This is a genomic window from Rhizobium sp. BK275 (assembly GCF_014193555.1).
In the GTDB taxonomy this organism is placed as follows: domain Bacteria; phylum Pseudomonadota; class Alphaproteobacteria; order Rhizobiales; family Rhizobiaceae; genus Rhizobium.
In genome coordinates this window covers 279649-335466 of record NZ_JACHZL010000004.1, presented here as the reverse complement: position 1 = coordinate 335466, position 55818 = coordinate 279649, and the positions used below count along the sequence as shown (strand labels likewise).

The 55818-nt window shown below is 60.4% G+C and carries 57 protein-coding genes and 1 pseudogene (2 of these 58 cut by a window edge); 34 read left to right on the top strand and 24 right to left on the bottom strand.

The window, feature by feature from the left end; translation table 11 throughout:
• The 6 genes from mmsB to FHT82_RS15065 all read left to right on the top strand — a co-directional run.
• On the top strand, positions 1 to 776 hold the 3' portion of the coding sequence (gene mmsB / locus FHT82_RS15090) for a multiple monosaccharide ABC transporter permease (RefSeq protein ID WP_183731967.1). The gene continues 433 nt to the left of window position 1, outside the view; the window shows 776 of its 1209 coding nt (coding positions 434-1209); its start codon lies beyond the left edge, outside the window; its stop codon occupies positions 774 to 776.
• Between the two features lie 106 nt (positions 777 to 882).
• Positions 883 to 1878: an AraD1 family protein gene (araD1, locus tag FHT82_RS15085; RefSeq protein WP_183731966.1), complete on the top strand. Its 996-nt coding sequence runs from the start codon at positions 883 to 885 to the stop codon at positions 1876 to 1878.
• A gap of 61 nt (positions 1879 to 1939) precedes the next feature.
• Positions 1940 to 3373: an aldehyde dehydrogenase family protein gene (locus FHT82_RS15080; RefSeq protein WP_183731963.1), complete on the top strand. Its 1434-nt coding sequence runs from the start codon at positions 1940 to 1942 to the stop codon at positions 3371 to 3373.
• Between the two features lie 62 nt (positions 3374 to 3435).
• Entirely contained in the window at positions 3436 to 5175 is a 1740-nt protein-coding gene (araD, locus tag FHT82_RS15075; RefSeq protein WP_183731960.1) for an L-arabinonate dehydratase, read from the top strand.
• Between the two features lie 118 nt (positions 5176 to 5293).
• The gene (locus FHT82_RS15070) at positions 5294 to 5536 is read left to right on the top strand and encodes a type II toxin-antitoxin system prevent-host-death family antitoxin (RefSeq protein WP_183731957.1); all 243 of its coding nucleotides are present in this window, start codon (positions 5294 to 5296) and stop codon (positions 5534 to 5536) included.
• Positions 5533 to 5943 (top strand): type II toxin-antitoxin system VapC family toxin, encoded by a 411-nt coding sequence (locus tag FHT82_RS15065; RefSeq protein ID WP_183731954.1) that lies wholly within the window; start codon positions 5533 to 5535, stop codon positions 5941 to 5943. The genes FHT82_RS15070 and FHT82_RS15065 overlap by 4 nt, the downstream gene beginning before the upstream one ends.
• 58 nt (positions 5944 to 6001) lie before the next feature.
• Here the strand turns inward: FHT82_RS15065 and FHT82_RS15060 are convergent.
• The 7 genes and pseudogenes from FHT82_RS15060 to FHT82_RS15030 form a co-directional block, all read right to left on the bottom strand.
• Positions 6002 to 6342: pseudogene (locus tag FHT82_RS15060) on the bottom strand (HD domain-containing phosphohydrolase); the annotation flags it as partial.
• A gap of 44 nt (positions 6343 to 6386) precedes the next feature.
• Positions 6387 to 7211, bottom strand: a complete 825-nt coding sequence (locus FHT82_RS15055) for a transglutaminase family protein (protein ID WP_183731951.1) — start codon at positions 7209 to 7211, stop codon at positions 6387 to 6389.
• 12 nt (positions 7212 to 7223) lie between these two features.
• A complete protein-coding gene (locus tag FHT82_RS15050) occupies positions 7224 to 8165 on the bottom strand; it encodes an alpha-E domain-containing protein (RefSeq protein ID WP_183731947.1) in 942 nt (313 codons plus the stop codon).
• The gene (locus FHT82_RS15045; RefSeq protein WP_183731942.1) at positions 8165 to 9574 is read right to left on the bottom strand and encodes a circularly permuted type 2 ATP-grasp protein; all 1410 of its coding nucleotides are present in this window, start codon (positions 9572 to 9574) and stop codon (positions 8165 to 8167) included. Before FHT82_RS15045 ends, FHT82_RS15050 begins: the two co-directional genes overlap by 1 nt.
• Before the next feature lie 298 nt (positions 9575 to 9872).
• Positions 9873 to 11591 carry a DEAD/DEAH box helicase gene (locus FHT82_RS15040; RefSeq protein ID WP_183732779.1) on the bottom strand — a complete coding sequence of 573 codons (1719 nt, stop codon included), beginning with the start codon at positions 11589 to 11591 and terminating at the stop codon, positions 9873 to 9875.
• Positions 11592 to 11808: 217 nt separating this feature from the next.
• On the bottom strand, positions 11809 to 12927 hold the full coding sequence (locus tag FHT82_RS15035; protein ID WP_183731939.1) for a DNA alkylation repair protein: 1119 nt from the start codon (positions 12925 to 12927) through the stop codon (positions 11809 to 11811).
• Positions 12928 to 13001: 74 nt separating this feature from the next.
• The gene (locus FHT82_RS15030) at positions 13002 to 13328 is read right to left on the bottom strand and encodes a hypothetical protein (RefSeq protein WP_183731936.1); all 327 of its coding nucleotides are present in this window, start codon (positions 13326 to 13328) and stop codon (positions 13002 to 13004) included.
• Between the two features lie 324 nt (positions 13329 to 13652).
• Here FHT82_RS15030 and FHT82_RS15025 point away from each other — a divergent pair, with 324 nt between their 5' ends.
• On the top strand, positions 13653 to 17066 hold the full coding sequence (locus FHT82_RS15025; protein ID WP_183731933.1) for a response regulator: 3414 nt from the start codon (positions 13653 to 13655) through the stop codon (positions 17064 to 17066).
• On the opposite strand, the gene mnmD is transcribed toward FHT82_RS15025, so the two are convergent.
• Positions 17060 to 17782, bottom strand: coding sequence for a tRNA (5-methylaminomethyl-2-thiouridine)(34)-methyltransferase MnmD (gene mnmD / locus FHT82_RS15020; RefSeq protein ID WP_183731930.1), 723 nt, complete (start codon positions 17780 to 17782; stop codon positions 17060 to 17062). The two genes, FHT82_RS15025 and mnmD, sit on opposite strands and share 7 nt — an antisense overlap.
• Here mnmD and FHT82_RS15015 point away from each other — a divergent pair.
• The 9 genes from FHT82_RS15015 to FHT82_RS14975 all read left to right on the top strand — a co-directional run bounded on the left by FHT82_RS15015 (position 17781) and on the right by FHT82_RS14975 (position 23682).
• Positions 17781 to 18959 carry an FAD-binding oxidoreductase gene (locus FHT82_RS15015; RefSeq protein WP_183731927.1) on the top strand — a complete coding sequence of 393 codons (1179 nt, stop codon included), beginning with the start codon at positions 17781 to 17783 and terminating at the stop codon, positions 18957 to 18959. The two genes, mnmD and FHT82_RS15015, sit on opposite strands and share 2 nt — an antisense overlap.
• A gap of 115 nt (positions 18960 to 19074) precedes the next feature.
• A complete protein-coding gene (locus FHT82_RS15010) occupies positions 19075 to 19782 on the top strand; it encodes a DUF1045 domain-containing protein (protein ID WP_183731924.1) in 708 nt (235 codons plus the stop codon).
• 98 nt (positions 19783 to 19880) lie between these two features.
• Positions 19881 to 20804 (top strand): allantoinase PuuE, encoded by a 924-nt coding sequence (gene puuE / locus FHT82_RS15005; RefSeq protein WP_183731921.1) that lies wholly within the window; start codon positions 19881 to 19883, stop codon positions 20802 to 20804.
• Positions 20804 to 21301 (top strand): 2-oxo-4-hydroxy-4-carboxy-5-ureidoimidazoline decarboxylase, encoded by a 498-nt coding sequence (gene uraD, locus FHT82_RS15000; protein WP_183731918.1) that lies wholly within the window; start codon positions 20804 to 20806, stop codon positions 21299 to 21301. Before puuE ends, uraD begins: the two co-directional genes overlap by 1 nt.
• Positions 21302 to 21419: 118 nt before the next feature.
• The gene (locus FHT82_RS14995; RefSeq protein ID WP_183731915.1) at positions 21420 to 21713 is read left to right on the top strand and encodes a nucleotidyltransferase family protein; all 294 of its coding nucleotides are present in this window, start codon (positions 21420 to 21422) and stop codon (positions 21711 to 21713) included.
• Complete coding sequence (locus FHT82_RS14990) at positions 21710 to 22072, top strand: HepT-like ribonuclease domain-containing protein (protein WP_183731912.1); 363 nt, start codon at positions 21710 to 21712, stop codon at positions 22070 to 22072. The genes FHT82_RS14995 and FHT82_RS14990 overlap by 4 nt, the downstream gene beginning before the upstream one ends.
• Before the next feature lie 5 nt (positions 22073 to 22077).
• Entirely contained in the window at positions 22078 to 22578 is a 501-nt protein-coding gene (locus FHT82_RS14985) for an ureidoglycolate lyase (protein WP_183731909.1), read from the top strand.
• Positions 22575 to 22931: a hydroxyisourate hydrolase gene (gene uraH, locus FHT82_RS14980; RefSeq protein WP_183731906.1), complete on the top strand. Its 357-nt coding sequence runs from the start codon at positions 22575 to 22577 to the stop codon at positions 22929 to 22931. Before FHT82_RS14985 ends, uraH begins: the two co-directional genes overlap by 4 nt.
• Position 22932: 1 nt before the next feature.
• Positions 22933 to 23682, top strand: a complete 750-nt coding sequence (locus FHT82_RS14975) for a metallophosphoesterase family protein (RefSeq protein WP_183731903.1) — start codon at positions 22933 to 22935, stop codon at positions 23680 to 23682.
• 2 nt (positions 23683 to 23684) lie between these two features.
• On the opposite strand, the gene FHT82_RS14970 is transcribed toward FHT82_RS14975, so the two are convergent.
• The 3 genes from FHT82_RS14970 to FHT82_RS14960 all read right to left on the bottom strand — a co-directional run bounded on the left by FHT82_RS14970 (position 23685) and on the right by FHT82_RS14960 (position 27461).
• Positions 23685 to 24818, bottom strand: a complete 1134-nt coding sequence (locus FHT82_RS14970; RefSeq protein WP_183731900.1) for an alpha-hydroxy acid oxidase — start codon at positions 24816 to 24818, stop codon at positions 23685 to 23687.
• An 85-nt stretch (positions 24819 to 24903) separates the two neighbouring features.
• A complete protein-coding gene (guaD, locus tag FHT82_RS14965; protein WP_183731898.1) occupies positions 24904 to 26226 on the bottom strand; it encodes a guanine deaminase in 1323 nt (440 codons plus the stop codon).
• A complete protein-coding gene (locus FHT82_RS14960; protein WP_183731895.1) occupies positions 26223 to 27461 on the bottom strand; it encodes a urate hydroxylase PuuD in 1239 nt (412 codons plus the stop codon). The genes guaD and FHT82_RS14960 overlap by 4 nt, the downstream gene beginning before the upstream one ends.
• Positions 27462 to 27627: 166 nt before the next feature.
• On the opposite strand from FHT82_RS14960, the gene FHT82_RS14955 reads away from it, so the two are divergent.
• Positions 27628 to 27822: a hypothetical protein gene (locus FHT82_RS14955; RefSeq protein WP_183731892.1), complete on the top strand. Its 195-nt coding sequence runs from the start codon at positions 27628 to 27630 to the stop codon at positions 27820 to 27822.
• A gap of 354 nt (positions 27823 to 28176) precedes the next feature.
• Here the strand turns inward: FHT82_RS14955 and FHT82_RS14950 are convergent, their stop codons facing one another.
• Entirely contained in the window at positions 28177 to 29706 is a 1530-nt protein-coding gene (locus tag FHT82_RS14950) for a winged helix-turn-helix domain-containing tetratricopeptide repeat protein (protein WP_183731889.1), read from the bottom strand.
• Between the two features lie 250 nt (positions 29707 to 29956).
• Here FHT82_RS14950 and FHT82_RS14945 point away from each other — a divergent pair, with 250 nt between their 5' ends.
• Complete coding sequence (locus FHT82_RS14945; protein ID WP_183731886.1) at positions 29957 to 30289, top strand: hypothetical protein; 333 nt, start codon at positions 29957 to 29959, stop codon at positions 30287 to 30289.
• A 35-nt stretch (positions 30290 to 30324) separates the two neighbouring features.
• Here FHT82_RS14945 and FHT82_RS14940 read toward each other — a convergent pair whose 3' ends face one another.
• Entirely contained in the window at positions 30325 to 31221 is an 897-nt protein-coding gene (locus FHT82_RS14940) for a LysR substrate-binding domain-containing protein (protein ID WP_183731884.1), read from the bottom strand.
• A gap of 100 nt (positions 31222 to 31321) precedes the next feature.
• Between FHT82_RS14940 and FHT82_RS14935 the strand changes: the two genes are divergently transcribed.
• Positions 31322 to 31519, top strand: coding sequence for a hypothetical protein (locus FHT82_RS14935; protein WP_183732764.1), 198 nt, complete (start codon positions 31322 to 31324; stop codon positions 31517 to 31519).
• Here FHT82_RS14935 and xdhC read toward each other — a convergent pair.
• The 4 genes from xdhC to FHT82_RS14915 all read right to left on the bottom strand — a co-directional run bounded on the left by xdhC (position 31495) and on the right by FHT82_RS14915 (position 37137).
• Positions 31495 to 32346 (bottom strand): xanthine dehydrogenase accessory protein XdhC, encoded by an 852-nt coding sequence (xdhC, locus tag FHT82_RS14930; protein ID WP_183731881.1) that lies wholly within the window; start codon positions 32344 to 32346, stop codon positions 31495 to 31497. The two genes, FHT82_RS14935 and xdhC, sit on opposite strands and share 25 nt — an antisense overlap.
• Positions 32347 to 32348: 2 nt before the next feature.
• Positions 32349 to 34685 (bottom strand): xanthine dehydrogenase molybdopterin binding subunit, encoded by a 2337-nt coding sequence (gene xdhB, locus FHT82_RS14925; RefSeq protein WP_183731878.1) that lies wholly within the window; start codon positions 34683 to 34685, stop codon positions 32349 to 32351.
• 181 nt (positions 34686 to 34866) lie between these two features.
• Positions 34867 to 36333 carry a xanthine dehydrogenase small subunit gene (gene xdhA, locus FHT82_RS14920; RefSeq protein WP_183731875.1) on the bottom strand — a complete coding sequence of 489 codons (1467 nt, stop codon included), beginning with the start codon at positions 36331 to 36333 and terminating at the stop codon, positions 34867 to 34869.
• A 27-nt stretch (positions 36334 to 36360) separates the two neighbouring features.
• Complete coding sequence (locus FHT82_RS14915) at positions 36361 to 37137, bottom strand: 3-hydroxybutyrate dehydrogenase (RefSeq protein ID WP_183731872.1); 777 nt, start codon at positions 37135 to 37137, stop codon at positions 36361 to 36363.
• Between the two features lie 181 nt (positions 37138 to 37318).
• Between FHT82_RS14915 and glpK the strand changes: the two genes are divergently transcribed.
• A complete protein-coding gene (glpK, locus tag FHT82_RS14910; protein ID WP_183731869.1) occupies positions 37319 to 38812 on the top strand; it encodes a glycerol kinase GlpK in 1494 nt (497 codons plus the stop codon).
• A gap of 3 nt (positions 38813 to 38815) precedes the next feature.
• On the opposite strand, the gene FHT82_RS14905 is transcribed toward glpK, so the two are convergent.
• Both FHT82_RS14905 and FHT82_RS14900 read right to left on the bottom strand, forming a co-directional pair.
• Positions 38816 to 39679, bottom strand: coding sequence for a hypothetical protein (locus FHT82_RS14905; RefSeq protein WP_183731856.1), 864 nt, complete (start codon positions 39677 to 39679; stop codon positions 38816 to 38818).
• Positions 39680 to 39780: 101 nt separating this feature from the next.
• Positions 39781 to 39927: a hypothetical protein gene (locus FHT82_RS14900; RefSeq protein WP_183731853.1), complete on the bottom strand. Its 147-nt coding sequence runs from the start codon at positions 39925 to 39927 to the stop codon at positions 39781 to 39783.
• Positions 39928 to 39965: 38 nt separating this feature from the next.
• Here FHT82_RS14900 and FHT82_RS14895 point away from each other — a divergent pair, with 38 nt between their 5' ends.
• From FHT82_RS14895 to greA, 7 genes are all read left to right on the top strand, one after another.
• Positions 39966 to 40340: a YciI family protein gene (locus FHT82_RS14895; RefSeq protein ID WP_183731850.1), complete on the top strand. Its 375-nt coding sequence runs from the start codon at positions 39966 to 39968 to the stop codon at positions 40338 to 40340.
• On the top strand, positions 40337 to 41596 hold the full coding sequence (locus FHT82_RS14890) for an RNA polymerase sigma factor (protein WP_183731847.1): 1260 nt from the start codon (positions 40337 to 40339) through the stop codon (positions 41594 to 41596). The genes FHT82_RS14895 and FHT82_RS14890 overlap by 4 nt, the downstream gene beginning before the upstream one ends.
• A gap of 78 nt (positions 41597 to 41674) precedes the next feature.
• Complete coding sequence (locus FHT82_RS14885) at positions 41675 to 41932, top strand: type II toxin-antitoxin system Phd/YefM family antitoxin (protein WP_183732761.1); 258 nt, start codon at positions 41675 to 41677, stop codon at positions 41930 to 41932.
• Complete coding sequence (locus FHT82_RS14880; protein ID WP_183731844.1) at positions 41932 to 42354, top strand: type II toxin-antitoxin system VapC family toxin; 423 nt, start codon at positions 41932 to 41934, stop codon at positions 42352 to 42354. The genes FHT82_RS14885 and FHT82_RS14880 overlap by 1 nt, the downstream gene beginning before the upstream one ends.
• A 100-nt stretch (positions 42355 to 42454) precedes the next feature.
• On the top strand, positions 42455 to 43513 hold the full coding sequence (locus FHT82_RS14875; RefSeq protein ID WP_183731841.1) for an LLM class flavin-dependent oxidoreductase: 1059 nt from the start codon (positions 42455 to 42457) through the stop codon (positions 43511 to 43513).
• Positions 43514 to 43553: 40 nt separating this feature from the next.
• Positions 43554 to 44303 carry a type I methionyl aminopeptidase gene (gene map / locus FHT82_RS14870; protein WP_183731838.1) on the top strand — a complete coding sequence of 250 codons (750 nt, stop codon included), beginning with the start codon at positions 43554 to 43556 and terminating at the stop codon, positions 44301 to 44303.
• Positions 44304 to 44333: 30 nt separating this feature from the next.
• Complete coding sequence (gene greA / locus FHT82_RS14865; protein WP_183731834.1) at positions 44334 to 44816, top strand: transcription elongation factor GreA; 483 nt, start codon at positions 44334 to 44336, stop codon at positions 44814 to 44816.
• A 40-nt stretch (positions 44817 to 44856) separates the two neighbouring features.
• On the opposite strand, the gene FHT82_RS14860 is transcribed toward greA, so the two are convergent.
• Positions 44857 to 45255, bottom strand: coding sequence for a RidA family protein (locus tag FHT82_RS14860; RefSeq protein WP_183731831.1), 399 nt, complete (start codon positions 45253 to 45255; stop codon positions 44857 to 44859).
• A gap of 194 nt (positions 45256 to 45449) precedes the next feature.
• Here FHT82_RS14860 and FHT82_RS14855 point away from each other — a divergent pair, with 194 nt between their 5' ends.
• Entirely contained in the window at positions 45450 to 46046 is a 597-nt protein-coding gene (locus tag FHT82_RS14855; protein WP_183731829.1) for a TetR/AcrR family transcriptional regulator, read from the top strand.
• A 143-nt stretch (positions 46047 to 46189) separates the two neighbouring features.
• Here the strand turns inward: FHT82_RS14855 and FHT82_RS14850 are convergent, their stop codons facing one another.
• Positions 46190 to 46804 carry a PadR family transcriptional regulator gene (locus FHT82_RS14850; protein WP_183731826.1) on the bottom strand — a complete coding sequence of 205 codons (615 nt, stop codon included), beginning with the start codon at positions 46802 to 46804 and terminating at the stop codon, positions 46190 to 46192.
• 160 nt (positions 46805 to 46964) lie between these two features.
• Between FHT82_RS14850 and FHT82_RS14845 the strand changes: the two genes are divergently transcribed.
• Together FHT82_RS14845 and sbmA are read left to right on the top strand one after the other, a co-directional pair.
• Entirely contained in the window at positions 46965 to 48146 is a 1182-nt protein-coding gene (locus FHT82_RS14845; protein WP_183731823.1) for a YbfB/YjiJ family MFS transporter, read from the top strand.
• 123 nt (positions 48147 to 48269) lie between these two features.
• Positions 48270 to 49535, top strand: a complete 1266-nt coding sequence (sbmA, locus tag FHT82_RS14840) for a peptide antibiotic transporter SbmA (protein WP_183731820.1) — start codon at positions 48270 to 48272, stop codon at positions 49533 to 49535.
• A gap of 59 nt (positions 49536 to 49594) precedes the next feature.
• Here sbmA and FHT82_RS14835 read toward each other — a convergent pair whose 3' ends face one another.
• Positions 49595 to 50125 carry a PAS domain-containing protein gene (locus tag FHT82_RS14835; RefSeq protein ID WP_183731817.1) on the bottom strand — a complete coding sequence of 177 codons (531 nt, stop codon included), beginning with the start codon at positions 50123 to 50125 and terminating at the stop codon, positions 49595 to 49597.
• A 118-nt stretch (positions 50126 to 50243) separates the two neighbouring features.
• Positions 50244 to 51233: a polysaccharide deacetylase gene (locus tag FHT82_RS14830; RefSeq protein ID WP_183732758.1), complete on the bottom strand. Its 990-nt coding sequence runs from the start codon at positions 51231 to 51233 to the stop codon at positions 50244 to 50246.
• Between the two features lie 128 nt (positions 51234 to 51361).
• On the opposite strand from FHT82_RS14830, the gene FHT82_RS14825 reads away from it, so the two are divergent.
• The 3 genes from FHT82_RS14825 to der all read left to right on the top strand — a co-directional run bounded on the left by FHT82_RS14825 (position 51362) and on the right by der (position 54184).
• A complete protein-coding gene (locus FHT82_RS14825; RefSeq protein WP_183731814.1) occupies positions 51362 to 51958 on the top strand; it encodes an NnrU family protein in 597 nt (198 codons plus the stop codon).
• Positions 51959 to 52059: 101 nt separating this feature from the next.
• Positions 52060 to 52743: a tetratricopeptide repeat protein gene (locus FHT82_RS14820; RefSeq protein ID WP_183731811.1), complete on the top strand. Its 684-nt coding sequence runs from the start codon at positions 52060 to 52062 to the stop codon at positions 52741 to 52743.
• 16 nt (positions 52744 to 52759) lie between these two features.
• Positions 52760 to 54184, top strand: coding sequence for a ribosome biogenesis GTPase Der (der, locus tag FHT82_RS14815; RefSeq protein WP_183731808.1), 1425 nt, complete (start codon positions 52760 to 52762; stop codon positions 54182 to 54184).
• Positions 54185 to 54244: 60 nt separating this feature from the next.
• Here der and FHT82_RS14810 read toward each other — a convergent pair whose 3' ends face one another.
• Entirely contained in the window at positions 54245 to 54682 is a 438-nt protein-coding gene (locus FHT82_RS14810; RefSeq protein WP_183731805.1) for a MarR family transcriptional regulator, read from the bottom strand.
• Between the two features lie 163 nt (positions 54683 to 54845).
• Here FHT82_RS14810 and FHT82_RS14805 point away from each other — a divergent pair, with 163 nt between their 5' ends.
• Positions 54846 to 55818, top strand: the 5' portion of a protein-coding gene (locus FHT82_RS14805) for an alpha/beta hydrolase (RefSeq protein WP_183731802.1). Its footprint extends 41 nt past the window's final position; 973 of the gene's 1014 nt are visible here — the first part of the coding sequence; it begins with the start codon at positions 54846 to 54848; its stop codon lies beyond the right edge, outside the window.

Below are 55818 nucleotides of genomic sequence, written 5' to 3'. Positions count from 1 at the left end.
TGGTTTTCCGCGGCCTGACGCTCACCGTTCTCGGCGGTAAGAATATCGGCCCGTTCCCGAAGGAATTCCAGGTCATCAGCACCGGCTTCCTGCCGGGCGACATGATCGACATCTTCGGCGTTCCGACCCAGCTCACCTCGCTGGTCCTGACCGTCATCATGCCGGTCATTCTCTTCTACCTCGCCTGGCGCCGCCGCAAGGTGAACGAAAGCCATGGCATCGATGTCGAGCCGATGGGCTTCTTCATTGGCCAGAACCTCCTCATCTCGTTCGCCATCCTCTGGCTCGGCTGGCTGCTGTCGACCTACAAGGGCCTGCCGAACGTTCTCATCGTCATGCTGGTGCTGATCGCTGCCTATAGCTTCGTCACGCGCCGTACGACGATCGGCCGCCGCATCTACGCTATGGGCGGCAACGAAAAGGCGACCAAGCTTTCCGGTATCAACACCGAACGCCTGAGCTTCTTCACCTTCGTCAACATGGGTGTGCTTGCGGGTCTCGCCGGCATGATCGTTGCGCTGCGCCTGAACTCGGCAACGCCGAAGGCCGGTGTCGGTTTCGAGCTCGACGTCATTGCGGCCTGCTTCATCGGCGGCGCGTCGGCTTCGGGTGGCGTCGGCAAGATCACCGGTGCAGTTATCGGCGCATTCATCATGGGCGTCATGAACAACGGCATGTCGATCGTCGGTCTCGGCATCGACTTCCAGCAGATGGTCAAGGGTGCGGTGCTTCTCGCTGCCGTCTTCTTCGACGTCTATAATAAGAACAAGGGCTGAGCTTAGGCTCGGCCCCCGCATCGCAGTCATATGACAACTGAATTCCGGCTCCGGATGGAGCCGGAGCGGCGGAGCTTTGCCATCGCCAAACGAAAGGATTAGGACCGTGCTTATTTCGCAGATCAAGGGCGCAAACGGAGAGATCATCGTCGCCGTGCGCGAACCGGGTGCCACCGCCAAGGCCGTCAAGGGCGCTGCCAGCGTCTATGCTCTGGCGCTGGAGGCCGCAGACAGCGGCAAGTCCCTCGTTTCCGTTATCGAGGCTCACGGATATGGCGATGCCGTCGATCTGGAAAAGGCTTACGCCGAAGGCCGCTTCCTGCCGCCGATCACGCATCCGGATGCGGCACACCTGCATCTGACCGGCACGGGCCTGACGCATCTGGGATCGGCTGCGACGCGCGATTCCATGCACAAGAAGACGACCGAGGCCGCAGAGGAAACGCTGACCGACTCCATGAAGATGTTCAGGATGGGTCTTGAAGGCGGCAAGCCGGCCGCCGGCCAGAAGGGCGTTCAGCCCGAGTGGTTCTACAAGGGCAATGGCTATGGTGCTGCTGCTCCGGGCGCTCCGCTCGTTTCGCCTTCTTTTGCGCTTGACGGCGGCGAAGAGCCTGAAATGGCCGGCATCTACGTGATCGCCAAGGACGGCACGCCGTTCCGCATCGGCTTTGCGCTGTCGAACGAGTTTTCAGACCACGTCACCGAGCGGATCAACTATCTCTTCCTCGCCCATTCCAAGCTGCGCCCGGCAAGCTTCGGTCCGGAGATCCGGATTGGTGTGGCGCCCGAGGATATCCGCGGCACGTCGCGCATCAAGCGCGGCAACCATGTGATCTTCGAGAAGCCGTTCCTGTCGGGCGAGGCGAACATGTCTCACACTTTCGCCAATCTGGAATATCACCATTTCAAATATGGCCTCTTCCGTGTGCCGGGTGATGTGCATGTACATATGTTCGGTACGGCGACGCTTTCCTTTGCCGATGGTCTCAAGGCGGAAGAGGGCGATGTTTTTGAAATCGAGGTCGCCGAATTCGGTCTGCCGCTGCGCAATCCGCTGAAGGTTGCGGCCGAAGAAGAGATCGTCGTCAAGCAGCTCTGATTTCCAAGGCCGGTCGCCACGAAGCGGCCGGTCATTTGTCATAGAGGAGGCTCCAAGGCCCATGACCGTCCATCAGAATCTCATTGCCGGCGAATGGACCGGCACAAATGCCGCCGAGAACATCAACCCGTCCGATACGAACGAAGTGGTCGGTCTCTACGCCCAGGCGAGCGCCGAGGATGCCAAGGCGGCGATATCGGCTGCCAAAGCGGCTTTCCCGGCCTGGTCGCGCTCCGGCATCTGGGAACGCCACGTCATCCTGAAAAAGGCTGGCGACGAGATCATGGCCCGCAAGGACGAGCTCGGCGCTCTGCTCGCCCGCGAAGAGGGCAAGACACTGCCCGAAGCGATCGGCGAAACCATCCGCGCCGCGCAGATCTTCGAATTCTTCGCAGGCGAAGCGCTGCGCCTTGCCGGCGAAGTCATTCCGTCGGTGCGTCCGAACATCGGCGTCGAGATCACCCGCGAGCCGCTCGGCGTCATCGGCATCATCACGCCCTGGAACTTCCCGATCGCTATTCCCGCCTGGAAGATCGCCCCGGCGCTCTGCTACGGCAACACCGTCGTCTTCAAGCCGGCCGATCTGGTTCCCGGCTGTTCCTGGGCGATCGCCGACATTCTGCATCGCGCCGGCCTGCCGAAGGGCGTTTTGAACCTCGTCATGGGCAAGGGCTCGGTCGTCGGCCAGGCGATGCTCGACAGCCCCGATATATCAGGCATCACCTTCACCGGTTCGACCGGCACCGGCAGGCGTGTCGCTACCTCCTCCATCGAGCATAACCGCAAGTTCCAGCTGGAAATGGGCGGCAAGAACCCGATGGTCGTGCTCGACGATGCCGACCTCACCGTCGCTGTCGAAGCCGCCGCCAATTCCGGCTTCTTCTCCACCGGTCAGCGCTGCACCGCCTCGTCGCGGCTGATCGTCACCGAGGGCATTCACGACAAGTTCGTTGCCGCACTCACCGAAAAGCTGAAGACCATCGTCGTCGACAATGCCATGAAGCCCGGCACCCATATCGGCCCCGTCGTCGATGCCCGCCAGCTCCAGACCGATACCGACTATATCAAGATCGGTAAGGACGAGGGCGCCAAGCTCGCCTTCGGCGGCGAACTCATCTCGCGCGACACGCCCGGCTTCTATCTGCAGCCGACGCTCTTTACCGAAGCGACCAACCAGATGCGCATCAGCAGAGAAGAGATCTTCGGACCGGTCGTGTCCCTCATTCGCGTGAAGGATTACGACGAGGCGCTGGCGACCGCCAACGACACGCCGTTCGGCCTGTCCTCAGGCATTGCCACGACCAGCCTCAAGCATGCGACGCATTTCAAGCGCAATTCCGAGGCCGGCATGGTGATGGTCAACCTGCCGACCGCCGGCGTTGATTTCCACGTCCCCTTCGGCGGCCGCAAGGGCTCGTCCTACGGCCCGCGCGAACAGGGCAAGTACGCCGCCGAATTCTACACAACCGTCAAAACCGCCTACACGCTGGCTTGAGACCAAGCGCGATAACCCTGATCGTACGAGGCGGTCAGGGGATATCCTGAAGGACAGAGACTATGAAGAAGAAAGCAGAATGGCCGCGTAAGCTGAGGTCGCAGGAATGGTACGGCGGCACGAGCCGCGACGTGATCTACCACCGCGGCTGGCTCAAGAACCAGGGATATCCGCACGACCTGTTCGACGGACGCCCTGTTATCGGCATCCTCAACACCTGGTCGGACATGACGCCGTGCAACGGCCACCTGCGCGAGCTCGCAGAAAAGGTGAAGGCGGGTGTCTGGGAAGCCGGTGGCTTCCCGCTCGAGGTACCGGTCTTCTCGGCCTCCGAAAATACCTTCCGCCCGACCGCGATGATGTACCGCAATCTGGCGGCTCTGGCCGTCGAAGAAGCGATCCGCGGCCAGCCGATGGACGGCTGCGTGCTGCTCGTCGGCTGCGACAAGACCACGCCGTCGCTGTTGATGGGTGCCGCCTCCACCGACCTGCCGTCGATCGTCGTCACCGGCGGCCCGATGCTGAACGGCTATTTCCGCGGCGAACGCGTCGGTTCCGGCACGCATCTGTGGAAGTTCTCCGAAATGGTGAAGGCCGGCGAGATGACGCAGGCCGAATTCCTCGAGGCGGAAGCTTCGATGAGCCGTTCATCCGGCACCTGCAACACGATGGGCACGGCCTCCACCATGGCGTCCATGGCCGAAGCGCTCGGCATGGCACTGTCCGGCAATGCCGCGATCCCGGGCGTCGATTCCCGCCGCAAGGTCATGGCGCAGCTCACCGGCCGCCGCATCGTGCAGATGGTCAAGGACGACCTGAAGCCTTCCGAGATCCTGACGAAGCAGGCCTTCGAAAACGCCATCCGCACCAATGCGGCGATCGGCGGATCGACCAATGCCGTCATCCACCTGCTGGCGATTGCCGGCCGCGTCGGCATCGACCTGACGCTCGACGACTGGGACCGTTGCGGCCGTGATGTTCCGACGATCGTCAACCTGATGCCGTCGGGCAAGTACCTGATGGAAGAGTTCTTCTATGCCGGCGGCCTGCCGGTCGTGCTGAAGCGCCTCGGCGAAGCCGGCCTGCTGCACAAGGATGCGCTGACGGTATCAGGCGAAACCGTCTGGGACGAAGTCAAGGATGTCGTCAACTGGAACGAGGACGTCATCCTGCCGGCCGAAAAGGCGCTGACCTCCTCGGGCGGCATCGTCGTGGTGCGTGGCAATCTCGCGCCGAAGGGCGCGGTGCTGAAGCCATCAGCAGCTTCGCCGCATCTGATGGTGCACAAGGGCAGAGCGGTCGTCTTCGAAGACATCGACGACTACAAGGCCAAGATCAACGACGACAATCTCGATATCGACGAAAACTGCGTCATGGTCATGAAGAACTGCGGCCCGAAGGGTTATCCGGGCATGGCCGAAGTCGGCAACATGGGTCTGCCGCCGAAGGTGCTCAAGAAGGGCATTACCGACATGGTGCGCATCTCCGATGCGCGCATGTCCGGTACGGCCTACGGCACCGTCGTGCTGCATACCTCGCCGGAAGCGGCTGTCGGCGGCCCGCTCGCTGTCGTCAGGAACGGCGACATGATCGAGCTCGATGTGCCGAACCGCCGCCTGCATCTCGACATTTCCGAAGAGGAACTGACAAAGCGCTTGGCCGAATGGCAGCCGAACCATGACCTGCCGACATCGGGCTATGCCTTCCTGCATCAGCAGCACGTCGAAGGGGCCGACACCGGCGCCGACCTCGACTTCCTCAAGGGATGTCGCGGAAGTGCAGTCGGCAAGGACAGCCACTAACGGGCGTATCCGAGATTGGGATCGTTGAAGAGGCGGGGTGAAAGCCCCGCCTTTTCTTTGCACTTGTTAGACAACGAAATGACGCTATATTCTGTACAAATGTATAGGAGATATGGTCATGCCTAAAATGGTCGGCGCGGCGGAGTTCAAGGCGAAATGCTTGAACCTTATCGATCAGATGCGGAACGACGATGAATCTATCGTTATCACTAAGCGCGGCAAGCCGGTTGCCGTGCTTTCGCCGGCACGTGAGCCAAGCAGGCGCAAGAGCATCATCGGTGCGATGAAGGGCAGCGTATCGCGCTATGACGATCCGCTGTCTCCGGTCGCTGAACCAGAGGATTGGAACGCGGTTCGTTGATCGTCATCGACACGCATATCCTCGTCTGGGCAATGCAGGACGATGCACGCCTCGGCTCACAAGCCCGGCGCATCATCGACGAGATGACGGAGAAAAGCCGAATTCTGATTTCGGCAATTACACCTTGGGAAATCGCGGTGCTTGTGCAGAAGGGACGCTTGGCGCTTGGCGACGATGTCGGGCGATGGATCAATGGCGCGCTGTCTCTGCCCGGACTCCAACTCGCGCCGATTGAACCTTCCATCGCGATAGACAGCGTTCGGCTCCCTGGTGAGTTTCATGCCGACCCTGCCGATCGCATCATCGCAGCCACCGCCCGTTTCCATCGTGTACCGTTACTTACGGCCGATCAGGCAATCCTCAACTACGGCGCACGCGGCCATCTCCAGGTCCTTGCGGCTGGTTAACAGCGGAGCCTCAAGTTGCTGCCGGGGAGCCGATGTCGATCCACGGAAAATTCTGGATCTAGCCGTTGGAGACTGCCATGCGGCGCTCGTCCTCGGCCCCATGTGCAAAGAGCATGCGGATTGCCGGCCAATTGCGACGGAAGGCCGCCACGCAGGCCGGGTCGAAATGCGTGTCGCTGCAGGCGATGATTTCGCGGTAAGCCTTCTCCATCGACCAAGCCTGCTTGTAGGGGCGCTTAGAGCACAGCGCGTCGAAGACATCGGCGACGGCGACGATGCGTGCCTCAATCGGGATCTCATCGCCGGCAAGGCCGTTGGGGTAACCGGTGCCATCCCATTTTTCGTGATGGCCGCCAATGATGGCGTGGCGACACGTGAAAGCTCAGCCGAGCTGTTTGCGTGTTTCTACAGGCGGGACGGCCGCAGCAAATCAGCCTGTTCTGTCAGCTCTGGCTTTGGCTCTGCATCTGGCTGCCGTCCTCGACCTTCACCGTGACCGAGAGCTTTTCACCAGGTGTGCCGATGCGCATGCCCGATACCGGAGCTGCATCCTTGTAAGAAAGACCGGAGGCTGTGCGGACATAGCGGTCATCCGGGCAGATCTTGTTGGCGGGATCGAAGCCGACCCAGCCGAGGCCTGGAATATGCGCCTCTGCCCAGGCATGGGTGGCGGCCTGCTCGACCTTTTCTTCCATCATCAGATAGCCGGAGACGTAGCGCGCCGGCATATCCAGTGCGCGAGCGGCGGAGACGAAGATATGGGCGTGGTCCTGGCAGACGCCGGTCTTCTTCTCCAGCGCCTGTTCGGCGGTGGTTTCGGTGCCGCTGGTGCCGGGCCTGTATTTCACCGCCTCGTGGATCGCCGCCATCAGCGCATGCATGCGGGCAAGCTCGGTTTCGCCGGTCACACCTTTGATCAGTTCCTTCACCAGCCTGCCGCTTTTGGTCAGCGGCGTCTCGCGCAGGAAGAGCCAGAGCGGGCAGAAGCCGGTATGGGGACCGATCACGCCGTTGCGATCCTCGGTTTCGATCTCGCCTTCGGCAACGATGCGGGTCACCTGCTGTTCGCCTTCCAGCGAGACGAGGTTCACATGATTGCCGAACTGGTCGTCATATTCGACCTCGGGCTTGGCGCCTTCGACATGCAGCGACCAGTTGATCACGGTCTGGCCGACCATGGTCGGCGGCGTCAGGCGCAGGCGCTGCAGGGAAAACTGCGCCGGCTCGTCGTAGCGGTATTCGGTGAGGTGGCTGATTTTCAGTCTCATGATCTGACCCGCTTAAGCATAGAACCGGTAGCCATCGGAGATCTCGTTGCCGAGTTTGTTGTTGCGCGCGACGAAATCCTCGAGGAATTCATGCAGGCCCTGATCCATGACATCCTTGATCTTCAGGGTCTGCAGCGTGGCGCGGATAGCATCCGCCGTATCGTGCGCGGCGAGCCGCTCGCCATAGTCCTTGGCGATGTAGCCGAGGTTGCTGACGATCTTCTCGTAGCAATAGGCGAGCGAACGCGGCATCTGGCCGTTAAGGATGAGGAAGTCGGCGATGTTCATGGCGCGGTATTCGCCGTCATAGGCCCAGCTGTAGGAACGATGGGCGGAGACCGAACGCAGGATCGACTCCCACTGAACGTTGTCGACCGAAGAGCCGACCTGCGAGATCGAAGGCAGCAGCACGTAATATTTCACGTCGAGGATACGGCTGGTATTATCGGCACGCTCGATGAAGGTGCCGATACGGGCGAAATTATAGAGCTCGTTGCGCAGCATCGAACCATGAAACGCGCCGCGGATGAGGCCCGCCCGATGCTTGATGACGTCGATGACTTCAGGCAGCTCCGCCGCCTTCAGCTTTTTCGACAGCAGTTCCTTGAGATCGATCCAGCATTCGTTGGTCGCTTCCCAGGTCTCGCGTGTCAGCGCCGTGCGCACCATGCGGGCGTTGTTGCGGCCGAAATCGATGCAGGACATGACGCTCGACGCGTTCTGGCGGTCGCGCAGCATGTAGTCGATCACGTCGGGTCCGGTCAGCTTCGAATGGCTCTCGTCGTAGAGTTCGCGCACGCCGGCGCTCTGCAGAACGCCGTCCCAATTGTCATCGCCGGCGTCGCTGCGTGTCAGCGACATGCGCAGGCCGGCATCCACGAGACGTGCGATATTCTCAGCGCGCTCGATGTACCGGAACATCCAGTAGAGCCCGTTTGCAGTTCTTCCGAGCATCAGTCCTCCAATACCCAGGTGTCTTTGGTGCCGCCGCCCTGGCTGGAATTGACGACCAGCGAGCCCTGCTTCAGCGCCACGCGGGTGAGCCCGCCCGGAATGATCTGCACCTTGTCGGAAACCAGCACATAGGGGCGCAGGTCGACATGGCGGGGTGCGATACCCTTGTTGACGAGGATCGGCACAGTGGACAGCGACAGCGTCGGCTGGGCGATGTAGTTGCTGGGCTTGACCTTCAGCTTCTCGGCGAAATCGGCACGCTCCTTCTTGGACGCGGTCGGGCCGACGAGCATGCCGTAGCCGCCGGAGCCATGCACTTCCTTGACGACCAGCTCTTCCAGATGCTCCAGCACGTATTTCAGGCTGGATGCTTCCGAGCAGCGCCAGGTCGGCACGTTCTCGAGGATCGGCTTGCGGCCGGTATAGAACTCGACGATCTCGGGCATGTAGGAATAGATCGCCTTGTCGTCAGAAATACCGGTGCCGGGCGCATTGGCGATGGTGATGTTGCCGGAGCGGTAGACATCCATGATGCCGGGAATGCCGAGGGCGGATTCCGGACGGAAGGTGAGGGGGTCGAGGAAATCGTCGTCGACGCGGCGGTAGAGCACGTCGATCGCCTCGTAGCCGCGCGTCGTGCGCATCTTCACCTTGCCGTCGATGACACGCAGGTCCGAGCCTTCGACGAGCTCGACACCCATCGTGTCGGCGAGGAAGGAATGTTCGTAATAGGCGGAATTATAGATGCCGGGCGTCAGGACCGCGACACGCGGCTTGCCCTTGCAGCCGGGAGGTGCCAGCGAAGCAAGGCTCTGGCGCAGCAGATAGGGATAGTCTTCGACGCGCTGCACCCGGTTCTCATGGAAGAGTTCCGGGAACATCTGCATCATGGTTTCCCGATTTTCCAGCATGTAGCTGACGCCCGAGGGTGTACGGGCATTATCCTCCAGCACGTAGAACTGGTCTTCGCCTGTTCTCACGATATCGGTGCCGACGATGTGAGTGTAGACGCCGCCCGGCGGGCGGAAGCCGATCATCTCGGGCAGGAAGGCGTCGTTCTTCTCGATCAGCTCGCGCGGGATGCGGCCGGCGCGGATGATTTCCTGCTTGTGATAGATATCGTCGAGGAAGGCGTTCAGCGCGATCACCCGCTGCTCGATGCCCTGGGCAAGCTTGCGCCACTCGCGGGCGGAGATGATGCGCGGGATGATGTCGAAGGGGATGAGCTTTTCGGAACTGTCGGCGTGGCCGTAAACCGCGAAGGTGATGCCGGTTTTGCGGAAGATGTTTTCAGCGTCGCGGGACTTTGAAATCAGGTGTGCCCGGTCTTGGCTGTTGTACCACTCAAAGTATTTTTCATATGGCGCTCGGGGACTTTCGTCTCCGGTGATCATTTCATCAAATGCCAAAGGTGTGGCTCCCCTTTTTTGTTCATTTGAATACAACACAAAAGGCAATGCAAGAACCATGCACAGTTCGCATGGAAGATTCATAAAATCTTCTGCAATGCAAAAACGGGTGAAAAACTGGGCATTTATCAGGAGCTGGCGCGACGCGGATTCATGTCGATCCTGGCATGGCGCACAAAAGATGAGCAGGTGATTATTTCCTGCCCCGGCGACGGATCAAACTCTGTCCGTGCCGATGATCGCCATGATGCTCAAAGGAAAGGGCCGGATCACTCCGGCCCCTCATGATATCTCACACTTATGCGCGTTCGCGGCGCTGGCCGCCGCCATTGCGGCCGCCCTTGCGGCGCATGCCGCCATTGCCGTCGCGGCGCTGTTCGCCGTTCTGCTGCTGGTCGCCGTGGTTACGCGCCGGGCGGCCGTGGGCGTGCTGCTTGTTGCCGCGATGATGGCCGGTTGCCTCACCTGGTTGGGCCGGACGCTGCTGCTGATTGCGGGCCGGGCGAAAATCGGAAGTCGAGGCCAGATCGTTGTCCGGGCCGGTATCCGGCGTCAGTTCGTTGCGGCGCTGGCCGCGGAAGTCCTGGTTGCGGTTGTTGCGATGGGGGTGAGCACGACGCTCTTCGCCGCCACGGACTTCGGAGACTTCGCCCTCGTTGCGGAGGCGACGATCACCATGGCCGGCGGGACGGCCGTTGCCATTGCGGGTCTCGCTGCGGCCGCCTTCACGGCGCTCGCCACCGCGCTGGCCGCCTTCACCGCGACCACCCTGGCCGCGCTGCTGGCTTTGGTCGCCACGGCCGCGATTGTTGCTGCGGGGGGCGGCGCGCAGGTCAACCGGGGGTTCGCCGCTGGCAACTGCGATGCTGATGCCCATCAGCTTTTCGATATCGCGCAGCAGGCGTGCTTCGTCCGGGGTGCAGAAAGCAATAGCGATGCCGTCGCGGCCGGCGCGCGCCGTGCGGCCGATGCGGTGGACATAGGCGTCGGGCACTTCCGGCAGGTCGTAGTTGAAGACGTGGCTGACGGCGGGGATATCGATGCCGCGGGCGGCGACGTCGGTCGCAATCAGTGTCTTGATGGCGCCGTCGCGGAAGCCCTTCAGCGCGCGTTCGCGCTGGCCCTGGCTCTTGTTGCCGTGGATGGAGGCGACTGAGTAGCCGACCTGTTCCAGATGCTTGGCGAGCTTTTCGGCGCCGTGCTTGGTGCGCAGGAAGACGATGGAGCGGCCATCGGGGTTTGCGGTCAGCGTCTTCTTCAAGAGAACGGTCTTGTCGTTCTTGCCGGGAACGAAATGCACATACTGCTCGACCTTGTCGGCGGCCTTGCCCGGAGGCGTCACTTCCACTTTGACGGGATCGGTGAGGTAATCGCCGGCGAGATCGGCAATCGCCTTCGGCATGGTGGCCGAGAAGAGCATGGTCTGGCGGCGCTTCGGCACCATCTTGGCGATCTTGCGCAGGTCATGCACGAAGCCGAGGTCGAGCATCTGGTCGGCTTCGTCGAGCACGAGATAGCGCACGGCCGTCAGGGTGATGGCGTTGCGGTTGCAGAGATCGAGCAGGCGGCCGGGGGTGGCAACGAGGATGTCGGAGCCGCGCTCGAGCTGAAGCTGCTGCTTGTTGATGGAGACGCCGCCGACGACGACGTTGATGCGCAGCGGCGACTTGCGGATGAATTTTCTGAGACTGTCGGCGATCTGGTTCACCAGTTCGCGGGTCGGCGCCAGGATCAGCGTGCGGACCGAGCGGTTGTCCGGACGCTTTTCTTCCTTGAGCAGGCGCTCGATGAGCGGCAGGCCGAAGGCGGCCGTCTTGCCGGTGCCGGTCTGGGCAAGGCCGATCAGGTCACGGCCCTGGATGAGGAGGGGGATAGCCTGTTCCTGAATAGGCGTCGGCGTTTCGATGCCGAGTTGGAACAGGGTGGCGACGACCGGCTTGGAGACACCGAGCGATTCAAAATTGGTCAAGTCATAACCTTTTAGGGCGCGCCAAACGAAAACGCCGGATCGCCGAATGCGGTCCGGTGTCAATCTGGCGTCAAGAACCCCGCGTGAAATGGGAACTTGTAAGTTGGAAAAAGCTTTCCAGCGCGTCTTGCCGCACTTGGGTCACGGCATCATCAGAATGCGCTCTATCCTTCTTCAGCATCTGTTGCAGTGGCACGCTCACGCGGCGGCCGGAAGGTGAAAGCTGAGCGCCATGTGGTCTATTTCCTGCCGGAAGTCAAGAGGATCAGCCGACAACGACCTCTGCAGGCATGGAAAGGACGAAACTTCCTGTGGCCGTCTCCGTGCCGTTGATGAGAATTGCGATGCGATGTTCGCCGGGATAATAGCGCCGCGTCGTGATCGGCCGCATTGCGTGGCGACGCTGCACGACATGGTCTTCACCGGCTGTAAGCGTCACGGTTTTCCATTTGAAGACCTTCGGGGAGAGGGAGCCGTCAGCCTTCACGTGATGGATGGCATAGTCGATCATCAGGGATTGAGAGGCCTTGCCGGCATTGCGCAAGCGGATTTCGAAATCCAGACCTTCGCCGAAAAGCACTGATGGCTTGGGCAATCGCAATTCGCATTCCAGAGCCGATGCCGCGCCGAAGCCGAAATTGGCGAGCGCCTGGGCATGACCCTTCTTCAGCAGCGTCCGGGAGGCGTGTTTGAGAAGCCAGCGGCGTTCGGGGGAAGCCTCTTCGATATGTTCGGCAATGAAGGCTGCGACGAGATCGGGGTGATCCTTGGCGATGTCGTTCAGGCTGTTTGCGACGGAGCGGCGGACATAGTCTTCGGGATCGTCCATCAGGGCCGTGAGGATCGGCAGAATAGGAGATGGATCCCTGACGAGCTGCGGCAGGCGCATCGCCCAGGGCAGGCGGGGGCGGGTGCCTTCGCTCGCCAGTCGCCGCACATGATGGTTGGGATCGTCGACCCAGCGGGTGATCGTCGCCAGCGCGCGCGGTTGATCCTGATGGATGAACTCGCGGATACCGAACTCCGCGGTGAAATGCGGCGTCAGCGCTTTCAGAAGATCGAGTGCGATATCGAAATGCTCAAGGCCGCGTGCGGCGATGAACTGGTTGACGGGCAGCAGCATCCAGCCGGTCAGCCCGACCTTGCCGGCGACCGGCAGGCTCGCGCGAAGGATTGTCGCGGCTTGCGGGAAATTCTCGGGCAGGGTCGCAAGAAGCGCGTCGCGGATCAGTGCTGCGCGCTCCATGAGCTCCAGCGATTCTATGCCACCGGTTGCGAGTGCTGTGAACCGGTCGCTGTCGAAGGAAGGGGCGCCGGCGGCGATGATCTCCGCCATCGCGCGCACGAGCGCCGGATGCAGAAGGTTCTTGAGTGGTTCGGGCATCGCATATCCTCCCTCTGAAACATGCGATGCATGGCCCGGCGCCGGCGGGAGGTCAAGCGGCGCCGGTAAGACCTTCAGCGCCTGCAGACCTCGATGCGATAGGACTCGCCCCAACGGTCATAGCGCCATTCGGGATGGCAGAAGCGCGGACCGTAATAGGCAGGGTATGCGGGATAGGCCGGATAATAGGCATAAGGCCGTGGATAATAGGCGTAGGGTCCAGGGTAAGCGGGACGCGAGGCAATCGCTCCACCTACAACGCCGCCGATGACGCCGCCGGCAACACCGCCCCAGAAGGCATCGTGCGGCCGGGCGTTTGCGGTATCGGCTGTTGCCAGCGAAGCGCCGGCGAATGTCAGTGCAATCAGGCCCGCCGCCACTGTCTTATGAAGAACGGACATGTCGAATTCCTTTCGTGGTAGGCTTGTCATTGAAGCCATTGCCAGAATCCGCTCCGATCGCGGCGCGTTCATGGTCGCGCAGGCCGTGCCGGGATTAAATTTTCTCCATACTTGCCGCTCCTGAACTGGGCTGGCGGCGTTTTCCCCGCGACCTTCTGGCCATGTCAGCTCCGTGCAAGCCTTTGTTGTCACCGTGACCCACCACCTTCATGAGCCGGCTCGGGATCTTTGCCTTGCGGAATTTTATGGTTAACAGCTTGTTAAAGGCCTTGGTGTTATAGTTGTTCTAAGAGATATTTCATTCATTGCGGGAGTGAAGATTTTTTGATTTCTACCGGGGAACTCTTGGAACTGGCCTGCCGCCGGATCGCTGATCTGGATACCCCGGCCTATGTCAAAAACAGCGAACTCCGCTATGTCGCCGTCAACGAGGCCTATGCCCGCTTTTTCGGCCGCGAAATCTCCGATTTCATCGGGCGGCGCAGCCGTGAACTTTTCGACCGGCCGGAAGAAGCAGAACGTGAGGACCGCGAGCGCCGTGCGCTGGTTTTCGGCACGGAAGAGAGTGCCATTTCCTTCGATGCCGCCGGGCTCAGCCATGAACGGGTGCTGATCGAGAGCTTTTCTACCTCTGAGGACCGGGCCTATGTGCTCGGCATCTTCGATGCGCGCGAAACGCGGCGTGCCATTCCCGACGTTGTGGATACGATCTCCGCCGATCTCGGCCTTATCCGCGAGGCGCTGGAAAATCTCGATCATCCGGTCGGTATCTTCGCCGAGGACGGCCGTCCGCTGATCGTCAATGCCGCCTATCGCGGGGGCAGCAGGTATGCGCCAGATGGCAGCAAGTCTGCGCCAGACGGCGGCAAATCCGCGCCGGCAGGCGAGACCGCCTGGCATGAGAGCGTGCGGGAGCGTGACCTGCTGCGTACCATCATGGAGGACCTTCCGGTTGCCGCCTTCGTGCGCGACGAGGATCACCGGCTGGTCTACGCCAATCAGTATTACGAGACCTTCACCGGCCACGCTCGATCCAAAGCACTGGGGATGACCGAGCACGAGATGTTCGGGCAGGAGGCAGGCGAGGCGATCTACCGGGAAAACCTGCTGGCGCTGAAAAACGGCGTGCTGACCGAGGTCGAGAGCACCCTGCCGAATACCGACGGCGAAATCTTTCAGGTAATCTCCCGCGTCAACCGGGTCGTGACGCCTGATGGCAAGCGCTATGTCGTCGGTTCCTTCTCCGACATCACGCCGCTGAAAGCGCGCGAAAAGGAATTGATCGAGGCGCGTGAGCAGGAAGAACTGCTGCATCAGGAAATCGAGAGCATTCTGCGTTCGCTGCCGGTCGGCGTGCTGATCCTCGATAACGATCACACCATTCTCTACGTCAATGACGAGTTCTACAGCATCTGGGAACTGCCGCTCGACGATCGCTTCGATGGGCGGCCGTTCATCGATGTCATCAAGCGCAATTACGAGCTCGGCCGTTACGGTGAGACGCAAACGCCGGAAGAGATCTACGCATTTCGTAAGGGGCTTTTCGAGGCAAGCAATCCGGAGCCGATCGAGCTCGACTGGGCTGCCGGCAAATCGGTCATCTTCGATTCCAGGCGCATTTCCAGCAACCGCATCCTGCTGACCTATTCCGATATTTCCGCCGTACGTGCGCGCGAGCAGGAAATCCACGAGGCGCGCGCGGCGCTGGAAAGCCTCGGCGAGATGATGCGCGATGCGACACATGCCATGTCGCAGGGACTTGCGATCGTCCAGGACGGCGTGATCAAGCTTTCCAATGACGGGCTTGCCGACGTGCTGTGCATTCCGGCGGAGCTGACTGAGGCGGGCCGGGGCTGGATCGATCTCTTCCAGTTCTGCGCCAATCGCGGTGATTTCCACGACAAGGCGGTCGAAACGCTGGAGGAGTGGCGGGCCAATATCGCGGCGCGCCGGCCAATCTCCACCGTCTTCCATGTCGGCGGTGAGCGCTGGGTGAACATGGAAGCCACTATCAGCGAGCGCCAGCACTGGGTGGCGCTGTTTACCGATGTGACCGAACTCAAGCAACGCGAGGAGGAGTTGAAGCAGCTTCTGTCGCGTGCGGAGGCCGCCGACCGCGCCAAGTCCGAATTCCTCGCCAATATGAGCCATGAGATCCGCACGCCGATGAACGGGGTGCTCGGCATGGCGGAACTGCTCGCCAAGACCAATCTCGATACCCGCCAGAAGACCTTCGTCGACATCATCGTCAAGTCGGGCAATGCGCTGCTGACGATCATCAACGACATCCTCGATTTCTCGAAGATCGATGCCGGCCAGATGAAACTGCGCAAATCTGCTTTTGATCTGGTGGAGGCTGTCGAGGATGTCGCGACGCTGCTGTCTTCGCCTGCGGCGGAGAAGAATATCGAACTGCTGGTTCGAGCCGCTCCCGATCTGCCGGCGGCCGTCATCGGCGATGCGGGGCGCTTCCGCCAGATCGTGACCAATCTCGTCGGCAATGCGGTGAAATTCACCGAGCGCGGGCACGTCTTCGTGGATATCGGTTTCGAGCCGTCTGCAGGCGGTGAGGTCATGATCAACCTGCGCATCGAGGATACCGGCATCGGCATTCCGACCGAGAAGGTGGAATCGGTCTTCGACAAGTTCTCACAGGTCGATTCCTCATCGACCCGGCGTCATGAAGGCACGGGCCTGGGCCTCGCGATAACGGCCGGCCTCGTCGATCTCTTCGGCGGCTATATCAATGTCGAAAGCGAATGGGGCAAGGGCTCGATCTTCACCGTCAAGCTGCCCTTCGCCATTGCCGCCGCCCGCGTCGAGCCGAGGCCTCTGCCGATCAACGTGCAGGGGGCGCGCATCCTGGTTGTCGACGATAACGAGGTCAATCGCCGTATCCTGACCGAACAACTGAGCCTCTGGGGCTTCGACGGCGTTGCCGCAGAAGGTGGCGCCACCGGCTTTGCCATTCTGGAGGCTGCTGCCGATCTCGGCATCAAGGTCGATGCCGTCGTGCTCGACTATCATATGCCTGACATGAACGGCGCCGAGGTCGCGCGCCGTCTGCGCGCCGACAGCCGCTTCGTGGATTTGCCGATCATCTTCCTGACCTCGATGGATATTTCCGGCACGGAGAAAGAATTCGCGGCGCTGAACGGCCACGCGCATCTGATGAAGCCGGCACGCGCCAATGTGATGCGCAATACGGTGGTCGAGGTCGTACGGGCAAGCCGCGTCAAACAGGCTTCCGAGACCGAGATCATGCGGCTGCAGAAGGAAGTGGAGGCCGCACCACCGCCGGCGCCGACACCTGCTCCGAAGAAGCGGGCGGACGAATTCGTCGATGTCCTCGTGGCCGAAGACAACGAAGTCAACCAGATCGTCTTCACGCAGATCCTGCAGGGAACCGGGCTTTCCTTCCTCGTCGTCAACAACGGGGAGGAGGCTGTGGAAGCCTGGGAGCAGCATACGCCGCGCCTCATCATGATGGACGTTTCCATGCCCGTCATGAACGGCCATCAGGCGACGAAACTGATCCGCCAGAAGGAGCAGGGCCAAGGGCGTCGCGTGCCTGTTATCGGTGTGACGGCACATGCGCTGGAAAGCGACCGGGAACTCTGCCTCGATGCGGGCATGGACGATTACATGTCCAAGCCGATCAGTCCGGAACTTCTGGAAGACAAGATCCGCCAGTGGCTCGGCCGTGGCGAATTGCAGCCGGGCCGCTCCGGCTATTGAGGCTTGACGCCGCAGAGCATTTCCCGCTTGCCGGCAAAGCCCTTGCGCCGCTCGACAACGAAGCCGGCGCCCGCCAGATTGCGGCGCACGAAGCCTGCCGCGGCATAGGTCGCGAAGCTTCCGCCGGGAGCGGTCCTGTCACAGACGAGGCGCATGAGTTCTTCCGACCACATGTCGCCGTTGCGCGATGGGGCGAAGCCATCGAGATACCAGGCATCGAAACCGGGAGCAGCTTCAGCCACACTGCCGAGCGCGCGGCCGCAAACGACGCTGAGCCTCGTCTGGTCGTCGAGATCGAGCGAGACGATACCTTCGGGTGTGTCAGGCCATGCGGTCGCCAGCGCCTGCCGTTCGGTGTCGATTTCGGGCCAGTGCGCCAATGCACGATCGATTTCGTCACGGCGCATCGGATAGAGTTCGAAGGACATGAAATGCAAATGCCGGCCGGGCTGGCGGTAGAGCTTCCATTGTCGCCAGGTCTCTGAAAAATTCAGGCCGGTGCCGAAGCCGAGTTCGCCGATGAGGAAGGTCGAGCGGCCATTCCACCGTTCGGGCAGGCCGTTTCCGGCGAGGAAGACGTGGCCGCATTCCAGTCGCCCGTCGGTCTGGCAATAAAAATGGTCGCCAAAGGCGGTCGAATAAGGCATATCGCCGTCGCGCCATTCGAGGGGCTGCGGCTTGCCCGCGCCGATCTGATCGGGATTGATGTCTGTCATGAAAAAAGCCGATAGTCCCGCCCCGGCCTCGGGTCAATCATCGATCGATCTCCTCATTGTCGGCGGCGGCATTATGGGCCTGTGGGCAGCCGTCCATGCCGAGCGTCGCGGCATAGAAACGCTGCTTGTCGATGCCGGCAATCTCGGCAGCGGGGCAAGCGGGGGGCTGCTCGGCGCTCTGATGCCGCATATGCCGGACCGCTGGTCGGAAAAAAAGCAGTTTCAGTTCGATGCGCTTGTGTCGCTGGAGGCGGAGATCGCGGCCATCGAGGCGGCGACCGGGCTTTCGGCCGGTTACCGGCGCTCCGGCCGGCTCATTCCGCTGCCGAAGCCGCATCTGCGCAAGATCGCGCTCGGCCATTCCGCCGATGCTGAGGTTCACTGGAGAGCGGGCGACCGGCGTTTCCATTGGCATGGGCTGGACAGGCCGCCAGGCGAGGGCTGGATCGATCCGGCGGCCGGTGAAAGTGGTTTCGTGCATGACACGCTTGCCGCCCGCGTTGCTCCTCGTTTGCTCACCGCCGCCTTGGCCGCCTTTCTGCGAAAGGCACGGTATGTGAGGGTGCTGGAGAATACGGAGGTAACAGAGCTCGATCCGGCACGCGGAATGGCCTTGATCGAAGGCGGCGCCATCGTTTTCGGGCGCTGCATCCTTGCCGCGGGCTATCGATCCTTTCCCCTCCTGGAGAAGCTGACATCGGGGCTGAAGAAACCACTCGGGCAAGCTGTGAAAGGGCAGGCGGCGCTGCTTGCTGCCGATATCGATCCTGGCCTGCCGACCGTCTTTCGGGACGGGCTTTATGTGGTCGCGCATGAGGGTGGGCATGTGGCAGTCGGCAGCACGAGCGAGAACAACTTTGCCGATCCCTTTTCTACAGATGAGCAGCTCGAAGCGCTGATCGAGGCAGCCCGCGACATGGTTCCCGCGCTGCGCGCTGCGCCTGTCATCGAGCGTTGGGCCGGATTGCGCCCCAAGGCGATCGACCGCGATCCCATGGTTGGCGCGCATCCTGCGAATCGCAACCTCATTGCCCTGACCGGTGGTTTCAAGGTCAGCTTCGGGCTGGCGCACCGGCTGGCGGAGGCGGCAATATGCATCGCAAGCGATACACCTACGGATTTTTTATTGCCGGAAAGCTTTGGAATTTCAAACCACATCGCGGTCTCTTCACGTTAAACGTGAATTAGAAGCTTCTCTGCTTCGTTATTCTGTCATGCAAATCACCTATCTGCTTTCGCATCGAGAGGGCGGACCCTAATCCGCGCTCATTTCATCAGATGGAGGAAATCGCATGCGCTATGCCATTTGCTTCACGCCATCAGCGAGCGATCCGCTCTCGCATGTGGCGGCCAATTGGCTTGGCCGCAACGTATTTTCAGGCGATATGGTCGAGCCGCCGGCAATCCGCGGCCTCGGTATCCATGAGATCGCCTTTCATACGGCAGTGCCGCGTCGCTACGGGTTCCACGGCGTGCTGAAGGCCCCTTTCCACCTCTCGTCAGAGGTTTCCGAATCGCAACTGCTGCGCGACCTCATGCGGTTTTGCGGAACGCTTTCGCCCTTCCAGATTCCGCGTCTGGAGGTTGCTCGCCTCGGGACCTTCTACAGTTTGTCACCGATCCGGCCCTGCGATCAGGTTCACTACGTGGCTTCGGCGATCGTTCAGGAGTTCGATCGTTTCCGTGCGCCGCTCTCCGAGGCGGATATCGAGCGCAGCGATCCTGACGGACTTTCGGCCGCGCAATTCGCGAACCTGCATCGCTGGGGCAACCCTTATGTGATGGACGAATTCCGCTTCCATATGCCGGTCACGGGTCCAGTCAACGCCGTCGACATGCCGCGCATCGAGCAAGCGCTGCGGTCGATCTTCGATCCGGTGCTCGCCGATCCGGTGACGGTCTCGAATGTCGCGCTGATGATCGAGGAAGGTGCCGGCGGTCCGTTCCGGGTGCACTCGCTGCATCCGATGGGCAAGGTGAGCGCCCGCAAGATCGCCTGAGGCGCCGCCTCGGGCAAAAGGCCAGTTACGCACTTTTACGCCTCGACATTCCGCTCACGGATGCTACCGTTTCACCTGTCTTTTCAAAAGGTGATTTGATGGTATCCGAGACCTATGCGCGCAATCTCATCGGTTACGGGCGCAAGACGCCCGATCCGAAATGGCCAGGCGAGGCGCGCGTCGCAGTGCAGTTCGTCATCAATTACGAAGAGGGTGGCGAGAGCTCCATCCTCGACGGCGATCCGGCTTCGGAAAACCTGTTGTCGGAAATCGTCGGCGCGCAGCCCTGGCCGAACCAGCGCAATCTCAACATGGAGTCGATCTATGAATACGGCTCCCGTGCCGGCTTTTGGCGGCTCTGGCGTCTTTTCACCGACCTCAAGGTGCAGGCGACCGTCTACGGCGTGACGCTTGCCATGGCCCGCAACCCGGAAGCGGTCGCCGCCATGAAGGAAGCCGGCTGGGAGATTGCCAGCCACGGCTATCGCTGGCTGGAATACAAGGATTTTCCGGAAGATCTGGAGCGCAAGCACATTCTGGAAGCGGTGCGGCTGCACACCGAACTGACGGGCGAGCGGCCTTACGGGATGTATCAGGGCAAGCCGTCGGACAATACGCTGCGGCTGGTTCAGGAGGAGGGCGGGTTCCTTTATTCGTCGGATTCTTATGCCGACGATCTTCCCTATTGGGTGAAGGGCATCGATGAAAATCCCTTCCTCATCATCCCCTATACGCTCGAAACCAACGACATGCGCTTTGCCACGCCGCAGGGCTTCAATTCCGGCGACCAGTTCTTCACCTACCTCAAGGATGCGTTCGACACGCTTTATGAGGAAGGCAAGGAAGGCAGCCCGAAGATGATGTCCGTCGGCCTGCATTGCCGTCTCGTCGGCCGGCCCGGACGCGTGGCGGCGCTCAAGCGCTTCATGGAATATGTGCTGAAGCACGACAAGGTGTGGATCCCACGCCGTATCGAAATTGCGAAGCACTGGCATGCGAACCACAAGCCGGGAACGATCTGATGATCTCGCGCAGTGAGTTTGTGTCCCGCTTCGGCGGTGTCTTCGAGCATTCGCCCTTCATTGCAGAACGGGCCTATGACGATGGCTTTGTCGGCGACAAGCTGACCGTGGACCGCGTGCACACGGAGCTCGTCGCTATTTTTCGTGCCGCGAGCGAGGAGGAGCGTCTCGGTGTGCTTCGCGCCCATCCCGATCTTGCCGGGCGGCTGGCGATATCCGGTCAACTGACGGAAGACAGCAAGAAGGAGCAGGCCGGTGCCGGTCTCGACCGGTTGAGCCCTGAAGAGCACGCGCGTTTCACCGAACTCAACTCCGCCTATACGCAGAAATTCGGCTTTCCCTTCATCATCGCCGTGAAGGGGCTGAACAAGGACGATATCCTTGCCGCTTTCGAAAAGCGGATTGACAATACCAGCGACGAGGAATTCGCGACTGCTGCAGCTGAGGTCGAAAAGATCGCGCTGCTGCGCCTGACATCCATGCTTCCGGAGACCTGATGACCGATACGCCTGATATCAGCCTGCCAGCTTTCGCCACCGGTGCCACGTGAAGGCTTGAGTTCTTTCCTCTTTCAAGCGCGTCACTTATATTTGCGGCATCAGGAGTGATACGGCGATGAGACCGTCGGAAGTGTTGGAAAAGAACAGGCAGGCGATCCGCGAAGCGACCAAACGCTTCAATGCAGCAAACCCGCGTGTCTTCGGCTCCGTCGCCCGTGGCGAGGATCGGCCGGACAGCGATCTGGACATTCTGGTCGATGCGCTGCCCGGCAGCACATTGCTGACGCTTGGTGGTTTGCAGGATGCTTTGGAGCAGATGATGCTTGGCACGTCGATCCACCTTCTGACCCCCGGCGATTTTCCCGAATCGATCCGCACCCGGGTTCTTTCCGAGGCCAAGCCCATATGAGCGAGAGTCGTATCCCGTATCTTCTCGAGCGGATGCGATCGGCCGCGGCCGAGGCCCACGCAATGATCGCTGATGTCGGCAAGCAGCGGTTTATCGAGGATATCGTCTTGCAGCGCGCTGTCGGAATGAGTCTCCTGATGGCGTCGGAGACCGCTGCTCAATTGATGAAGATCCATCCCGAATTCGCCGTAGAACACCCCGAATTTCCCTGGGGCGCGATGCGCGGCATGCGCAACCGCATCGCGCATGGCTATTTCGACATTGATTTGGAGAAGGTCTGGGCCACAGCCAAAGACGATGTGCCTGATCTGCTCGACAGGCTTGATCTTGTCCGCAACTGGCGTGCGCAAGGCGAATAGGTCCAATGTCCCAATATCTCGAAATACAGAATCTCACGCGATCCGCCTTCGCGCCCTTCGGCGACGTGATCGAAGCCGATCCCGCAACAATGCGCTATATCAACGGCGGCAATACCGAGCGTTTCCATGCGCTTGCAGCGCCCGAAGCTGAAGGCGAGGGCGCTCGTATCATCATCAATCTCTTTCGCGGCCAGCCGCGTGCTTTTCCCTATGAGATCGGCATGATGGAGCGGCATCCTTTCGGCAGCCAGAGCTTCTCGCCGATCTCGGGCCGCCCTTTCCTCGTCATCGTTTCGGAAGATGAAGGCGGTCGCCCGGCGCGGCCGCAGGCCTTTCTCGCGCGCGGCGATCAGGGCGTGAATTACCGGCGCAATGTCTGGCATCATCCGCTGATGGCGCTTGGAGAGCCGAGCGATTTTCTCGTTGTCGACCGTGACGGGCCGGGCAACAATCTGGAAGAATTCTTCTTCGACGACCCCTTCATCATCAAAGAGCCAGGCCTATGACCGGACTGACTACCCATGTTCTCGATACTGCGCTGGGCAAGCCGGCACAGGGACTGCGGATCGATCTCTTTCACATCGAGGGTGAGCTTCGCCATCATATCAAGACCGTCGAGACCAATGCCGATGGCCGCGTCGATGGCGGGCCGATCCTGATCGGCGAGAGCTTTCGCGCCGGTACCTACGAACTGCTTTTTCACGCCGGAGATTATCTCAGGGCAAACGGGACGCCTCTGCCGCATCCGGCTTTCCTCGACCTCGTGCCGATCCGCTTCGGCATTGCCGATACGGCGGCGCATTATCATGTGCCGCTGCTGATCTCGCCCTATGGCTATTCCACCTATCGCGGGAGCTGACATGCGCTTTGCCGCGATAGCCGATATCCATGGCAACTCTCCGGCACTGGACGCCGTGCTGGCTGACATCGCTGCTCAAGGGATTACAGATATCGTTAATCTCGGCGATTGTTTCAGCGGTCCGCTGGAGGCGGGACGGGTGGCGGACCGGCTGCTATCGCTCTCCATTCCGACCGTGCGCGGCAATCACGACCGCTATCTGATCGAAGGACCGCCGGAGGAGATGCATATATCGGATGCCGCCGCCTATGCACAGCTTGGTGCAGCTCATTTCGATTGGCTGCGGTCGCTGCCGGTCGACCTGATCTACCGGGATGAGATCTATCTCTGCCATGCAACGCCTCATGACGATAACCTCTACTGGCTGGATATGGCTGTTGCCGACGGCAGCGTGGTGCTCAGGCCGCAGGCGGAGATCGAAGCGCTGGCGGAAGGTATCGAAAGCCCGTTGATCCTGTGTGGCCACACGCATATTCCCCGTATGGCAGCACTTTCCGGCGGCCGTCTTATCGTCAATCCCGGCAGTGTCGGCGGCCCGGCCTATGACGATGACAAACCCTATCTGCACAAGGTCGAAACCGGCCACGCAATGGCGAGTTATGCGGTGCTGGAAAAATCGGCCAGCGGATGGACGGCGCAATTCCGCAATATCCGATACGACAACATGGCCATGTCGGTCTTGGCAGCAGCCAATGGCCGCCCGGAATGGGCATCCGCGCTCGCGACAGGCCGGATGCCGCAATCTTACTGACATCAGGCAATAATCGAGGAGTCCACATCCTTGATATCGCGTTTGCCGCAGAGCGCCATAGTGACGTCCATCTCCTTGCGGATGATTTCGAGCGCCAGCGTGACGCCCTCCTTGCCCATGGCGCCGAGGCCGTAGAGGAAGGGGCGGCCGATATAGGTGCCGCGGGCGCCGAGCGCCACAGCCTTCAGCACATCCTGGCCGGAGCGGATGCCGCCATCCAGATGCACCTCCATGCGGTCGGCGACGGCGTCGACGATATCAGGCAACATGCTGATCGAGGAGGAGGCGCCATCGAGCTGACGGCCACCGTGGTTGGAGACGATAATTGCGTCGGCCCCGGTATCGACGGCCTGCTTTGCATCCTCGACGTCAAGGATACCCTTGATGATCAACGGGCCGCCCCACCGTTCCTTGACCCAGGCAACGTCCTTCCAGGAAAGCTGCGGGTCGAACTGCTCGTGCGTGAATGTCGAAATCGACGAGAGGTCCGTGACTCCCTTGGCGTGGCCCAGGATGTTGCCGAAGCTGCGGCGCTTCGTCTTCATCATGTCCATGCACCAGAAGGGGCGCGTCGCCATCTGCCAGATATGTTTCGGCGTGAATTTCGGCGGGGCGGACAGGCCGTTGCGCAGATCCTTGTGACGCTGGGCCAAGACCTGCAGGTCGGCGGTCAGCACCAGCGCGGAGCATTTGGCGGCCTTGGCGCGATTGATGAGGTTCATCACGAAGTCTCTGTCGCGCATGACATAGAGTTGGAACCAGAACGGCTTCGTCGTGACCGAAGCGACATCCTCGATCGAGCAGATGCTCATGGTCGAGAGCGTGAAGGGCACGCCGAATTCTTCCGCCGCGCGGGCTGCGAGCATTTCGCCATCGGCGTGTTGCATGCCGGTCATACCGGTGGGCGCCAGCGCCACCGGCATCGACACCGTCTGGCCGATCATCGTCGTCTCGAGCGTGCGGTCGGTCATATCGACCAGCACGCGCTGGCGCAGCTTGATGTCGCTAAAATCGGCTTCGTTCGCGGCGTAGGTCGATTCCGTCCAGGCACCGGAATCCGCATAATCGAAGAACATCTTCGGCACGCGGCGCTGAGCCATTTTCTTGAGATCGGCAATGGTAAGCGGTCTGGCCATGAAGCGAACCTTCAGATCTGAACGGTTCGCTCATGTACCACGCTTTTTCGGCGCTTTGCTATTTGATTCCAAGGCAGTTTTTGCCTTAGCCGGCGGCTTCGGAAAGCTGGCCTTTCACCGCCACGCCGGCCACATAGGTTTCGGTCACCGAGCGGTCGTCGCCCATGGTCTGCAGCAGGAAAAGCTCCTCCGGCAATGTCTTTACCACTTCCATTTTCAAGGCCATGGCTGGCGTTGCAGCGGCGTTGAGAACGACGAGGTCGGCATCCGTACCTGGTTCCAAAGTGCCGATCCTGTCAGCCAGCGACAGCGCCTCGGCATTGCCGAGCGTCATGTAGTAATAGCTGTCCAGCGGGTTCAGTCGTTCGCCGAGAAGCTGCTGGATTTTGTAGGCCTCATCCATGGTCCGCAGCATGGAATAGCTTGAGCCGCCGCCGATATCCGTGGCGACGCCGATGCGAACGGGCTTTTCGCGGCGGACCAATGCCTTCAGCGGAAAGAGGCCGGAGCCGAGGAAGAGGTTGGAGGTCGGGCAATGGACGGCGACTGCACCGCTTTCGCTCATGGCATCTGCTTCACGATCCGAAAGATGGATGGCGTGGCCGAAGAGGCTCTTCGGTCCGAGCAGGCCATAGCGGGCGTAGATATCGGTGTAGTCGGTCGCTTCCGGATAGAGCGCGCAGGTGAATTTGATCTCGTCGTGGTTTTCCGAGAGGTGCGTCTGGATGTGAAGATCGGGGAATTCACGGGCGAGCGCTGCCGTCGCCTCCATCTGCGCCGGTGTCGAGGTGATGGCAAAGCGCGGCGTGATGGCGACGTGGTTGCGGCCCTTGCCGTGCCAATCGGCAATCACCTGCCGGGTTTCGTCGTAACCCATCTCAGGTGTGTCGAGCAGGCCCTGCGGCGCGTTGCGGTCCATCATCACCTTGCCGCCGATCATGCGCATGTTGCGGCGCATGGCTTCTGTGAAATAGGCGTCGGCCGAGGTCTTGTGAACGGAGCAATAAGCGACGGCCGTCGTGGTGCCGTGGCGGATCAGCTCGTCGTAGAAATGCGTGGCGATCTTTTGCGCATGGTCGCTCTCGACGAAGCGGCATTCCTCCGGAAAGGTATAGGTGTTCAGCCATTCCAAGAGGTTTGCGGCATAGGAGGCGATCACCTGCATCTGCGGGAAATGCAGATGCATGTCGATGAGGCCCGGCATGATGAGATGCGGGCGATGATCGATCTCGTTGATGTCGGCTGGGGCCTTCGCCCTCACGTCGGCATAGGCGCCGACAGCGGCGATGATGCCATCCTCGATCAAGAGGCCGCCGTCCGTTTCGTAAAGATAGCTTTCGCTGTCTGCGAGGCTTAGGGGCGCACGGCGGAAGGAGAGCAGGCGCCCGCGCAGAAGTGTTGTGGTCATTCTTGTTTGCCTTCGACTGCGCTTTCGAACCAGGCGACGAGCAGCTTGCGCTCGTCGGGCGTAATGTCGGTTACGTTGCCCGGCGGCATGGCATGGCTTCGTCCGGCCTGTATATAGATTTCGCGCGCATGGGCGGCAATTTCCGCGTCATTTTCCAGAATCACACCGTTTGGTGGCCGGGCGATACCTTCATAGACCGGTTCTGCCGCATGACACATGGAACAGCGCGTGCCGATCAACTGCTTTACCGCAGGAAAATGCGGATCGCCGGCAAATTGCTGGAAGGCTGGAGCGACGGATACGGTCTGATCCTCGCGGGTCAGCAGCTTGGGCACGGTCGACAGCCACATGATGAGGATGAAGAGCACGACCGTGACGATCCAGGTCCAGGTCGGCCGGCCCTTGCGGGCATGCGTGGTGTTGAACCAGTGGCGGATCGTGACGCCCATCAGGAAGACGAGAGCCGCGATCACCCAGTTGAAGGCAGTGCCGAAAGCCAGCGGATAGTGGTTCGACAGCATGAAGAAGATGACGGGCAGCGTCAGGTAGTTGTTATGCAGCGAGCGCTGCTTGGCCATGTAGCCATATTTGGCATCGGGAGTGCGGCCCGCAATCAGGTCGGCGACGACAATCTTCTGGTTGGGAATGATGATCATGAAGACGTTGGCTGACATGATCGTCGCCGTGAATGCGCCAAGATGCAGGAAGGCGGCGCGGCCGGTGAAGACCTGCGTATAGCCCCAGGCCATGAAGACCAGCACGACGTAGAGAACCGCCATCAGGCCCCAGGTGTTCTTGCCGAGCGGCGACTTACAGAGCAGATCGTAGATGATCCAGCCGAAGCCAAGTGATGCGAGCGAGATCAGGATCGCTACCGGCTTCGAAATATCGAGCACGTGGCGATCGATGAGGAAGAGATCGGCTCCACCGTAATAGACGATGCAGAGCATCAGGAAACCGGAGAGCCAAGTGAAATAGCTCTCATATTTGAACCAGGTCAGGTGTTCCGGCATCTCGGCTGGCGCCACCAGATATTTCTGGATGTGGTAGAAGCCGCCGCCATGGACCTGCCATTCCTCGCCGTGAACACCGGCGGGCAGATGCGGGCGCTTCACCAGGCCGAGGTCGAGCGCAATGAAATAAAAGGACGATCCAATCCAGGCGATCGCTGTGACGACATGGAACCAGCGCGCCGCAAAGGCCAGCCACTCCCAGGCTATTGCATATTCATACATTCAGTTCCCCTGTTCTTCCTCCGACTCGTGAGATTGCGAGAAATTCCGACGAGAAGAAAGGGGGATCGTGGGGTTTCTTGCCGCAGCGGACATTGCAGGAAGAGCTTGCCGGGTTTGGCATATGTGCTAAGGCATCGCCAGAGACGCTATTAGGAGCCGCTGAAACATGCAGATCGAAGTCCCTTGCCCGAAGTGCCGCAACACGCGCATGAAGTTTCCGCGCCCGCAGCCGATCGACAGCGACATCATCACCTGCTTCAGCTGCAATTTCGAACTCGGCACCTACGGCTCGATCAAGGCCAAGATGGTGGCGATGCTCAATCGTGTCGCGGCTGCCGAGCAGCAGAAGAAGAAGCACTAGTTTACGGCTTCAGCCGGTTCAGCTGTGCTGAGCGGGAAGGGTCCGCGGCCAGAACCGCAAGCCTTTGCGGATGAAGGCCATTAGTCCGGCGGTCTGCGGACCGGCTGAGCTTGGCACTTCTGGCTCAGCGATACAGTCGGCAATGTCCTCCAGCAGGCGGGTATCGAATGGACCGACAGATCGTGGGGCAGGGGTTAGCTTGCCTTGGTCGAGCGACAGGATCATCAAGGGCGATAACATCGGGGACCTCTCACAATGCGCGCTGTTTGCGCGCGATGGGAGGAGATTGGCCCGCTTGCTTGCGTCGGGTCCTTTAGCGACAGCCTAAAAGACCCAAAGAATGCCGAAACATTCCTAAGCTTCCGGCAGGCCTGCCTCGCGCAGGCCGTTGAGGATAGGGGACAGGCGCTCGGGAACTTTGGTTGCCTGTCCGCTCGCGATGCTTGCCAGCGTGCTGTCAGGCGCGATGCGCAGGAGATGCTGCAGGAAGCGTCTTGCCTCTTCTTTCCGTCCGAGAAGCATGTTGTCGGCGATCAGAATCCAGACTGTCGGATCGAAATTCGGGTTCAGCGCCAGAGAGCGTGACGCCCAGAGAAGCGATTGCTCGTAATTGCCGCGGATCATCTCGATATCGGCGAGGCCGCTGAAGGTGATGTGGGCGTAGGGATCAAGCGGGCTCAGGCGGTGGGCGCGCATGAGATATTCCTGCGCCTGATCAAGATTGCCGCAATGAAGATGAGCAATTCCGGCTCTGACGACGACGCTGAGGCTGTTGGGGTTGAGGTCGACGGCCGCCTGCATGATCGCCAGGCCCCAATCATATTCGCGCCCGACCTGAATGAGCGACATGCCGCAGGTGGCCATGATCGTGGCGTCGCCTCTTGCCAGTTCGATACCCCGGCGCGCAAGCGCGACGCATTTTTCTGCATCGTCGGGTCCGAAAGGCGGCCAGCCCATCGTTCTGCGATGTTCGAGCGTATAAGAGGCGAGCGCCAGAATACGGGCATTGTCCGGCTCGCGCCGGAGCGCCTCAGTCAATAGCGCATGCGCCTCGGCATTCTGACTGGAGGTTTCCGCGAGGATCTTCGGCAGGACCTGCAGACAGAGATCGTAGACGGAAATGCTGCCGGGTCGCTCACGGCGTGCGCGTTCCAGCTCGGCTTGCTGGACATGGGGTTCGATGCCGATGGCGACAGATTCGGTAATGCGGTCCTGAAATTCGAAGACGTCCTCGATACTGCCGTCGAAACTTTGTGCCCAAAGCTGCACATTGGCCGCGGCATCCACCAGCCGAGCATAGATGCGCAGTCTGTTGCCGGATTTGCGCAGGCTGCCTTCCAGCACATATTTGACACCGAGTTCGCTGGTGATTTTCCTGATGTCACCCGTGCCCCGATAGACGAAGCTGGTATTGCGGGCGATGACGGCAAAAGCCTTGAAGCGGCTCAGCGCCGTGATGACATCGTCAACGACGCCATCGGCAAAATATTGCTGCTCGGGATCACCGCTGAGATTTTCGAAGGGCAGCACTGCAAGCGAGGGGAATATGTCATCCCCGATATCGGCAAGTGGCGCCTGGCTCCTGAAAAGGCGATAGCCCAGGCGCGGCAGCGTGACGATCCATTCCTGCCCGTCCGGCCGCTGCCCGAGCGCCTTGCGCAGATGCGCGATCTGTACTGAAAGATTGCCTTCCTCGACTATCAGTCCCGGCCAGCCCGCTTCGATCAACGCGTCCTTTCCGACCGGGCGTCCGTCGGCTTCGAGCAGCGCCTTGAGCAGTGAAATCGCGCGCTGGCCGAGCGCAACTGGCTGGCCATCCCGCCGCAGCACGCTGCTGCCGGGGTCGAGCATGAAACGGCCGAAAGTATATCGCTGCTCTTCCATCGGAATACTTATATCCGCGCAATTTGAGGTGGCAATCTGGTTGTGCGTCATGCTGTGAAGCGGGCGTGTCACTCGTGTGCCTTAAAAAATCGCCGATTTCTGCGGCATTTTATCCAATGCTGATGCTCCGATGTGGAACAGCCGATTCCTTGAAATGTGAAATTTGGGTTACAGTTTTTAAACGCAGCCGCCGGGATGAGGTGGAAACCGCACGAAACTGGCGGCGCATTCATCGACGGAGAAGATGCCCATGCGCAGCATTCTGACATGCGTGATGATTGCATATGCGTCGTTCGCGACAGCCCACGACGCCGGTACGGGTTGGAGTTACGACCCCTACTGTTGCAATGGAAATGCCGAAACCGGCGATTGCCAGATGATCCCGTCCAAGGCCGTTGCCATCACGCCGGATGGTTATCGTTTGACGCTGAAGCCTGGCGATCACCGACTTGTGACGCGCTACCATGTCTTTCTGCTGCCGATGACCAAGGCGATGCATTCGGGTGACAGCGATTACCATCTCTGCCTGTTCCCGAACGAGGATACGCCGCGATGTTTCTATGCGCCCGAGATGGGCTTTTGAGCGAGATTTAAGATCTGTCGCGTTCGCGCGAGAGTTCAGTCCTGCTCGACATTGAATTTTTCCAGCAGCCATTTCCGGAAGTTTCTGATTTTCGGAACGTTGCGCCTATTTTCGGGATAGGCGAGCCAATAGTCGCGCCCATCGTTGCCGGTCAGTTCGAAGGGCTGATAGAGCCTTCCGGTGGCAACGTCTTCCTGGAAATGACCTGGGTTGAGCATGGCAACACCGCCTCCGGCCATGGCGATGCTGGCATCGAGGATCTGCGTGCCGAATTCGCTTTTCGGATAGCGCGAGAGATCGGCATCCTTGACGCCGGCGGCAGCAAACCACTGCGCCCACCATGGATCGCCGGCGCTGATCAGGGGCAGTTTCAGAAGATCTGCGGGCTCGTGAACGCCACCGATTTCGGCTGCGAGCTTCGGGCTCAGCATGGGGGCGAAATCAAGCTTCATAATGCAATGGCTGATGAGGCCCGGCCAATCGCCGCGACCCCAGCGGATCGCGACATCGGCGGCCTCTTTCTGAAAGTCGACGATGTTGCCCGAGGTGACGAGCCTGACGGCAATATCGGGAAACTGCAACTGGAACGCGCCGATGTAGCGCGAAAGCCATTGCTGGGCGAAGGTCGCCGTCGAATGAATCGTCAGCGTTTCCTCGGTCGCCTTGCGCATCGAAGCCATGGCTTCGATCAGGATGTTGAATGCTTCGGAGACCTTGGGTGCCAGATGTTCGCCCGCTTCCGTCAGCTCGATCTGACGCGGACGGCGCAGGAAAAGCGGCTCGCCGATATTCTCCTCCAGGAGCTTGATCTGATAGCTGACGGCGGTCTGCGTCATGCCGAGTTCGTCGCCTGCCTTGGTGAAACTGCCGAACCGGGCCACGGATTCGAAGACGCGCAGCGCGTTCAGCGGGAACTGCTTCGACAGTTTCATGGATAAGTTCTCTTTATGGATGCAGACGGTTGTTCGATTGGAATTGCAGCATTTTTCCCGGCAAACTGCAATCATCTCATCAAACCATCAAGGTGATGTCATGGATTGCCAAGCTATCGAAGAGTGCCGTTCCCCCGCAAAAGAGGCATTGATCACCGTCCTCATCCGCCGGCTGGCCTGGGGGATCGGCAGCCGGATGCCGCAGCTGGACATGGACGTCACACCCGATCGCATCAAGCGCGATCTCGGTTTTCTGGATGGACGCGATCCGCGTTACGAGGACGATCGGTTGCGATAGGCGGAAAGTGCGGCCAGGATTTCGGCTGTTGTCATGGCGGCGATCACTTCGGGGCGTTTGTCCTTCACCGCCGATCCGCCGATCGGCAAAGTGAGGCGATCGAGCCAGGAGCGCTCGCCGCCTGCCTCACGGGAAAGCCAGCTTGCAAAGGTGGCGCGCTTGGTCGCAGAACCGATCATGCCGATATAGGCAAAATCGGTGCGGGCGAGCGCTTCGCTGGCGATCAGGAAATCCAATGCGTGGTCATGGGTGAGGATGACGAGTGCCGCGCCGGCCGGCATATCCTTCACCAGTGCCTCGGGCATCGGCACCGACCGGCTTTTCGTCAAGACCGGAAGGTTGGCGAGTTCATCCTGCCGGGTCTCGATGACGGTGACCGAAAGCGGCAGTGGCGCGAGTGCTGCGACAAGCGCACGGCCGACATGGCCGGCACCGAAGACATAGACTTCCGGCAGATGTTCGGCTTCGCTTTCCTGTTTTTTCTTCAGTTCATCCCTGATCGCATCCGTCACAGGCCGGAAGCGCAGTTGCGTGCGGCCGCCGCAGCACTGGCCGATTTCCGGCCCGAGCGGAATATCCATCATATCCGTGCCGCCCGTGCCGGCAAGCATCTCGCGGGCATTGCCGATGGCGATGAATTCGAATTGGCCGCCGCCTATGGTGCCCCAGACGCTCCTTGCCGAGACCAGCATGAAGGCGCCGGGCTCGCGTGGCGTCGAACCTTGCGTGCCTGATATTTCGACGAGGATCGCTTCGGGCTGGAGGGCCAGGAAGGCGCGGAAGTCGCTGCCGGGCACAAAACCGGAAAGGATTTCGCGCCGCGTCATGGTTACACCCTCTTCATCCTCTCGACCGCCATCAGCACGCGTTCAGGCGTTGCGGGCGCATCGAGATTCGGGCAGACGCGATAATTCGCGACGCTCGCGACAGCCATGGAAAGAGCCTCCAGCACCGAGATCGCCAGCATGAAGGGCGGTTCGCCGACGGCCTTGGAGCGGCCGATCGTGGCTTCGGTATTTTCAGACCATTCGGCCAGGCGCACGTTGAAGATCTTCGGCCGGTCCGAGGCGAGCGGGATCTTGTAGGTGGAAGGCGCATGTGTGCGGAGCCGCCCCTTGTCATCCCACCAGAGTTCTTCCGTCGTCAGCCAGCCCATGCCCTGAACGAAGGCGCCCTCGACCTGGCCGATATCGATCGCCGGGTTCAGCGAGCGGCCGACATCATGCAGGATATCGGTGCGGTCGATGAGATATTCGCCGGTCAGCGTGTCGATCGACACTTCGGTGCAGGCGGCGCCATAGGCGAAATAGTAGAAAGGCGTGCCGCGGCCGGCCTTGCGATCCCAATGGATTTTCGGCGTCTTGTAGAAGCCGGCGGCTGAGAGCTGCACGCGGGCGAAATAGGCCTGCTTGATGAAATCGGGGAAGGGGACTTCGATGTCTCCGACCCGCACACGGTTCGGCAGGAAGATGACTTCCGAGGCCGGAACGCCCCATTTCTCCGCGGCAAAGGCGACAAGTCGTTCCTTGAGCTGACGGGCTGCATCGAAGGCGGCCATGCCGTTCAGGTCCGAACCGGAAGAGGCGGCGGTGGCCGAGGTATTCGGCACCTTGCCAGTCGTCGTCGCCGTGATCTTCACCCTGTCGATATCGACCTGGAAACTGTCGGCAAGAACCTGCGCCACCTTGGTGTAGAGGCCCTGGCCCATTTCGGTGCCGCCATGATTCAGGTGGATCGAACCGTCCTGATAGATATGGACGAGCGCGCCGGCCTGGTTGAAGGCGGTCATGGTGAAGGAGATGCCGAATTTGACCGGCGTCAGCGCGATGCCCTTGCGGATATAGCGGCTGTCGCGGTTGAAGGCGACGATGGCGTTGCGGCGGGCGCGATAATCGGCGCTGTCCTCCAGCTCCTCGACGACGCGGGCGATGATATTGTCCTCGACCTCCTGATGATAGGGCGTGGTCGTGCGCCCTGAACCCGTCTGGCCGTAGAAATTCAGCTTGCGAACATCGAGCGGATCTTTGCCGACGGCATAGGCGATCTCCTCGATGAAGCGCTCGGCACCGAGCATGCCCTGCGGGCCGCCGAAACCGCGGAAGGCGGTGTTGGAGACGGTATGCGTTTTCAGCGGCTGGGAGGTCAGATGCACATGCGGGTAGAAATAGCTTGAATCGGCGTGGAAGAGCGCGCGGTCGGTGACCGGGCCTGAGAGATCAGAGGAGAAGCCGCAGCGGGCCGAATAGGTGGCGTCGACGGCGTGAATGCGGCCTTCGTCATCGAAGCCGAGTTCGTAATCGACGCGGAAATCGTGGCGCTTGCCGGTGGCGCTCATGTCCTCGTCGCGATCCGGACGGAACTTAATGGCGCGCCTCAGTTTCTTGGCGGCGATTGCCGCAAGGGCCGCGAACTGGTTGCCTTGCGTTTCCTTGCCGCCGAAGCCGCCGCCCATGCGGCGCACGTTCACGGTGACGGCGTTCGAGGGAAGGTGCAGCACATGGCCGACGATGTGCTGGATCTCGCTCGGGTGCTGAGTGGACGACCAGACAGCAACCTCATCATCCTCGCCCGGGATCGCCATGGCGATATGGCTTTCGAGATAGAAATGCTCCTGCCCGCCGATGCGCATGCGGCCCGTCAGCCGGCGCGGGGCGTTGGCCATTTCCGTTTCCGGCTCGCCGCGCTTCAGTGTCATCGGCGTGATGACAAGCGGGCTGCCATTTTCAATAGCCCCGTCGATATCGCTCCAGTGCGGCAGGTCGCGATATTCGATCTTTGCCTTGCGCGCGGCGCGGCGCGCAATCTCGCGTGTTTGCGCGATCACCGCGAAGATCGGCTGGCCGTGGAATTGAACCAGAGTTTCGGCGAGCAGCGGTTCGTCATTGCTGCCGTTGGAGCTGACGTCGTTGACGCCAGGAATATCCTTGCCGGTGAAGACCCAGACCACGCCGGGATAGGTCTGGACCTCGGACAGATCCATCGAGACAATCTCGGCATGGGCGCGGTCGGACAGGCCAAGTGCGCCGTGCAGCAGATCGGACGGTTCAGGAATATCGTCGATATAATCGGCACTTCCGGTGACATGTTTATGCGCTGAATCATGGCGCAGCGAGATATGCATCTGGCCGTTGATGAGCTTGCGTTCCTCGAAGGTGGATTTGTCCATCAGATGACTCCTTCGCAAGGGAACGCGGTGCCGTGTGGCCCCCTCATCCGCCCTTCGGGCACCTTCTCCCCGCTGGGGAGAAGGGAATGCCGCGCCGTCTCATTACCCCCCTCTCCCCTCGGGGAGAAGGTGCCCGAAGGGCGGATGAGGGGGCGGCTTGTGCTGACATATGCCGTCTTCATCACGCCACCTCCTCGAACCGCTTCAGTTCGGCGGGCGCACCGACCGTTTCGAGGTAAAACCGCGTCAGCAGGTTCTTGGCCGTCAGCTGGCGGTATTCGGACGTGGCGCGCCAGTCCGTCAGCGGCTGGAAATCGGCATCGAAGGCGAGGCGGGCGGCCTCGACGGTCGCCTCGCTCCAGGGTTTGCCGATCAGTTCGGCCTCGACGCTGCGGGCGCGCTTCGGCGTTGCGGCCATGCCGCCGAAAGCGATGCGGATGTCGGTAACGTGCTCCGTCTCATCCAGCACCAGATGGAAGGCACCGAGGACGGCGGTGATATCCTCGTCGCGGCGCTTGCTGATCTTGTAGACGGCAAATTTCGCGTCGGCGGCCGGATAGGGCACGAACAAGCTTTCGACGAATTCGTCGCGCCTGCGGTCCTGCCTTCCATAGGCGATGAAATAATCTTCGAGCAGCAGCGTGCGCGTGCCCGCAGTCGAGCGCAACGTCAGCTGTGCGCCGAGTGCGATCAGCGGCGGCGGGCTGTCGCCGATCGGTGAGCCGTTGGCGATATTGCCGCCGATCGTGCCCATATTGCGGACCTGCTCGCCGCCGATGCGGGTGATGAGGCGGGCAACGGTCGGAATTTTCCGGGCAATGGTTTCCAAGGCGCGGGTATAGGTGACGCCGGCGCCGATGGTGATGCCGGTCTCGCCTGCGGTGATCGACTGAAGCTCCGTCAGGTGATTGATGAAGACCACGGGATTCAGTTGCCGGATCTGTTTCGTCACCCAGAGGCCGACATCGGTCGAGCCGGCAACGATCGTCGCTGCGGGTTCTGCGGCCAGGATCTTCGCCAGTGCCTCCAGGGAGCGCGGCACGATCAGACGGCCTTCTTCCGACGTGACCGTCAGCGTTTCCGATGCCTGCATGGCCCAGAGGCGGGCGATGATTTCGGCGCGGGTCTTTTCCAAGGGATCGAAGAGCGTGCTCGGGCGCTGCAGGCTCACCTGTTCGGCTGCCTTGACGATGGGCTCGTAGCCAGTGCAGCGACAGAGATTGCCCTGGAGCGCCTTTTCGATCTCGGCGCGGTCGGGTTTCTCGTTGGAGAGCCAGAGGCCGTAGAGGGACATGACGAAGCCGGGTGTGCAGAAGCCGCACTGCGAACCGTGGCAATCGACCATGGCCTGCTGCACCGGATGCAGCGTGCCGTCTTTCGCCGCCAGATGCTCGATCGTGACCACGTGAGTGCCCTGAAGGGAGCCGATGAAACGGATACAGGAATTGACGGATTCGTAGAAAAGCTTGCCGTCAATCAACCGGCCGACCAGCACGGTGCAGGCGCCGCAATCACCCTCGGCGCAGCCTTCCTTCGTGCCTGTCAGTCGCCGCCTCAGCCGGAGAAAATCAAGAAGAGTCTCGGTCGGCCGGACGTTTTCCAAGGAAACGTCCTCGCCATTGAGGATGAAGCGGATGCTGTCGTTCATGATGTTCCCGGTTGTTTTTCCAAATGGTTATGCCGCCGTCCAGCCCCCGTCAATCGAGATATGCGTGCCGGTTACCTGTCGGGCTTCCTCGCTTGCGAGGTAGAGGGCGAGCGCGCCGATCTCCTCGGCCTTGACGAATTCATGCGTTGGCTGCGCCTTGAGGATGACTTCGGTCTTGACCTGTTCCTCGGTCATGCCGCGCGCCTTGGCGGTATCCGGGATCTGCTTTTCGACCAGCGGGGTCAGCACGTAGCCGGGGCAGATGGCGTTTACCGTCACGCCGAATTCGGCAAGCTCGAGCGCTGCCGTCTTCGTCAGGCCTAATATACCATGTTTTGCCGCTACATAGGCAGATTTGAAGGGTGAGGCGACCAAGGCATGTGCCGAAGCGATGTTGATGATGCGGCCATGCTTTTTCGCCTTCATCAGCGGGATCGCGGCGCGCATCGTATGGAAGGAGCTGGACAGATTGATGGCGATGATCTGATCCCACTTCTCGATCGGGAAATCCTCGATTTTCTCGACATGCTGGACGCCGGCATTGTTGACGAGAACATCGACCGTTCCGAAGGTCCTGCCGGCGGTCTCGATCAGGTCGGCGATGTCAGAGGGTTTCGTCATATCGGCCGGATGATAGAGTGCCTTTGCCTTCGACGATGATTCAAGGCGCTCGACTATATCATTGATTTCCTCATTCTTTCCGAAACCGTTGATGACGAGGTTGTCGCCCCTGGCAGCGAAGGCGGTGGCGATCGCGAGCCCGATGCCGCTGGTGGAGCCGGTCACGACGACTGTTCTGCTCATGCTTCTTCCTTCCTGACTATGAGATGCTGCATTGCAACGTTGAAGCGAGGTTATGCCCAAAGGCGGCGGGCTGGCAATCGGGAAGTGGCTGAGGGACAAGAGCACTGCTTACGCCCTTCCAAGCCAGGCGGACCTGCCCTATTGATTTGCTACGACAACAGCATGCAGCGGGAGGAATCGCATGGGTGGATATGTTCTGGCGGTCGATCAGGGAACGACCTCGACGCGGGCGATCGTCTTCGACGGCGATATGAAGATCGCCGGCATGGGCCAGAAGGAATTCACGCAGATCTATCCGCGATCCGGTTGGGTGGAGCACGATCCCGAGGAAATCTGGGATTCGGTCGTTTCAACCGTCCATATGGCACTGCGCGAAGCCAAGGTGACGGCCAAAGATATTGCCGCACTCGGCATCACCAACCAGCGCGAGACCGTCGTCGTCTGGGAGCGCGAAACCGGCAAGCCGATCCAGAACGCCATCGTCTGGCAGGACCGACGCACCGCAAGCTATTGCGACAATCTCAAGCGGCAGGATCTCGAGCGCACCTTCACGAAGAAAACAGGCCTCATCCTCGATCCCTATTTCTCCGGAACGAAGCTTTCCTGGATGCTCGCCAATGTGAAGGGTGCGCGCGCAAGGGCAGCGCGCGGCGACCTCTGCTTCGGCACGATTGATACGTTCCTCATCTGGCGGCTGACGGGTGGCAAGAGTTTCGTGACCGATGCGACCAATGCATCGCGCACGCTGATGTTCAACATCGCGACCAATGAGTGGGACGAGGATCTGCTCGACATCCTGCGCGTGCCGGCCGCGATGCTGCCCGAAGTCAAGGATTGCGCCGACGATTTCGGCACGGTCGATCTGGAGATTTTCGGCGCGGCCATTCCAATCCTCGGCGTTGCCGGCGACCAGCAGGCGGCAACGATCGGCCAGGCCTGCTTTGAGCCGGGCATGCTGAAATCGACTTACGGCACCGGCTGTTTCGCGCTGCTCAATACCGGCAGCGACATGGTGCGATCGAAGAACCGGCTGCTGACGACGATCGCCTATCGCCTTGACGGTGAGACGACCTATGCGCTGGAGGGCTCGATCTTCATTGCGGGGGCGGCGGTGCAGTGGTTGCGCGATGGCCTTGGCATCATCGACAGGGCATCCGATACGAGTGATTTGGCGGAAAAAGCCGATCCGACGCAGGAGGTCTATCTCGTGCCGGCTTTTACCGGCCTTGGCGCGCCGCATTGGGATGCCAAGGCGCGCGGTGCGATCTATGGCCTGACGCGCAACAGCGGACCGGCAGAGCTTTCCCGCGCGGCGCTGGAGGCTGTCTGCTACCAGACGCGCGACCTGCTGGAGGCCATGCGGAAGGATTGGAAGAACGGCACCGACAATACGGTGCTCCGCGTCGACGGTGGCATGGTTGCCTCCGACTGGACGATGCAGCGGCTCGCCGACCTGCTGGAAGCACCGGTCGATCGGCCCGTCATTCTGGAGACGACGGCGCTCGGAGCAGCCTGGCTTGCCGGCAGCAGGGCCGGCGTCTGGCCGGATCGGGAAAAGTTCTCTGCCACCTGGAAGCGCGACCGGCGCTTCGAACTTGTCATGGACGACAAGACTCGTGCCGTCAAGCTCAAGGGTTGGAAGAATGCGGTGAAGCGGACGCTGAGCGAGGGGTAAGCTTCACTTCTGCTGAGGCGTTCGCAATTGCTGTTCCAGATCAGCTACCGTGCGTTCGAATTCCTGAACCTGGCGTCTACGATCTGTACCCTCGTCGAGGGACGCGGTCGCCTCCAGGGCGATTGCCAAGCACTGTTTTAGTCGCGGAAGATTTGTAGCCGCCATTTGCCCTTGAGCGGCGGCATTCAACGCGACCATTGCATGATAGGAGACAAAAGGCTGTTCTACCTTCGGGCGTTCCGCGAGCCAATTCAGCAATTCGTAATCGGGAAGCATTTGCAGAGATGCAATCGCCTGGAGCCTCTTTCCTGGTGACGGCGATCCTACCAACTCGTAACGGATGCGGGCTGCGGCCTTGCCGACCGTTCTCATCTGCGACATAATCGCCTCCATGGCTCGCGTCCTATTGGAACCGGACGGCAGTGAGGCACGAGTCTGCTCATACTGTGCTGCAAGTTGATCCACAATCTTACGGATGTAGTTTACGTCGGAATGTTTGGTGAGTTCGTCGACAGTTTCTGCGCGAGCGACATCTCCTGTGGTCGGCAAATCGCTTTTGCTGCCGGATTTTTCGGCACTCGCTTCGGCTTGTTTCAGCTCTGAGCTGATTTTTCCTTCCATTCCCCAGAACTTGAATTCGCTCAAACCACCCAGCATGGCCGCAATCTGTCGTCTAAAGAGGCTAACTGAAACAAGAACGACGATCGGCCAAGCAACCGATGAAATTAGTTGTGCGAATGCCTCTACTGTCGCTGGATCGACAAAATCTGGTTGTGACGGCGGTGTCGGGTTGGCGGCCGCTCGTAGCAGCTCAGTCAACGCGGCGATAAACTCAGGCGAGGGAGCGGTCTGAGACGTTTCGATCATGCCTATGCCCCAAGTCAACAGTGTGTATGACAGCCATAGACATTGTGTTTTTTCAACTTAAATCTCCGATTGTGGCCCATGAGACGAACGCCGGACGCGATCTACTTTTCCAGCCAGAATGTTGCGGTGCTCCAGAAGGTCACGTTGGCGCCGAGATTGCCGAGCCCATGCGCATCGTGAATCGGGATGCTTCGATCAGATTCGCTCGTTTTCCCATCCGCAATTTTTTGATGCGGCCTGTCGGCCAAACGGTTACTCCTTCGTCATTCGGAAAGAGGAGTTACCGATGCTTTACGCAATCCTTTGCTACGCCAATGAGGAAACCGTTTTTGCCTGGACCGAGGAGGAAGAGGCTGCCGTCATGGGAAATCTCCATGCCGTGATCGAGCCGCTTGCCGCTGCCGGCAAGCTCGGCCCGACCGGCCGGCTGATGCCGACGACGACCGCAGCGACCGTGCGCAAGGGCAGGGACGAGGCCTTCGTTGTCGACGGTCCGTTTGCGGAAACGAAAGAAGCGCTTCTCGGCTTCTATACGGTTGATTTCGAAACGCTGGATGAGGCGATCGCCTTCTCGAAACAGCTTTCGGCGGTCAATCCGGGTTCCACCTCTTACGAAATTCGGCCGTTCTACACCTTCAGGCCGGGAGAGATCGCATCATGACAGACATTGCCTGGATCGACCTCGCGCTTGCCTCGGCCCGGCCGAAGGCGCTCGGCGCGCTGCTGCGCTATTTCCGCAATCTCGATACTGCGGAAGAGGCGTTTCAGGAGGCGTGCCTGAGGGCGATCCGGACCTGGCCGGAAAAGGGGCCGCCGCGCGACCCGACGGCCTGGCTGATCTTCGTCGGCCGCAACAGCGGCATCGATGCGGTGCGCAAGCGGGCGAAGATCCAGGCGCTGCCGGATGAGGATCAGATTTCGGATAGGGAGGATGCCGAAAGCGATATCGCCGATCGGCTGGACGATTCCCATTATCGCGACGATATCCTGCGGCTGCTGTTCATCTGCTGCCATCCGGACCTGCCTGCCACGCAGCAGATTGCGCTGGCGCTGCGCATCGTCTCCGGCCTGTCGGTCTCGCAGATCGCCCGTGCCTTCCTCGTCTCCGAAACCGCCATGGAACAGCGCATCACGCGCGCCAAGGCGCGGGTGGCGAAAGCCGGCGTACCCTTCGAAACGCCGAGCCCGCAGGAGAGGGCCGAGCGACTGACGATCGTCAGCACGATGATCTATCTGATCTTCAACGAGGGCTACAGTCAGGCCGATCCGGAGCAGGAGGCGGCCGCCTTCAGCGACGAGGCGATCCGGCTGGCGCGGCTGATGCTGCATATCTTCCCCGCCGAGCCGGAACTGATGGGGCTGCTGTCCCTGATGCTGCTGCAGATTTCCCGCCGTCAGGCGCGCTTCAGCGCCGAGGGGGAGATCGTGCTGCTCGAGGATCAGGACCGCTCGCTCTGGAACCAACCCTTTATCAACGAGGCGCTGGCGCTGCTCGACAAGGCGCTGCGTCACCGCAGGCCCGATCCCTACCAGCTGCAGGCGGCAATTGCTGCCGTTCATTCGCGCGCCAAGCGGGCTGAGGATACAGACTGGGTGGAAATTGATCTGCTTTATCGCGCGCTCGAGCGTGTCCAGCCTTCGCCCGTTGTAACGCTCAACCGAGCGGTTGTGGTCTCAAAGCTGAATGGACCGCAGGAGGCGCTCGACCTGATCGAGCAGCTCGATGAGAAGCTCGGCGGCTATTTCTACTACCATGGTCTGCGCGGCAATCTGCTGAAGCAGCTCGGGCGCATCGCGCAGGCGCGCGTCGCCTTCGACCGCGCCATTGCGCTTGCCCATTCGGCGGCGGAAGCTGCCCATATCCGCCGGCAGATCGACAAGATGCAGGAAGAGGCGGCGCAGCCGGCGACGAAATAAAGTCCAGCCCGCGAGTCTTCGATCTGGATTCGGATTGGCGAAGCCTCATATATGTAGTAATGTTTCTACATTGAGGTGATTGCCATGACCGTGATGACCAGCAGACAGTTCAACCAAGATAGCAGCAGCGCCAAAAAGGCGGCAGCGAAGGGTCCGGTTTTCATAACCGACCGAGGCAAGCCTTCGCATGTCCTCCTGACAATGGAGGAATATACCAAGCTTACCGGAAAGACGCTGAGCATCGCCGAGCGCTTTTATTCACCGGGTGCGGATGAGATCGATTTCGAGCCGCCGCGGATCGACGATGTCGGACTGAAGGCGGTTGACTTCTCCTGATGTATCTCATCGATACGAATGTCTTATCGGAATTTCGCAAGCTCTTGACCGGTCGCGCGGATCAAAGTTTTTCGCGATGGTTCGAGGGGGTGGCTATCGAGCAGCTACATGTTTCGGTCATGACGCTGTTCGAGATCGAATATGGCATATTGCGGCTTCAGCGTTACGACGCCAGGCAGGCTTCTGTTCTGAGCGACTGGTTCGAGCAGGCGAAGACCCAGATGCAGGGGCGGATCATCGATATCGATAGGGCCATCGCGTTGCGGTGTGCTGCTCTGCATATTCCCGATCCGCGATCGCGGCGGGATTCCTTCATCGGCGCGACGGCACTCATCCATGGGCTGACGCTTCTTACCCGCAACGTCGGAGACTTCAAGGGAATGGGTGTGGAAATCATCGATCCGTGGCAGGCACCGGCCTGACGCGGCCATCAACTTTATCGAACAATCCGTTCCAGAATTTCCGTTTGCTCCGAGCCCTGCCGGACCTTATCTCAGGGGCAAGTTCAACAGGGTGCCGATCATGGAACTGGGCCTTTATACATTTGCAGACGTCAATCCGAACGCTTCCCGCAAGGGAGTGGAAGCGGCCGAGCGGATCAGGCATCTGATCGAGGAGATCGAGCTCGCCGATCAGGTCGGGCTCGATGTCTTTGGGCTCGGCGAACACCATCGACCTGATTATGTGGCCTCCGCACCGGTGGTCGCGCTTGCTGCCGCCGCGACGAAGACCAAGACTATTCGTCTTACCAGCGCCGTCACGGTTCTCTCTTCGGACGATCCGGTGCGGGTGTTCCAGCAGTTTGCGACGCTCGACCTGATTTCCAACGGCCGTGCGGAGATCATGGCGGGGCGCGGCTCCTTCATCGAATCCTTCCCGCTCTTCGGCTACAATCTCGAAGATTACGACCAGCTCTTCGAGGAGAAGCTCGATCTTCTTCTGGCTCTGCGCGACAACGAGGTGGTCGACTGGAAGGGTGAGCTGCGCGCGCCGATCCATGGCCGCGGCGTTTATCCGCGGCCGCTGCAGGATCCGCTGCCGCTGTGGATTGCGGTGGGCGGTACGCCGCAGTCGGCAGCGCGCGCCGGTGCGCTCGGCCTGCCGGTGGCGCTTGCGATCATCGGTGGCGAATATCCGCGTTTTGCGCCGCTGTTCGATCTCTATCGGGAAGCGGCCCGCCGGGCGGGGCAGGATGCGACGAAGCTGAAGACCAGCATCAACGTTCACGGTTTCATCGCCGATACGACGGAGGCCGCGGCCGACCAGTTCTACGGTCCGCAGGCCGAAGTGATGAACCGCATCGGCCGCGAGCGCGGCTGGGGACCGACGAGCCGGGCGCATTTCGACATGTCGCGCGGCCCGACCGGCAATCTCTTCCTCGGCGATCCGGAACTGGTGGCAGAAAAGATCATTGCCGCCCACAAGGTTTTCCGCAACGACCGCTTCCTGCTGCAGATGGCGATCGGCCAGATGCCGCACGACCAGATCATGCGCGGAATCGAACTTTACGGTACAAAAGTAGCGCCGATCGTCAGAAAGGCATTGACTGGGGCTTCCGAAGACGCGAAATCCACCGCTTGACGAAGAGCCTGTCGCTCTCGGGTGAAACCGGAACGGGTCTATGGTTATCGAGAACGACGAGGAACTTACCAAGCTCAAGGATATCGGCCGCATCTGTGCCAACGCCATACAGGTGATGGCGGCGGCGATGGAGCCGGGCATGACGACGCTCGAACTCGACCAGATCGGCCGCAAGGTTCTGGAAGATGCCGGCGCGCGCTCGGCGCCTGAATTCTGCTACCAGTTTCCGGGCGCGACCTGCATCAGCGTCAACGAGGAAATTGCCCACGGCATTCCCGGCCCGCGTGTCATCCGTCCGGGGGATCTCGTCAATATCGACGTTTCGGCGGAAAAGGACGGCTTTTTTGCCGATACCGGCGCCTCTTTCGCCGTGCCGCCGGTCAAGTCGAAGATCGAGAAGCTGTGCCGGGACGGCCGGCGGGCGCTGTGGGTCGGCCTCAACCAGATCAAAGCCGGCGAGCCGCTGGCGAAGATCGGCAATGCCGTCGGCGCCTTTGCCCAGAAGAACCGCTATACGCTCGTTGCCAATCTCGCGAGCCACGGCGTCGGCCGTTCGCTGCATGAGGAACCGGCCGAGCTTTCCACCTGGCCCGATCCGTCCGAGCGGCGCATGATGACGGAAGGCCTCGTTTTTACCGTCGAGCCGTTCCTGTCGCTCGGGGCAACGTGGGCAGAAGGCGGCGATGACGCCTGGACGCTTTATGCCGATCCCCAAGCCCCGACGGTGCAGTACGAGCACACAGTCGTTGCAACCCGCAACGGGCCGATTATTCTGACATTGGCGGCTTGAGGGGCATCACCCTCGCTGTTGGAGGTCGAGATGGCTGTTGCCTTCACCAAGGAAGAGAGTGCAGAAACCGCAGCGGAAACGCTGCTGCCCGACCGTCCGATTTCGCCGCATCCCAATCTCGTGACGGAGGCCGGGCTGAAGGCACTTGAACTGCAGGTGCAGGACGCGCGCCAGGCCTATGAGGCTGCGAGCATGATCGAAGATGTCAACGAACGGCGGCGGCAGCAGGCCAATCCCCTGCGCGACTTGCGTTATTTCGTCGAACGCGTCCGCACGGCGCAACTGGTTGCCGACCCGAGCGCGACCGACGTGGTGGCCTTCGGAAGCACGGTCACCTTCAGCCGCGATGACGGGCGGGTGCAGACCTATCGCATCGTCGGAGAGGACGAGGCCGATCCGAAAGCCGGGTCGATTTCCTATGTTGCGCCGGTCGCTCGGCTCCTCATGGGCAAGGCCGTTGGAGATGTCGTCACTGTCGGCGATCAGGAACTTGAGGTGATCAGGATTTCATAGAGTGCCGCATGCGCTTTGCGCGCGGCACTCATGTTTTGCTTCAGGCCGCCTGCGGCAGGCGGGCGATGACCTTGATCTCGAAATCGAAGCCGGCTAGCCAGTTTACGCCGATAGCCGTCCAGTTCGGATAGGGCGCCTCGCCGATTTCCTTCATTCTGATGTCCGAGATGATCTGCCACTGTGCTTCGGGATCGGTGTGGAAGCTCGTGACATCGACGACGTCGTCGAATGTGGCACCGGCAGCCGCCAGCACGGCTTTCAGATTGTCGAAGGCAAGCTGCACCTGCTTTGCGAAATCGGGCTCGGGCGAGCCGTCCTCACGGCTGCCGACCTGGCCGGAGACGAAGAGCAGGTCGCCGGAGCGGATTGCCGCGGAATAGCGGTTGATTTCATAGAGCGCCTGCCGGCCGGCCGGGAAGATCGCGTCACGCTTGGCCATTGTTTTTCTCCTGTAGACAAAAGGGTACCCATCGCCGAACACGCGTTCGTCGTGAGAGGGAAAGCATTCGTGGATACGGGGCTTGCCCGTCATGCGGAGCTGCAATTGATATACGCTCCGTATGTGGATATATCAGGAGATACGCCGCGTATGTCAATACACATACGGTGCGTATGTGAATTTTGGAGATCGTGATGACCGCAAGAACCCGGACACAGATGATGGAGCAGACGCGGGCGAAGCTCATTCAGGCCGCCCGGAAAGCCTTCGCAGTCAAGGGCTATGCGGCGGCCTCCATGGATGATCTGACCGCCGATGTCGGTCTGACGCGTGGCGCGCTCTATCATAATTTTGGCGACAAGAAGGGCCTGCTGCAGGCCGTGATCGACCAGATCGACGCAGAGATGGGGGAGCGGCTGCGCATTGAGCGCGACCGGGCGGAGACGGCCTGGCTCGGCCTTCTCGCGGAATATACCGCCTATATCGAGATGGCTCTGGAGCCGGAGATCCAGCGTATCATGTTGCTCGACGGACCAGCCGTGCTGGGTGATCCCTCGCAATGGCCGAGCCAGAATGCCTGCCTTCGCACGACGACCCAGACCATGCAGGCGCTGATCGACGAAGGGGCGGTCAGACCCGTCAATGCGGAGGCTGCGGCCCGCCTGCTCAACGGAGCGTCGCTCAGCGCGGCACTCTGGATCGCCGCAGCGGATGATCCTCATGCCGTTCTGGCAAAGGTCGTCGAAGCATTCCGATCCCTGGCAAGCGGTCTCCTGAAGGTCGAGGACTGACTACTGCATAATTCCTTAAATCGGAATCGATTTAAGGACAAAATTATGCAGAAACTCAAAGTGTTACAGCGTCCTTTGTGCGTCTTAAAAAGACGCGCGGCGCTGTAGGGCGGCGACTTCGGCCGCCACTCGCTCAAGCGACGTTAGTCCTGCTGCGGGTCGGTCTTGCCGCCCTGCAGGATCTCCATGGCTGCACGCTCCAGAATCCCGGAAATCCTGGCAGCCTCGCTTGTTGACCAGGGATGGCGCATGCGCAGGGCGGAGCGCAGCAGCTGGCGTGCGGCATGGACGTTGCTGTGGTCGCGGCCGAATTCATCGTCCTCGTGGTCACGACGCCGATGGCCGTGGCCACCGCGGCCCCCGCCTTGGGGCTGGTCGGGATCGAACATGCGGTTAACGAAGGCCATGCCTTCGGCAATGCGTTCCAGCTTGGCAAGCGTCTGGTCGATCATGTCGCGGTTTTCCTCCACCTTCCGGCGGCCGGCTTCGGTGATCTTGTAGAGCTTTTTTGCCCCTTCGTTTTCCACTTCCGCCAGTCCGGTCTCTTCCAGATAGGTGAGCGCGGGATAGATGACGCCCGGGCTCGGCACGTAGAAGCCGCCGGAGCGCTCCTCCAGCGTCTTGATCAGTTCATAGCCATGGCTTGGACGCTCTTCCAGAAGCGCCAGCAGGATCGTCTGCAACTCGCCGGCAGAAAACCTGCGGCCCATTCCCATGCGCATCGCCTCACCGACGAATCCGCCCCGAAAACCTCTCATGATTTGCTCCTTCGGTTTCGATGTATCGCTCACTATGTCGTAAACATATATCGTAAGATATATCATTCAAGAGGCACTGCGAAAAATCTGTTCGTGAAATTGAAGAACTCATCAGAATTAGTCACTTGTGACGACCATGCTGCAGCGCGATAAACGGGCCATGTTGGCTCCCAATGACGACCGCCCGGTCAATCTCCTCACCACAGCGCTTGCAGGCGCCGTCGCCATGGCGGCGGCGATGGGTTTCGGGCGTTTTTCCTTCACCCCGATCCTGCCGGGAATGATGGTCGCCGTGCCGCTATCGGCCGCCGACGCGGGTTTCATCGCTTCCGCCAATTTTGTCGGCTACCTCGTCGGTGCTGTCCTAGCTGCCTATGGCTGGGCGGCGGGGCGCGAGCGGCTGGTGGCGCTTCTTTCGCTGCTGGCGACCGCAATCCTGCTTGCCGCCATGGCGGCGACGGACTCGGTGATGCTCTTTGCGGTCATCCGCTTCCTCGCTGGCGTGGCAAGCGCCTTTACGCTGGTCTTCAGTTCGGCAATCGTGCTGAGCCACGGGGCCGCTGCAAACAATGATCACGTTCAGGCGACGCATTTCGGCGGGCCGGGGGCGGGGATCGCGATTTCCTCCGTCATGGTGTTTGTATTGGGTTATGTCTTTGACGACGCAGCCGGTGGCTGGCGCGCGGACTGGATCGGCGGGGCGCTCTTCTGCCTTGTCAGCTTTGGCATCGTCTGGGCATTGCTGCCGAAGGCGCCGGTACATACGGGCAAGGCAAAGGAGCCTGATCTCACCTGGAACCGGCCGATGGTGCTGCTGACGCTGTCCTACGGGCTTTTTGGTTTCGGCTACGTCATCACCGCAACCTTTCTCGTCGCCATCGCGCGCATGAGCGCCTCGGGGCCGATCGTTGAATTCCTCTGCTGGTTCATTGCGGGACTGACGGCCACCATCGCGTTGTTCATCTGGAAGCCCTTCGTGCGTGTGCTCGGGATCGGCGGCGTCTATGTGGCCGCCCTCATTATCGAGGCTGTCGGCGTGCTCGCGACCGTGGCACTGCCGCATTCGGTGGCACCGCTGATCGGCGGTGCGCTGTTCGGCGCAACGTTCCTTGCCATCACCGCCTATGGATTGCAGATCGGCCGCCGGCTGTCACCCGAGAGCCCGCGCCGCATCCTGGCGCTGATGACGGCCGCCTTCGGTATCGGTCAGATCATCGGTCCTGTCGTTGCCGGCTGGATCGCACAGGGAACCGGAAATTTCGTGCTGCCGACCATCATCGCCGCAATCGTGCTGGTTTTCTGCGCAGCTCTGGTCATGCCGGTGATGAAGAAAATCCCTTAAGTGATTACAAGTGCGTAACAATGGGCTGGACCCATTGCCGCTTTCTTCGAACTGCCTTAATTTCCGGGCAATCAGTGGTTCGCCACTCTTCCGTGACTCCAGTTCAGGAAAGCAAAACTCCCCGTGTTTCATTCCTTCTTCCCCCAGCCAAAGGCGTTCTTTACTTCGCTCGCAGTCTGGACGCTGGCTGCAATTTTTGGCTGGTATTTCTTCGCGGCCGGTCTCGGTGCTTCGCTTGGTTTTACGCCGGTTCCCGAAGAGCAGCAGCCGATCGATCTCTCGTTCTTCCTGCTGCCGGAAAATCTCTGGTTTTACGGCTACTTCCTTTTAGCTGCGCTGATCTTTTGCGGTTTCTGGCATTTGAAGGCACTCAGCCATCCGTGGAAGATGTGGTCGATCTGGGGCTCGGCGCTTATCATCTTCGTGACCTATTTTGGCGTGCAGATCACAGTCGTCATCAACAACTGGCGTCGGCCTTTCGGCGATCTCTTGCAAAATGCGCTGACGAAGAAGCCGGGTATCACTGTCGAGAACTTCTACGATCTATTTCTGATCTTCGCGCAAATCGCTTTCCTCAGCATGCTCGTGTCGATCCTGACCGACTTTTTCACCAGCCATTACATCTTCCGCTGGCGGACGGCGATGAACAATTTCTATATGGCGAATTGGGAAAAGCTTCGCCATATCGAAGGCGCATCCCAGCGTGTGCAGGAAGATACGATGCGCTTTTCCAGCACCCTGGAAGGCCTCGGCATCAACCTGATCAATTCGGTGATGACGCTGGTCGTCTTCCTGCCGATCATGCTGGCGCTGTCACATTACGTGACGAGCCTGCCGATTCTTGGCGAAGTGCCGAACTCTCTCTTCTGGCTTGCCATCTTCTGGTCGGCTTTCGGGACCGCGCTGCTCGCTATCGCCGGCATCAAATTGCCTGGTCTGAATTTCAAGAACCAGCGCGTAGAGGCGGCCTACCGCAAGGAACTGGTTTACGGCGAAGATCATGCCGAGCGGGCGCAGCCGCCGACGGTCCAGGAACTGTTCTCAAGGGTGCGAAAAAATTATTTCACGCTTTACTTTCACTATCTGTATTTCAATGTTGCCCGCTCGTTTTATCTGCAGGCGGACAATCTTTTCGTCTATTTCTTTATGGCGCCGACCATCGTTGCCGGCGCCATCACCTACGGTATCTTCCAACAGATCGCGACGGCTTTCGGCCAGGTCAGCAATTCCTTCCAATATCTCGTCAATTCCTGGACGACGATCATCGAACTGCTCTCCATCCACAAGCGCCTCAAAGCTTTTGAGGCGGCAATTGACGATGAGCCCCTGCCGGATATCGATCAGCGCTATCTAGAGCGTGAGGCTGGCGTCGTTCACGTCGACGGCTGACAAAAACAGAAAGGGCTACCGAAACGGTGGCCCTTTCGGTTTGAGAGTCCGGCAGATCGTCAATTCGGGCGGTTGCACCCCGTATTTTTCCAATCCAAATCCATCAATGCCTCCAGAATATGATCCGCAACAGCCACGTTGCCCTCCCTGAGGGCGATGTCATAGGCGGCGAGGCAATGGTCGAGCAGCGGCGTGGCCACCGGCGCTTCCTCCGGAAGGGGCAAGACGATACCGCCATAAAGGGACGGAATGCCGTTCTTGTCGCGGAAGCAGCGTCCGAAGGCCATGACCTGATGGAAGGCGCCGTTGGCGCAGCGGGTGCGGTAGCTCTGGTGTTCCGGCTCCTGTGTCAGGATCGTATCATGGATGATCCTGGCGGCCGCCGGCTGATCCTCCGGATGGATGCGGGAGATATAGGCCTCGAGCGGCAGGCCGCTTGCCGCGTCCGAGGGATCAAGTCCGAACATTTCGGCGACCGCTCCGTCGCCGTAAAGAAGGTTGGTGACGATGTCCCAGATGAAAAAGCCGGTTTCACAAATGGGAAATTCGTCTTTGTCGGTCAGACACTCGAAGTCCACAATAGCCGTCATGACGCCACCACCTATGCTTGCGTGCATTCATGATGTAATGCTTATCAAAGCGCAGGTCGGACGCAATCAATTGGTGCAGGTGGTTTTTGATATCCAGAGGTTTTAAGCGCCAGGTGCCTTACAACCCGGATGTCTCCTGTAGCTGGCCACGTGCCTCGATCATGGGGATCGCTTCGGAATAGCTGACGCAGGCAACATCGGCCCTGTGGCAGACGTCGCTGACCAGCCTGTCGAGCGCACGCCAATAGGCGCCGCCGTTCATCTCCACGAAGTGGAAGCCGAGCTGCAGGGGAATGCGGCTGCCGGCATATTGCCTGTCGAAGGCTTCCTTGAAGGCCGCATAGGCGCGCTCCTCGAAAGCGGCGCTATCGGCGGAATCCTCTTCGCCCTTGGAGTGCCGGACGAAGAGATTGTAATCCATCCCGATAACAGGCTTTTCGGCCGGGCCTTCCGGAATGAGCGGCAGGCCGAAGCGGATGACCCCGTGTTCTTCGACCGGCATGATCGGCCCCTTGGTGACGAGGCTTGCATCATAGGTGAAGCCTGCTTTCTTCTCGGCCGCGATCATGTCCGCACCGCCGCCGGTCGACAGGTAAGGTGCGCGAAAGCCCTTGATGCCGTGGTCGACCAAATCCTGCCAGCCGGCCGGTTCGTTCAGGCCGACGCCCTTCCAGGCATTCTTCAGCGTCGTCTTGAAGGCCGCGTATTCGGCCGACCAGTCCGCCTCGCTCCATTGTCTTCCGTCAAAATGGCCGCAGGCATGGCTGGAAATGTCGTGCCCCTCGAGGTGGGCGTGCCAGATATTGCCGAGGCGCTCGCGGATCTCGTCGTCGCTCTGCGCGAAACCGACATTGGATTTTCCGCGTTTCTGATGAGGAGCCTGGTAGGCCTTCTTCGCTGCCTCATTCATCAGGAAGGTGCAGGAGAGGAAGTAGGTAAAGTGCGCGCCGTTCTTTGCCGCCATTTCGCGGCTCTTCTGCCAGAGTGCGTTGTCGTGAGCGCCGTCGAAGGAGATGATAACCAGCTGCTTCGGCTTGTCGGTGGCCTCGGCAACGGCAGGAAAAATCAGGGACAGGGCGAGGGAAGCAGAAAAAATCGAACGAAACATGGGCACCGCGACAATTTGCATTGCGGTTTTCCTGTTACAGAAATGCGGCGAAGCTGCGGTCTCGCTGGCAATTTTCCTCTTCTGCCGGTAATTCATGGCTGACCATTAAACAGGAAAACCAGATCATCATGGCTCTGCTCGTCCTCAGCCTCATTCTCTTCCTCGGCGTTCATCTGATCCGCGTCGTCGTGCCGGCCTTCCGGCAGGCGATGATCGATGGGATCGGCAAGCCTGCCTGGATGGCTATCCACTCGGTTGCGAGCATCCTGACGCTGATCTTCGTGATCTACGCCTTCGGTGTGGCGCGCAGCGAGCCGATCGGCCTCCTTTATAATCCGCCTGTTGGTATGGCGCATCTTACCGTGACGCTGATGCTGATCGCGGTGATCTGTCTGGTCGCCGGTTTCCTGCCAGGCGGCTATATCAAGACGAAGACGAAACATCCGATCGTGCTGTCGGTGAAGATCTGGGCGCTCGCCCATCTATTGTCGAACGGCGAAGCCTATTCGGTGCTGCTTTTTACAGCCTTCCTGATCTGGGGCGTGGTGCTTCGCATCTCGCTGAAGCGGCGCCAGCAGCGCGGAGAGATCACGTTGCCCACCTTCGTATCGGCCAAGTATGATCTCTACGCCGTCATCATCGGCGCGATCGTCTGGGTCCTGATGATCTGGCGTGTTCACGAATGGCTGATCGGTGTTGCCCCGCTGCCGATGCTTGCTTCGTGACGATTCTGCGATATCCCCCTTACAACGGCCGCAAAATGGAGTAGAAGGCCCGACAATGTGCGTTTTGCACTATGTATGGGTATCCGCGGCCGGAGACGAGAATGGCATTCAACGACGACAGCTTCATTCGTGAAGTCAACGAGGAACTGCGTTCCGACCAGATGAAGGGCGCAGTGCGCCGGTTTGGCCGCTATATCATTGCCATTGCCGTTCTCATCGTGCTCGGAACCATCGGCAAGGTCGCCTACGAGTATTGGGACGATACCCGTTCCTCCGGCGCCGGCGACCAGTTCCTGGCGGCGATGAAGCTTGCCGACGAGAACAAAACGGATGAGGCGCTCGCCGCACTCGACAAGCTGGAAAAGGAAGGCCACGGCGCCTATCCGGTTCTGGCGCGCATGCGTGCAGCGACCGTCCAGTCGCAGAAGGGCGACAATGCCGGCGCAATCGCGTCCTTCCAGACCATCGCCAAGGATAAGTCCGTTCCGGCTGCCGTGCAGGATGCCGCCAAGATGCGCGCCGGCTGGCTGCTGATCGAGAACGGCACCTATGAACAGGTTTCTGCCGCCGTCGAAGAAATGGCCGTACCGGGCAATGCCTTCCGCCATTCGGCGCGCGAGGCGCTTGGCCTTGCCGCCTACAAGGCCGGCAACATGGCTCAGGCGCGCCAGTGGTTTCAGTCGATCGTCGACGATGTCGACAGTCCGCGCAATGTTGCCAATCGTGCTCATATGATGCTTGATCTCATCACCGCATCCGGCAAGGCGCCCGCCGCGCAGGGTTAAGGCTTAAGGGAAAAGAATGAGTTTCACGGTCGCCATCGTCGGTCGCCCGAATGTCGGCAAGTCGACGCTTTTCAACCGGCTGGTTGGGAAGAAGCTTGCGCTTGTCGATGACACGCCAGGCGTGACCCGCGACCGCCGCCCGGGCGAAGCGCGGCTCATCGACCTGCGTTTTACAATCGTCGATACGGCAGGCCTCGAAGAGATGACGGATGAGAGCCTGCAGGGCCGCATGCGCCAGCAGACGGAAACGGCAATCGACGAGGCCGATCTATCGCTCTTCGTCGTCGATGCTAAAACCGGGCTGACGCCAGTCGATACGGCGCTCGGTGAGATGCTGCGTCGTCGCGGCAAGCCGGTCGTGCTCGTTGCCAACAAGTCCGAGGCGCGCGGTTCCGACAGCGGTTTCTACGATGCCTACTCGCTGGGGCTTGGCGAACCCGTGCCGATTTCGGCCGAACATGGGCAGGGCATGCTCGATCTGCGCGACGCCATCGTTGCTGCGCTCGGCGAGGATATCGCTTATCCATCGAAAGAAGACGTTGCCGTCACCGATGTCGACCTGCCGCAGTCGACGGGGGAAGAGGGCGAAGACGACGAAGAGCCCGCCTATGACGACACCAAGCCGCTGCGCGTCGCGATCGTCGGTCGTCCGAACGCCGGCAAGTCGACGCTCATCAATCGTTTCCTCGGCGAGGATCGGCTGCTGACGGGGCCGGAAGCCGGCATCACGCGCGATTCCATCTCCGTGGAATGGGATTGGCGCGGCCGCACGATCAAGATGTTCGATACGGCTGGCATGCGCCGCAAGGCCAAGGTGATCGAGAAGCTGGAAAAGCTCTCCGTCGCCGATGCACTGCGCGCCATCCGCTTTGCCGAGACCGTCGTCATCGTCTTCGATGCGACGATCCCTTTCGAGAAGCAGGATCTTCATATCGTCGATCTCGTGTTGCGCGAAGGCCGCGCGGCCGTTCTCGCTTTCAACAAGTGGGACATGATCGAGGATCGCCAGGCCGTGCTTGCTGACCTGCGCGAAAAGACCGACCGGCTGCTGCCGCAGGCGCGCGGCATTCGTGCCGTGCCGATCTCCGGTCAGACCGGCTGGGGCCTCGACAAGCTCATGCAGTCGATCATCGATACCGATCGCGTCTGGAACAAGCGCATCTCCACCGCCAAGCTCAATCGCTGGCTGGAGCAGCAGCAAGTCCAGCATCCACCGCCGGCCGTTTCCGGGCGCCGCATCAAGCTCAAATACATGACGCAGGTAAAGGCCCGCCCGCCGGCCTTCATGGTGTCCTGCACCCGCTCGGATGCGCTTCCGGAATCCTATACGCGCTATCTGATCAACGGGTTGCGGGCGGATTTCGATATGCCGAGTGTACCGATCCGGATCCACTACCGGTCACCGGACAATCCCTATGAGGGGAAGAAGAAGCGGACTTAGCGCGGTTTTCCAGCGTTGCCGCGCAAGCCGGAATGAGCCTGCCGCGGGGCGCGCTTGGCGTCAGGATGTGCTCTTGTTCAGTGCTTCGCGCAGCGCGACGATCTCTGCCTGCAGCCGTGCAAGCTCATCTCCACTGCGGTTGCTGGCGTCGATGATGCAGCCCGGCACGGTCTCGGCCTTTTCCTTCAGCCGCTTACCTTCCTCGGTCAGGCGCAGGACGACGACGCGCTCGTCCTCTCTGCTGCGTTCGCGACGGATATAGCCTGCCGTTTCCAGACGTTTCAGGAGCGGGGTCAGCGTGCTCGATTCCAGGAAGAGCTTTTCGCCGAGGCCGCCGACGGTCTGGCCGTCTTCTTCCCAGAGACAGACCATTGCCAGATATTGCGGGTAGGTGAGACCGAGCTCGTCGAGCAGCGGCTTATAGACGCGGTTGAACGCGTGGCTTGCCGTATAGACGGCAAAGCAGATGAACGTATCGAGTTTCAGCTGGTCCGACATCTCAATCTCCAAAACTGGCAGATATTATATCGTGCGATAAATGATCGTATACGCTTTTAGTGCATGGCAGCTATGCCAAAATATATATCGCACGATAATAAGTCGTGTGCGATATAAAAGGCGTGTTCAGGATGAACGCAACAAACCCTAAGAGGACAAGACAATGTCGACGATCAAGACCGCAGTTTCCGCAGCAGCAATTCTGGCAGCTTCCGCTGTCGGGGCGTTTGCCGATCCGGTGCTGGAACCGACAACGCAGAAATTCATCGATAGCCTGACCGGCTCCAAGCCGATCTATACCTTCTCGCCGGATGAGGCTCGCGACATTCTCGCCGGCGCCCAGAAGGGTGACGTGAAAAAGCTTGCCGCCCAGGAAGAAGACAAGGTCATCAAGGTCGGGCCGACCGGCAGCGTCAAGCTGCGCATCGTTCGCCCCGAGGGTGCCAAGGGCACGCTGCCTGTCGTCATGTATTTCCATGGCGGCGGCTGGGTACTGGGTGATGCTGACACACATGACCGGCTCGTGCGCGAAATCGCCAACGGCGCCAAGGCTGCTGTCGTCTTCGTCGATTACGATCGGTCGCCGGAAGCGCGTTACCCGATTGCTATCGAACAGGCTTATGCCGCGACGAAATACGTCTCCGATCACGCCAAGGAATTCCATGTCGATGCCAGCCGCCTTGCCGTTGCCGGCGATAGTGTCGGCGGTAACATGGCAGCCGTCGTGACGCTGCTTGCCAAGGAACGCGGCGGTCCAGATATCGACCAGCAGGTGCTGTTCTACCCCGTGACCGATGCCAATTTCGACACTGGCTCCTACAATCAGTTCGCCAATGGCCCGTGGCTGACCAAGGAAGCCATGAAATGGTTCTGGAACGCCTATCTGCCTGACGAGGCCAAGCGCAAAGAGCCGACCGCTTCGCCATTGCAGGCCTCGCTCGAGCAGCTTAATGGCCTGCCGCCGGCACTGATCATCACCGATGAAAACGACGTGCTGCGCGACGAGGGCGAAGCCTATGGCCGCAAGCTTACCCAGGCGGGTGTGAAGGTGACTTCGATCCGCTTCAACGGCACGATTCACGATTTCGTACTTCTGAACGCGATTGCCGAAACGCCTGCTGTGCGCGGCGCGATCT

Excerpts from the sequence above, each read along its gene's own strand:
- araD (WP_183731960.1), top strand. The coding sequence starts at position 3,436 with ATGAAGAAGAAAGCAGAATGGCCGCGTAAGCTGAGGTCGCAGGAATGG.
- guaD (WP_183731898.1), bottom strand. The coding sequence starts at position 26,226 with ATGACCACAACACTTCTGCGCGGGCGCCTGCTCTCCTTCCGCCGTGCG.
- xdhC (WP_183731881.1), bottom strand. The coding sequence starts at position 32,346 with ATGACGCGGCGCGAAATCCTTTCCGGTTTTGTGCCCGGCAGCGACTTC.
- FHT82_RS15010 (WP_183731924.1), top strand. The coding sequence starts at position 19,075 with ATGCGCTATGCCATTTGCTTCACGCCATCAGCGAGCGATCCGCTCTCG.
- FHT82_RS14860 (WP_183731831.1), bottom strand. The coding sequence starts at position 45,255 with ATGGCCAAGCGTGACGCGATCTTCCCGGCCGGCCGGCAGGCGCTCTAT.
- FHT82_RS14955 (WP_183731892.1), top strand. The coding sequence starts at position 27,628 with ATGCAGATCGAAGTCCCTTGCCCGAAGTGCCGCAACACGCGCATGAAG.
- FHT82_RS14845 (WP_183731823.1), top strand. The coding sequence starts at position 46,965 with ATGTTGGCTCCCAATGACGACCGCCCGGTCAATCTCCTCACCACAGCG.
- FHT82_RS14810 (WP_183731805.1), bottom strand. The coding sequence starts at position 54,682 with ATGTCGGACCAGCTGAAACTCGATACGTTCATCTGCTTTGCCGTCTAT.
- FHT82_RS14990 (WP_183731912.1), top strand. The coding sequence starts at position 21,710 with ATGAGCGAGAGTCGTATCCCGTATCTTCTCGAGCGGATGCGATCGGCC.
- FHT82_RS14960 (WP_183731895.1), bottom strand. The coding sequence starts at position 27,461 with ATGTATGAATATGCAATAGCCTGGGAGTGGCTGGCCTTTGCGGCGCGC.
- FHT82_RS14970 (WP_183731900.1), bottom strand. The coding sequence starts at position 24,818 with ATGGCCAGACCGCTTACCATTGCCGATCTCAAGAAAATGGCTCAGCGC.
- der (WP_183731808.1), top strand. The coding sequence starts at position 52,760 with ATGAGTTTCACGGTCGCCATCGTCGGTCGCCCGAATGTCGGCAAGTCG.
- FHT82_RS15030 (WP_183731936.1), bottom strand. The coding sequence starts at position 13,328 with ATGTCCGTTCTTCATAAGACAGTGGCGGCGGGCCTGATTGCACTGACA.
- FHT82_RS14975 (WP_183731903.1), top strand. The coding sequence starts at position 22,933 with ATGCGCTTTGCCGCGATAGCCGATATCCATGGCAACTCTCCGGCACTG.
- FHT82_RS14880 (WP_183731844.1), top strand. The coding sequence starts at position 41,932 with ATGTATCTCATCGATACGAATGTCTTATCGGAATTTCGCAAGCTCTTG.
- FHT82_RS14820 (WP_183731811.1), top strand. The coding sequence starts at position 52,060 with ATGGCATTCAACGACGACAGCTTCATTCGTGAAGTCAACGAGGAACTG.
- uraH (WP_183731906.1), top strand. The coding sequence starts at position 22,575 with ATGACCGGACTGACTACCCATGTTCTCGATACTGCGCTGGGCAAGCCG.
- FHT82_RS15055 (WP_183731951.1), bottom strand. The coding sequence starts at position 7,211 with ATGAGACTGAAAATCAGCCACCTCACCGAATACCGCTACGACGAGCCG.
- xdhA (WP_183731875.1), bottom strand. The coding sequence starts at position 36,333 with ATGAACGACAGCATCCGCTTCATCCTCAATGGCGAGGACGTTTCCTTG.
- FHT82_RS15080 (WP_183731963.1), top strand. The coding sequence starts at position 1,940 with ATGACCGTCCATCAGAATCTCATTGCCGGCGAATGGACCGGCACAAAT.
- FHT82_RS15035 (WP_183731939.1), bottom strand. The coding sequence starts at position 12,927 with ATGCCCGAACCACTCAAGAACCTTCTGCATCCGGCGCTCGTGCGCGCG.
- xdhB (WP_183731878.1), bottom strand. The coding sequence starts at position 34,685 with ATGGACAAATCCACCTTCGAGGAACGCAAGCTCATCAACGGCCAGATG.
- FHT82_RS14995 (WP_183731915.1), top strand. The coding sequence starts at position 21,420 with ATGAGACCGTCGGAAGTGTTGGAAAAGAACAGGCAGGCGATCCGCGAA.
- puuE (WP_183731921.1), top strand. The coding sequence starts at position 19,881 with ATGGTATCCGAGACCTATGCGCGCAATCTCATCGGTTACGGGCGCAAG.
- FHT82_RS14940 (WP_183731884.1), bottom strand. The coding sequence starts at position 31,221 with ATGAAACTGTCGAAGCAGTTCCCGCTGAACGCGCTGCGCGTCTTCGAA.
- FHT82_RS14890 (WP_183731847.1), top strand. The coding sequence starts at position 40,337 with ATGACAGACATTGCCTGGATCGACCTCGCGCTTGCCTCGGCCCGGCCG.
- FHT82_RS14875 (WP_183731841.1), top strand. The coding sequence starts at position 42,455 with ATGGAACTGGGCCTTTATACATTTGCAGACGTCAATCCGAACGCTTCC.
- FHT82_RS14835 (WP_183731817.1), bottom strand. The coding sequence starts at position 50,125 with ATGACGGCTATTGTGGACTTCGAGTGTCTGACCGACAAAGACGAATTT.
- FHT82_RS14915 (WP_183731872.1), bottom strand. The coding sequence starts at position 37,137 with ATGAGCAGAACAGTCGTCGTGACCGGCTCCACCAGCGGCATCGGGCTC.
- greA (WP_183731834.1), top strand. The coding sequence starts at position 44,334 with ATGGCTGTTGCCTTCACCAAGGAAGAGAGTGCAGAAACCGCAGCGGAA.
- FHT82_RS14830 (WP_183732758.1), bottom strand. The coding sequence starts at position 51,233 with ATGTTTCGTTCGATTTTTTCTGCTTCCCTCGCCCTGTCCCTGATTTTT.
- FHT82_RS14850 (WP_183731826.1), bottom strand. The coding sequence starts at position 46,804 with ATGAGAGGTTTTCGGGGCGGATTCGTCGGTGAGGCGATGCGCATGGGA.
- FHT82_RS14905 (WP_183731856.1), bottom strand. The coding sequence starts at position 39,679 with ATGATCGAAACGTCTCAGACCGCTCCCTCGCCTGAGTTTATCGCCGCG.
- map (WP_183731838.1), top strand. The coding sequence starts at position 43,554 with ATGGTTATCGAGAACGACGAGGAACTTACCAAGCTCAAGGATATCGGC.
- FHT82_RS14985 (WP_183731909.1), top strand. The coding sequence starts at position 22,078 with ATGTCCCAATATCTCGAAATACAGAATCTCACGCGATCCGCCTTCGCG.
- FHT82_RS14895 (WP_183731850.1), top strand. The coding sequence starts at position 39,966 with ATGCTTTACGCAATCCTTTGCTACGCCAATGAGGAAACCGTTTTTGCC.
- FHT82_RS14825 (WP_183731814.1), top strand. The coding sequence starts at position 51,362 with ATGGCTCTGCTCGTCCTCAGCCTCATTCTCTTCCTCGGCGTTCATCTG.
- FHT82_RS15070 (WP_183731957.1), top strand. The coding sequence starts at position 5,294 with ATGCCTAAAATGGTCGGCGCGGCGGAGTTCAAGGCGAAATGCTTGAAC.
- uraD (WP_183731918.1), top strand. The coding sequence starts at position 20,804 with ATGATCTCGCGCAGTGAGTTTGTGTCCCGCTTCGGCGGTGTCTTCGAG.
- FHT82_RS15015 (WP_183731927.1), top strand. The coding sequence starts at position 17,781 with ATGAAAAAAGCCGATAGTCCCGCCCCGGCCTCGGGTCAATCATCGATC.
- FHT82_RS15050 (WP_183731947.1), bottom strand. The coding sequence starts at position 8,165 with ATGCTCGGAAGAACTGCAAACGGGCTCTACTGGATGTTCCGGTACATC.
- mnmD (WP_183731930.1), bottom strand. The coding sequence starts at position 17,782 with ATGACAGACATCAATCCCGATCAGATCGGCGCGGGCAAGCCGCAGCCC.
- glpK (WP_183731869.1), top strand. The coding sequence starts at position 37,319 with ATGGGTGGATATGTTCTGGCGGTCGATCAGGGAACGACCTCGACGCGG.
- FHT82_RS14945 (WP_183731886.1), top strand. The coding sequence starts at position 29,957 with ATGCGCAGCATTCTGACATGCGTGATGATTGCATATGCGTCGTTCGCG.
- FHT82_RS14950 (WP_183731889.1), bottom strand. The coding sequence starts at position 29,706 with ATGGAAGAGCAGCGATATACTTTCGGCCGTTTCATGCTCGACCCCGGC.
- FHT82_RS14855 (WP_183731829.1), top strand. The coding sequence starts at position 45,450 with ATGACCGCAAGAACCCGGACACAGATGATGGAGCAGACGCGGGCGAAG.
- FHT82_RS14935 (WP_183732764.1), top strand. The coding sequence starts at position 31,322 with ATGGATTGCCAAGCTATCGAAGAGTGCCGTTCCCCCGCAAAAGAGGCA.